Origin of the sequence: Cryobacterium sp. PH29-G1 (assembly GCF_030063365.1) — a bacterium.
In the GTDB taxonomy this organism is placed as follows: domain Bacteria; phylum Actinomycetota; class Actinomycetes; order Actinomycetales; family Microbacteriaceae; genus Cryobacterium.
In genome coordinates, this window is sequence record NZ_JASISY010000015.1 from 1 (window position 1) to 57,671 (window position 57,671).

The 57,671-nt window shown below is 65.8% G+C and carries 46 protein-coding genes, 1 tRNA gene and 2 pseudogenes (1 of these 49 running past the window's edge); 22 read left to right on the plus strand and 27 right to left on the minus strand.

The features are described from left to right. Positions 1–216 precede the first annotated feature (216 nt). Positions 217–525, plus strand: a complete 309-nt coding sequence (locus QMK22_RS15070; RefSeq protein WP_283498472.1) for a GIY-YIG nuclease family protein — start codon at positions 217–219, stop codon at positions 523–525. Between the two features lie 136 nt (positions 526–661). On the opposite strand, the gene QMK22_RS15075 is transcribed toward QMK22_RS15070, so the two are convergent. The 9 genes from QMK22_RS15075 to QMK22_RS17610 all read right to left on the minus strand — a co-directional run bounded on the left by QMK22_RS15075 (position 662) and on the right by QMK22_RS17610 (position 9,616). After that, entirely contained in the window at positions 662–1,513 is an 852-nt protein-coding gene (locus tag QMK22_RS15075; protein ID WP_283498473.1) for a MurR/RpiR family transcriptional regulator, read from the minus strand. Further along, positions 1,506–2,474 carry an N-acetylmuramic acid 6-phosphate etherase gene (gene murQ, locus QMK22_RS15080; RefSeq protein ID WP_283498474.1) on the minus strand — a complete coding sequence of 323 codons (969 nt, stop codon included), beginning with the start codon at positions 2,472–2,474 and terminating at the stop codon, positions 1,506–1,508. The genes QMK22_RS15075 and murQ overlap by 8 nt, the downstream gene beginning before the upstream one ends. Further along, on the minus strand, positions 2,467–3,357 hold the full coding sequence (locus tag QMK22_RS15085; RefSeq protein WP_283498475.1) for an N-acetylglucosamine kinase: 891 nt from the start codon (positions 3,355–3,357) through the stop codon (positions 2,467–2,469). Before QMK22_RS15085 ends, murQ begins: the two co-directional genes overlap by 8 nt. Beyond that, positions 3,354–4,637, minus strand: coding sequence for an anhydro-N-acetylmuramic acid kinase (locus tag QMK22_RS15090; protein ID WP_283498476.1), 1,284 nt, complete (start codon positions 4,635–4,637; stop codon positions 3,354–3,356). The genes QMK22_RS15085 and QMK22_RS15090 overlap by 4 nt, the downstream gene beginning before the upstream one ends. Beyond that, on the minus strand, positions 4,634–6,112 hold the full coding sequence (locus tag QMK22_RS15095) for a glycoside hydrolase family 3 N-terminal domain-containing protein (RefSeq protein ID WP_283498477.1): 1,479 nt from the start codon (positions 6,110–6,112) through the stop codon (positions 4,634–4,636). Before QMK22_RS15095 ends, QMK22_RS15090 begins: the two co-directional genes overlap by 4 nt. Then, the gene (locus QMK22_RS15100; RefSeq protein WP_283498478.1) at positions 6,109–6,939 is read right to left on the minus strand and encodes a carbohydrate ABC transporter permease; all 831 of its coding nucleotides are present in this window, start codon (positions 6,937–6,939) and stop codon (positions 6,109–6,111) included. The genes QMK22_RS15095 and QMK22_RS15100 overlap by 4 nt, the downstream gene beginning before the upstream one ends. Then, positions 6,936–7,823 (minus strand): carbohydrate ABC transporter permease, encoded by an 888-nt coding sequence (locus tag QMK22_RS15105; RefSeq protein ID WP_283498561.1) that lies wholly within the window; start codon positions 7,821–7,823, stop codon positions 6,936–6,938. Before QMK22_RS15105 ends, QMK22_RS15100 begins: the two co-directional genes overlap by 4 nt. 94 nt (positions 7,824–7,917) lie before the next feature. Then, positions 7,918–9,201, minus strand: coding sequence for a sugar ABC transporter substrate-binding protein (locus tag QMK22_RS15110; protein WP_283498479.1), 1,284 nt, complete (start codon positions 9,199–9,201; stop codon positions 7,918–7,920). Between the two features lie 40 nt (positions 9,202–9,241). Further along, the gene (locus QMK22_RS17610; RefSeq protein WP_502857841.1) at positions 9,242–9,616 is read right to left on the minus strand and encodes a hypothetical protein; all 375 of its coding nucleotides are present in this window, start codon (positions 9,614–9,616) and stop codon (positions 9,242–9,244) included. Between QMK22_RS17610 and QMK22_RS15115 the strand changes: the two genes are divergently transcribed. After that, on the plus strand, positions 9,539–9,697 hold the full coding sequence (locus tag QMK22_RS15115) for a hypothetical protein (RefSeq protein WP_283498480.1): 159 nt from the start codon (positions 9,539–9,541) through the stop codon (positions 9,695–9,697). The two genes, QMK22_RS17610 and QMK22_RS15115, sit on opposite strands and share 78 nt — an antisense overlap. A 7-nt stretch (positions 9,698–9,704) precedes the next feature. Here QMK22_RS15115 and QMK22_RS15120 read toward each other — a convergent pair whose 3' ends face one another. Then, entirely contained in the window at positions 9,705–10,439 is a 735-nt protein-coding gene (locus tag QMK22_RS15120; RefSeq protein WP_283498481.1) for a response regulator transcription factor, read from the minus strand. Beyond that, positions 10,436–11,701, minus strand: a complete 1,266-nt coding sequence (locus tag QMK22_RS15125) for a sensor histidine kinase (RefSeq protein WP_283498482.1) — start codon at positions 11,699–11,701, stop codon at positions 10,436–10,438. Before QMK22_RS15125 ends, QMK22_RS15120 begins: the two co-directional genes overlap by 4 nt. A gap of 249 nt (positions 11,702–11,950) precedes the next feature. Here QMK22_RS15125 and QMK22_RS15130 point away from each other — a divergent pair, with 249 nt between their 5' ends. Together QMK22_RS15130 and QMK22_RS15135 are read left to right on the plus strand one after the other, a co-directional pair. Continuing rightward, a complete protein-coding gene (locus QMK22_RS15130; RefSeq protein ID WP_283498483.1) occupies positions 11,951–12,919 on the plus strand; it encodes a beta-propeller fold lactonase family protein in 969 nt (322 codons plus the stop codon). A 558-nt stretch (positions 12,920–13,477) separates the two neighbouring features. Continuing rightward, entirely contained in the window at positions 13,478–15,217 is a 1,740-nt protein-coding gene (locus QMK22_RS15135; RefSeq protein ID WP_283498484.1) for an amidohydrolase, read from the plus strand. Between the two features lie 354 nt (positions 15,218–15,571). On the opposite strand, the gene pstB is transcribed toward QMK22_RS15135, so the two are convergent. The 8 genes from pstB to QMK22_RS15175 all read right to left on the minus strand — a co-directional run bounded on the left by pstB (position 15,572) and on the right by QMK22_RS15175 (position 25,196). Further along, the gene (gene pstB, locus QMK22_RS15140; RefSeq protein ID WP_134503459.1) at positions 15,572–16,351 is read right to left on the minus strand and encodes a phosphate ABC transporter ATP-binding protein PstB; all 780 of its coding nucleotides are present in this window, start codon (positions 16,349–16,351) and stop codon (positions 15,572–15,574) included. Between the two features lie 21 nt (positions 16,352–16,372). Then, positions 16,373–17,461: a phosphate ABC transporter permease PstA gene (pstA, locus tag QMK22_RS15145; RefSeq protein WP_283498485.1), complete on the minus strand. Its 1,089-nt coding sequence runs from the start codon at positions 17,459–17,461 to the stop codon at positions 16,373–16,375. Then, a complete protein-coding gene (pstC, locus tag QMK22_RS15150) occupies positions 17,461–18,402 on the minus strand; it encodes a phosphate ABC transporter permease subunit PstC (protein ID WP_283498486.1) in 942 nt (313 codons plus the stop codon). The genes pstA and pstC overlap by 1 nt, the downstream gene beginning before the upstream one ends. 146 nt (positions 18,403–18,548) lie before the next feature. Beyond that, positions 18,549–19,643 carry a phosphate ABC transporter substrate-binding protein PstS gene (pstS, locus tag QMK22_RS15155; RefSeq protein WP_283498487.1) on the minus strand — a complete coding sequence of 365 codons (1,095 nt, stop codon included), beginning with the start codon at positions 19,641–19,643 and terminating at the stop codon, positions 18,549–18,551. Between the two features lie 179 nt (positions 19,644–19,822). Beyond that, the gene (locus QMK22_RS15160) at positions 19,823–20,770 is read right to left on the minus strand and encodes an NUDIX hydrolase (protein ID WP_283498488.1); all 948 of its coding nucleotides are present in this window, start codon (positions 20,768–20,770) and stop codon (positions 19,823–19,825) included. Next, entirely contained in the window at positions 20,770–22,941 is a 2,172-nt protein-coding gene (locus tag QMK22_RS15165; protein ID WP_283498489.1) for an RNA degradosome polyphosphate kinase, read from the minus strand. The genes QMK22_RS15160 and QMK22_RS15165 overlap by 1 nt, the downstream gene beginning before the upstream one ends. A gap of 421 nt (positions 22,942–23,362) precedes the next feature. Then, positions 23,363–24,535, minus strand: a complete 1,173-nt coding sequence (locus QMK22_RS15170) for a GNAT family N-acetyltransferase (RefSeq protein WP_283498490.1) — start codon at positions 24,533–24,535, stop codon at positions 23,363–23,365. Continuing rightward, on the minus strand, positions 24,504–25,196 hold the full coding sequence (locus QMK22_RS15175) for a response regulator transcription factor (protein ID WP_283498491.1): 693 nt from the start codon (positions 25,194–25,196) through the stop codon (positions 24,504–24,506). Before QMK22_RS15175 ends, QMK22_RS15170 begins: the two co-directional genes overlap by 32 nt. A 72-nt stretch (positions 25,197–25,268) precedes the next feature. On the opposite strand from QMK22_RS15175, the gene QMK22_RS15180 reads away from it, so the two are divergent. From QMK22_RS15180 to ygfZ, 4 genes and pseudogenes are all read left to right on the plus strand, one after another. Beyond that, the gene (locus tag QMK22_RS15180) at positions 25,269–25,523 is read left to right on the plus strand and encodes a hypothetical protein (RefSeq protein ID WP_283498492.1); all 255 of its coding nucleotides are present in this window, start codon (positions 25,269–25,271) and stop codon (positions 25,521–25,523) included. Between the two features lie 142 nt (positions 25,524–25,665). Beyond that, positions 25,666–25,863, plus strand: a pseudogene (locus tag QMK22_RS17615) (heme-binding beta-barrel domain-containing protein); the annotation flags it as partial. Between the two features lie 189 nt (positions 25,864–26,052). Continuing rightward, positions 26,053–26,454: pseudogene (locus tag QMK22_RS17620) on the plus strand (nitrobindin family protein); the annotation flags it as partial. A 413-nt stretch (positions 26,455–26,867) separates the two neighbouring features. Continuing rightward, complete coding sequence (gene ygfZ / locus QMK22_RS15190; protein ID WP_283498494.1) at positions 26,868–28,241, plus strand: CAF17-like 4Fe-4S cluster assembly/insertion protein YgfZ; 1,374 nt, start codon at positions 26,868–26,870, stop codon at positions 28,239–28,241. A gap of 152 nt (positions 28,242–28,393) precedes the next feature. On the opposite strand, the gene QMK22_RS15195 is transcribed toward ygfZ, so the two are convergent. Further along, positions 28,394–30,742, minus strand: a complete 2,349-nt coding sequence (locus QMK22_RS15195) for an LPXTG cell wall anchor domain-containing protein (protein WP_283498495.1) — start codon at positions 30,740–30,742, stop codon at positions 28,394–28,396. A gap of 189 nt (positions 30,743–30,931) precedes the next feature. Next, positions 30,932–32,380 carry a DMT family transporter gene (locus QMK22_RS15200; protein WP_283498496.1) on the minus strand — a complete coding sequence of 483 codons (1,449 nt, stop codon included), beginning with the start codon at positions 32,378–32,380 and terminating at the stop codon, positions 30,932–30,934. A gap of 191 nt (positions 32,381–32,571) precedes the next feature. Here QMK22_RS15200 and QMK22_RS15205 point away from each other — a divergent pair, with 191 nt between their 5' ends. After that, complete coding sequence (locus QMK22_RS15205) at positions 32,572–33,324, plus strand: phosphoglyceromutase (protein WP_283498497.1); 753 nt, start codon at positions 32,572–32,574, stop codon at positions 33,322–33,324. 380 nt (positions 33,325–33,704) lie between these two features. On the opposite strand, the gene phoU is transcribed toward QMK22_RS15205, so the two are convergent. Beyond that, complete coding sequence (gene phoU, locus QMK22_RS15210; protein ID WP_283498498.1) at positions 33,705–34,361, minus strand: phosphate signaling complex protein PhoU; 657 nt, start codon at positions 34,359–34,361, stop codon at positions 33,705–33,707. Between the two features lie 180 nt (positions 34,362–34,541). Here phoU and QMK22_RS15215 point away from each other — a divergent pair, with 180 nt between their 5' ends. Both QMK22_RS15215 and QMK22_RS15220 read left to right on the plus strand, forming a co-directional pair. After that, a complete protein-coding gene (locus QMK22_RS15215; RefSeq protein ID WP_283498499.1) occupies positions 34,542–35,732 on the plus strand; it encodes a sensor histidine kinase in 1,191 nt (396 codons plus the stop codon). Continuing rightward, positions 35,729–36,412: a response regulator gene (locus QMK22_RS15220; protein ID WP_283498500.1), complete on the plus strand. Its 684-nt coding sequence runs from the start codon at positions 35,729–35,731 to the stop codon at positions 36,410–36,412. The genes QMK22_RS15215 and QMK22_RS15220 overlap by 4 nt, the downstream gene beginning before the upstream one ends. Positions 36,413–36,489: 77 nt before the next feature. Here QMK22_RS15220 and QMK22_RS15225 read toward each other — a convergent pair whose 3' ends face one another. Further along, complete coding sequence (locus QMK22_RS15225; RefSeq protein WP_283498501.1) at positions 36,490–37,035, minus strand: hypothetical protein; 546 nt, start codon at positions 37,033–37,035, stop codon at positions 36,490–36,492. A 177-nt stretch (positions 37,036–37,212) separates the two neighbouring features. Here QMK22_RS15225 and QMK22_RS15230 point away from each other — a divergent pair, with 177 nt between their 5' ends. The 5 genes from QMK22_RS15230 to QMK22_RS15250 all read left to right on the plus strand — a co-directional run bounded on the left by QMK22_RS15230 (position 37,213) and on the right by QMK22_RS15250 (position 42,925). Beyond that, on the plus strand, positions 37,213–37,695 hold the full coding sequence (locus tag QMK22_RS15230) for a CarD family transcriptional regulator (RefSeq protein ID WP_283498502.1): 483 nt from the start codon (positions 37,213–37,215) through the stop codon (positions 37,693–37,695). 130 nt (positions 37,696–37,825) lie between these two features. Beyond that, the gene (ispD, locus tag QMK22_RS15235; protein ID WP_283498503.1) at positions 37,826–39,178 is read left to right on the plus strand and encodes a 2-C-methyl-D-erythritol 4-phosphate cytidylyltransferase; all 1,353 of its coding nucleotides are present in this window, start codon (positions 37,826–37,828) and stop codon (positions 39,176–39,178) included. Then, positions 39,175–40,590 carry a cysteine--tRNA ligase gene (cysS, locus tag QMK22_RS15240; protein WP_283498504.1) on the plus strand — a complete coding sequence of 472 codons (1,416 nt, stop codon included), beginning with the start codon at positions 39,175–39,177 and terminating at the stop codon, positions 40,588–40,590. Before ispD ends, cysS begins: the two co-directional genes overlap by 4 nt. Continuing rightward, positions 40,590–41,723 (plus strand): 23S rRNA (guanosine(2251)-2'-O)-methyltransferase RlmB, encoded by a 1,134-nt coding sequence (gene rlmB, locus QMK22_RS15245; protein WP_283498505.1) that lies wholly within the window; start codon positions 40,590–40,592, stop codon positions 41,721–41,723. The genes cysS and rlmB overlap by 1 nt, the downstream gene beginning before the upstream one ends. 215 nt (positions 41,724–41,938) lie before the next feature. Continuing rightward, the gene (locus QMK22_RS15250; RefSeq protein ID WP_283498506.1) at positions 41,939–42,925 is read left to right on the plus strand and encodes a type IV toxin-antitoxin system AbiEi family antitoxin domain-containing protein; all 987 of its coding nucleotides are present in this window, start codon (positions 41,939–41,941) and stop codon (positions 42,923–42,925) included. A gap of 144 nt (positions 42,926–43,069) precedes the next feature. Here QMK22_RS15250 and QMK22_RS15255 read toward each other — a convergent pair whose 3' ends face one another. Both QMK22_RS15255 and QMK22_RS15260 read right to left on the minus strand, forming a co-directional pair. After that, positions 43,070–44,380, minus strand: coding sequence for a DUF4032 domain-containing protein (locus QMK22_RS15255; protein ID WP_283498507.1), 1,311 nt, complete (start codon positions 44,378–44,380; stop codon positions 43,070–43,072). Positions 44,381–44,447: 67 nt separating this feature from the next. Further along, complete coding sequence (locus QMK22_RS15260) at positions 44,448–45,545, minus strand: ABC transporter ATP-binding protein (RefSeq protein ID WP_283498508.1); 1,098 nt, start codon at positions 45,543–45,545, stop codon at positions 44,448–44,450. Between the two features lie 293 nt (positions 45,546–45,838). Here QMK22_RS15260 and QMK22_RS15265 point away from each other — a divergent pair, with 293 nt between their 5' ends. From QMK22_RS15265 to QMK22_RS15290, 6 genes are all read left to right on the plus strand, one after another. After that, positions 45,839–46,696 carry a DsbA family protein gene (locus QMK22_RS15265; RefSeq protein WP_283498509.1) on the plus strand — a complete coding sequence of 286 codons (858 nt, stop codon included), beginning with the start codon at positions 45,839–45,841 and terminating at the stop codon, positions 46,694–46,696. 117 nt (positions 46,697–46,813) lie between these two features. Further along, positions 46,814–46,889, plus strand: a tRNA-Thr gene (locus QMK22_RS15270). A gap of 900 nt (positions 46,890–47,789) precedes the next feature. Next, a complete protein-coding gene (locus QMK22_RS15275) occupies positions 47,790–49,571 on the plus strand; it encodes a helix-turn-helix transcriptional regulator (RefSeq protein ID WP_283498510.1) in 1,782 nt (593 codons plus the stop codon). Positions 49,572–49,871: 300 nt separating this feature from the next. Then, positions 49,872–53,438 (plus strand): LAVTG motif-containing sortase-dependent surface protein, encoded by a 3,567-nt coding sequence (locus QMK22_RS15280; RefSeq protein WP_283498511.1) that lies wholly within the window; start codon positions 49,872–49,874, stop codon positions 53,436–53,438. A gap of 407 nt (positions 53,439–53,845) precedes the next feature. Beyond that, positions 53,846–55,441 carry an ABC-F family ATP-binding cassette domain-containing protein gene (locus QMK22_RS15285; protein WP_283498512.1) on the plus strand — a complete coding sequence of 532 codons (1,596 nt, stop codon included), beginning with the start codon at positions 53,846–53,848 and terminating at the stop codon, positions 55,439–55,441. A gap of 314 nt (positions 55,442–55,755) precedes the next feature. Further along, positions 55,756–56,742 carry a DMT family transporter gene (locus QMK22_RS15290; RefSeq protein ID WP_283498562.1) on the plus strand — a complete coding sequence of 329 codons (987 nt, stop codon included), beginning with the start codon at positions 55,756–55,758 and terminating at the stop codon, positions 56,740–56,742. 34 nt (positions 56,743–56,776) lie between these two features. Here the strand turns inward: QMK22_RS15290 and QMK22_RS15295 are convergent, their stop codons facing one another. Together QMK22_RS15295 and msrB are read right to left on the minus strand one after the other, a co-directional pair. Continuing rightward, positions 56,777–57,427 (minus strand): nitroreductase family protein, encoded by a 651-nt coding sequence (locus tag QMK22_RS15295; protein ID WP_283498513.1) that lies wholly within the window; start codon positions 57,425–57,427, stop codon positions 56,777–56,779. Then, positions 57,428–57,671 carry the 3' portion of a peptide-methionine (R)-S-oxide reductase MsrB gene (gene msrB / locus QMK22_RS15300; RefSeq protein ID WP_283498514.1) on the minus strand. 158 nt of this gene lie beyond the right edge of the window, so 244 of the gene's 402 nt are visible here — the last part of the coding sequence; the start codon falls outside the window, past its right edge; it ends in the stop codon at positions 57,428–57,430. It lies immediately after the preceding gene.

Genomic DNA, 57,671 nt, shown 5'->3' on the forward strand with positions numbered 1-57,671 from the left:
GGCACCCGCTGGTCGAGGAGCCGGCACGCTTTTCGCCGGCGTCTCGAGACCCCTCTAGGGTGCCGATAGCCGTGGTCTCGAGACGCGCGCGTGTTTCGACAGGCTCAACAACCGGCATGCGCGCTCCTCGACCAGCGGGTGCCGCGTGCTTCCTCGACCAGCGGATTCCCCTGTGGATAACGCCGCGAGCTCACCGTCCCGTGCCACTATCGCCACATGCCCTACACATACATTCTCCAGTGCGCCGATGGCTCCTTTTACGTGGGCAGCACCTGGGACATCGACCGTCGCCTCTGGCAGCACAACGCTGGCGAGGGCGCCGTGTACACCAAGCGCCGCCGCCCGGTTAAGCTCGTCTACGTTGAGGAATCTCCTCGCATAGCGGATGCCTACGCGCGCGAGAAACAGATCCAGGGTTGGAATCGTGCCAAGCGCCTCGCCCTGATCGAGGGGAGGCTCGCCGACCTTCCGTCGTTGAGCTCGCGGGCCGCACCCCAGCCCCCGGCAGCGGACCCTCCGCTCTGACGCCCTCGCTGCCCCACCCCGCCGAACCGTGAGTATTGAACGTTTGCACCGCCGATTCAGGGTCGAGACTCACGGCTCGGCGCTCAATACTCACGGCTCGACGCTGGCAACTTTGGCGATGGGGCAGGCGGGGGCGCTAGCCCTGCACGGCCTCGTAGGTGCGCCGCAGCGCCTCGGCGGCGTCGTCGCTCATCGACTGCGCGATGCGCACGAACAGAAAGTCCACCAGCGCCAGCTGCGCGATGCGACTTGACATGGCGCCGGAACGAAACCGGTTCTCGCGGGCCTGCGTGGTGAGCAGAAAGTCGCAGTGCGCCGCGAGCGGCGAATCCGGAAAGTTGGTCACTCCCACGGTCGTCGCACCGGCGAGCCTGGCCACTTCAAGCGCACGCCCGGTCTCACTGGTCTGCCCGGAATGCGAGATACCAATCGCGACTCCGCCGGGCCGTTGCAGGGCAGCGGATGCCAGCGCCAGGTGCGGGTCAGCAAAGTAGGTGGCGCCCAGACCGATCCGATACAGCTTCTGCTGTAGGTCCTGCGCGGTGAGGCCGCTCGATCCCAGTCCGTAGATGTCGATGCGGCTGGCGCCGGCGATGACCGCGACGACCCGGTCCAGCGTCACAAGGTCGAGGGATTTGGCGGTCTCTTCGATCGCGAGTACCTCTTGATAGGCGATTTTCGCCACGACATCTTCGGCCGAGTCGGTGCGGGTGATCTCGCCGTCGGCGACCTCAAACCGGTCCCGCTCGGACTGCTCCCGGCTCGCAGCCGCTGCCACCTCCACCCGAAACTCCCGAAATCCGCTGAAGCCGAGCTTTTGGCAGAACCGGGCTACCGTGCCGGCCGAGGTGTCGCAGATGGTCGCGAGCTCGGTGATCGTGCGGTCCACCACGAGCGCGGGGTCGTTGATGACGGCGCGGGCAACGCGCGATTCCGCGGCGCTGAGGCCGGGCAGCGCCTGGCGCAGGGTGAGCAGGGCATTAGCCATGCGCGTGCTCGCCCTCAGTAGTAGCGGCCACCGGCGCGATCGCGGCACGCAAATTGCCGTGCTGCTGCTGCAGCAGGTCGATCGCCGCCTGCTCGGTCACACCGGTCATGAGCGTCAGAATCGCCACCTTCACAGAGCCGTGCGCCGTACGCAGCGCCTGCACGGCGCTCGCCGCATCGGCATCCGTCGCCAGCATAACGGTTCGTTCCGCCCGCGCCCGCAGTTTCTCGTTGGTGGCGCGCATGTCCACCATGAGGTTGCGGTAGGTCTTGCCGAGCTGCACCATGGCGATGGTGCTGAGCATGTTCAGCACCATCTTCTGCGCGGTGCCGGCCTTCAGCCGGGTGGATCCAGTGAGGATCTCCGGCCCCACCTCCACTTCAATGGCCACATCGCCGGCTCGGCCGAGCGGCGAATCCGCGTTGCAGGAGAGCCCCGCGGTGAACGCGCCGAGCGACCGCGCGTAGGCGAGCGCTCCGAGCACATACGGCGTGCGACCGGATGCCGACACCCCCACGACCGCATCGCTCGCGCTCAGCTGCAGGGCACGCAAATCAGCGGCGCCGGCCTCCGCGTTGTCTTCGGCGTTTTCCACGGCGGTGTGCACGGCGTTGGGTCCGCCGGCGATCACCCCGACCACGAGGGACGGGTCGGTGCCAAAGGTCGGGGGAGTCTCACTGGCGTCGAGAATGCCGAGCCGCCCGGCCGTGCCGGCCCCGAGGTAGATCAGACGACCGCCGGCGCGCAGCTGGGTGACGATCCCGTCAATGGCGGCGCTGATCGCCGGGCCGGCGGCGCCGACCGCCCCGGCCACGGTGGCATCTTCCTGGTTCATCGCCGCGACGAGCTCGCGGGTCGAGAGCAGATCCAGGTTGGGGTAGGTTTCGTTCACCCGCTCCGTGGCCAGCCCGGCGAGCTGGTCGCGCAGTGCGGCGGGCGCGGTGTCGATCGAATTAACCACGAGTGGTCCTCTCTTCGTGCAGTAGATCGCGGCGGCCGGCGATGAGCGCGGCCCCGCTGAGGGCGTCCCCGAGAGGAGGGACCAACGTCAGCCATGCGGCCAGACGCGTCAGAAAAAACGGATGCTGGGTGAGCCCGCCGACCGCACACACCGTCGAGGATCCCGTCGCCGCGCAGCTCTCGGCCAGCAGCCGGCAGGCGTCGTCGACCAAGGCCAGCGCCACGGCGTCGCCGAGCGCGGCAGCATCGAGCACGTGCGGGGCAAACGAGGCGAGGGTGCGGGCGGGCGTTCCGTCGGCGCTCACCCAGCCGGGCAGGTCGGTGACGCGGTCGACCAGCAGCAACGCCTGAGCGGTGAGCACGGTTGCGTCGCCGCGCCCGTCGTGGGCGCGCAGCACCGCGCGCAGGCCCTGCTGCCCGAGATACCGGCCGCTGCCGTCATCGCCGAGCCACGGACCGTTTCCGTCAACCTGCCGCACCCCGCGCTCGGTCACCGAGAACACCACGGATCCGGTGCCGGCGATGAGCACGGTTCCCGGTCCGCCGCCGAACGCACCGACGTGCGCGGCCAGTCCGTCGCTGAGCAGCGCGACCGGCAGATCGAAGCGCTCACCCAGCAGTCGCACCAGGATGCGGGCGGCGTCGGGTGCGGCCTCCGCTCCGGCGGCACCCACCCCCAGCTGCTGAACGGATGCGAGCGCCCCCGTCTCCAGACCGCTCACCGCGGTTGCAATCGCCGCCAGGGCCAGCCGTGCGCCGTCGTCATCGGCGACGCCGGGCGCTCCGGCGCTATGGAACTCGCTGAGCACGCTCGCGCCCGCGGTGATGCGCGCCCGGCAGGACGTCTTGCCGAGGTCGATGGCCAGGGTCACGGTGTCCCTCATGCGGGCACCGTGCCGCCGGCGGGCACAACCGACAGCCCGCGAATGGCGGTCAGCGGTGCGGGCAGTCGCACCGCAGCCGGCCCGAAGACCAGCTGGCCGGCCAACCGGGCGCCGCCCGGCACGGTACCCGGCAGGGTGCAGGGGAGGCCGTGCCAGGTCAGAAAGCCGAGCAGCGCAAACAGCAGCGATTCCTTCGCGTTCGGGTCGATGCCGTGGGCGGCGCTGGTGTCGACGGTGACGGCATCCGTTTGCAGCAGGGTGCGCAGATGGGCCATCAGGGTGGTGTTGTGCACGCCGCCGCCCGACACGATCACGCGTTCGGGCAGTTCGGGGCATTCCGCCCGCAGGCTGGCCACGACCGATTCCGCCGTGAAGCGGGTGAGCGTGGCGACAAGATCGGCCAGCGGCAGATCGAGCGGATGCGCGTCGACGACGGCGAGTCCGAACGTCTCCCGCCCGGTCGATTTCGGCGCCGAGCGGGCCAGATAGGGGTGGCGCAGCAGGTCGCGCAGCAGGGTCTCGTGCACCGTGCCGGTAGCGGCGAGGCGTCCGCCGTCATCGAAGCTGGTGACGCCGTCGGTTGCGCGCGCCAGCACGGCGTCGACGAGAGCGTTGGCCGGGCCGGTGTCCCAGGCGCGCACCGAACCGTCGGGGGAGACCACCGAGAGGTTGGCGATTCCGCCGAGGTTGAGCGTGGCGAGCGGCCGGCCCAGCTCGCGCGCGGCCGAGCCGAGCCAGGCGGCGTCGAACACGCCCATGAACGGAGCGCCCTCGCCGCCGGCCGCGATGTCGGCGGCACGCAGGTTGCAGAGCACCGGCGCCCGGGTAGCTTCGGCGATCCAGGAGGCTTCGCCGAGCTGCAGGGTGCCACGGGCGTGGCCGTCGGCGACCCAGTGATGCACGGTCTGCCCGTGTGAGACGAGCAGATCAGCGGATGCTCCGCCGGCGTCGGCCAGTTCGCCGAGCGCGTCGGCCGCGGCCTGCGCAAACTGCTGGCCGAGCAGGGCGTCGAGCTGGCAGATCTCCTCGGCCGTGACGGACGCGTCGCCGGCCGCGGCGAGAATGCGCTGGCGCAGCGCGGGAGGCCAAGGCACGGTGCGGGCGAGCGCGCAGCTCAGGGTGAGCCAGGGCTGGCTGGGATCGCCGGCGCTTTCCGGGCCCGGGCCCGGAAAATCAGTGCGCGAACGTAGGACGGCGCCGTCGGCATCCGCGGTCACGTCCACGACGGCCACATCGATTCCATCGGCCGAGGTGCCCGACTGCAACGACACGATTCTCATGCGCTCACCCCGCTCACGAGGGCGCGCACGACCCGCGCGGTCACCCGGGAGGCCCCGCGCGCGTCGATCTCGGCCCAGGGCCCGGGCATCGGGGCGGTGAGACCCGCGTTGATGACCACCGCGGTTGAGCGCACGTTGACGATCGCCTGCACGGCCGCACGCTGGTCACCCGCCGTGGCCATGCGATCGGCGAGCACGACGATGCCGTGCTCGACGGCGACGGCCTCCGCGGCGGAACCGGCGGCGCTCGCCGCGGGCCCGATCAGCAGGCGATCCACGGTGAACGACCGCGCGAGTTCGTCGGAGAAGGCGTCGAGCTGTGAGGACACCGCCATCGTCGGCCGCGACCGCACGTCGAGAATGGTCAGGTCGCCCTGCGGCAGGGCCACGGTGCCGTGCACCGTGATGCCGGCCCGCACGAGCGGCACCGACTCAAACGATGCCGCATCAACGGATGCCGCCGCAACCGAACCCGAACCCGCCAACCGCGCCACCGAAGCCCCCGCCCGCTCCAGCACGTCCACGCCGAGCACCCCGTCGGCCACCGCCGCAAGCAGCGCGCCCTGCACCTCGAGAAAGTCGTCTACGTCGACCCGGCCGGCCACATTCGCCGGGTTGCCGATGCAGAGCAGTTCCGCCCCGGCCAGCAGCGCCTGCACGGCACCCGGCCCGGCGCCCACGGTTTCGCGAATCGCGGCCATGTCCAGCGCGTCGGTCACGATCGTGCCGGTGAAGCCGTGCGAGCGCAGCGCGCCGAGCACCCGGGCGTTCAGCGTGGCCGGAGCCGGCCCCAGCTCGGGCACCACGATGTGCGCCGTCATCACGGCGCGCACGCCGGCCTCGATCGCGGCCAGAAACGGCGGTAGGTGCACCCGTTCAATCTCCGCCCACGACAGATCCAGGCGCGGCAGTGCCAGATGGGAGTCGGTGTGGGTGTCGCCGTGGCCCGGAAAATGCTTGACACAGGCCGCCACCCCCACGCTCTGCACCCCGTCGATCATCGCGGCAACGTGCCGGCTCACGAGCGCCGGGTCGCTGCCGAACGAGCGCACCCCGATCACCGGGTTGGCGAGCTGGGTCGTCACATCGGCGACCGGCCCGAGCACCACGTTCACCCCGGCCGCCACCGCGTCGGCGCCGAGGGAGCGGCCCACCCAGCGGGTTGCCGCCACATCGTCGACGAAGCCGAGCTGGGCATGACCGGCATGCGGTGACCCGCGCGAGGCATCCAGACGGGTCACATTGCCGCCCTCTTCATCGCTACCTATTAATACGTCCGAGCGGATGCCGCGCAGCGCGCCCGACAGTCGCGCCGGCTGGGCGGCATCCGTCTGGTCAATGTTTTGCCCGAAGTAGACGACACCGGCCAGGCCCGTATCGAGGGCGTGCCCGAGCCAGGACGGCACCGTGGTGCCGGAGAACCCGGGCCAGAGCACCGCATTGACCAGGCGCACCAGACCCGCATCGACGGTCATCCCTTGACCGCCCCGGAGACGAGCCCGCCGCTGAGGCGACGCTGCACGATGATGAAGAAGATCATCACGGGAATGGTGATGATGGTCGAGGCCGCCATCACCGGGCCCCAGTCGTTGGAGTGCAGGCCGAAGAATTGCTTGAGCCCGATCGCCACCGTGAACTTCTCCGAGGCGCCGCCGAGCAGGGTCATGGCGAAAATGAACTCATTCCAGGCCACGATGAACGAGAAGATGCTCGTGGCCACCAGCCCGGGAGCCACCAGCGGCAGCATCACCGAGCGAAACATGCGACCCCAGCTGGCGCCGTCGAGGTAGGCGGCCTCTTCGAGTTCCACCGGCACCGCGGCGACGAAGCCGCGCAGCATCCAGATGGCGAACGGCAGCGAGAAGGCCAGGTAGACCACGACCAGTCCGATCAGGCTGTTCAACAGCTGCAGGTCGCGCACCTGCACGAACAGCGGAATGACGAGTGCCTCGAGCGGCACCATCTGCACGGTGAGAATCAGAATGAGTACCGAGGTGCGAAATTTGAACTTGAACCGGGCCACGGCCACCGAGGCCAGCAGGGCCAGGATGCCGGAGATCAGCACGGTGAAGAACGCGACCACGAAGGAGTTGCGCAGGAAGGTGCCGAAGCCGCCCTCCTCGAACACGAAGATGTAGTTGTCCCAAGTGAATTCCTGCGGCAGCAGCGACTGCCCGCCGCTGGACGCGCGGGCGTCGAACGAGCTGGAGATCATCCAGTACGCCGGAAACAGGGTGAAGATCAGCAGCGCGGCAACGACGAGACCCTTGATTACCGTGCGGGGCCCAAAGTTGCGCCTCATTCTTTCTCCTCCTTGAACAGGGTGCGCACGTAGATCGCGGTGATCACGAGCAGCAGCACGGTGAGCAGCACGGCGATGGCCGCGCCGAAGCCGTAGCGGTTTTGACCGAACGACTCCACATACGACCACACGCCGAGGTTGAGCACCTCCCGGTTGGAGCCGGCGCCGCCGGGCATCAGGTAGATCTGGGCGAACACCTTGAAGTCCCAAATGGTGGAGAGGATGATCACCACCGAGAACACCGGTTTGAGCGTGGGAAAGATAATCGCGAAGAACCGGCGAATCGGGCCGGCACCATCCATTTCGGCGGCTTCAATCATCTCTTTCGAGACGCCGAGCAGGCCGGCCAGCACGGTGATGGCCACGAACGGAAACCCGTGGTGCACAATGTTCAGCGCGACGATGGCATAAAAGGTGAAGGGGTTGGTGAACCAGTTGAACGATTCGTTCATCAGCCCGAGGTTTTTCAGGGTCTCGTTCACGAGGCCCTGGTCGGCGTCGAAGATCCAGATCCACACGTAGGTGCCGGTGACGGCGGGCATGGCCCAGGCCACCATGATGGCGCTGCCCACGATGGTGCGCCAGACCGAACCGAGCGAGGCCATCAGCATCGCCACGAGGGTGCCGAAGATCACCGTGGCCGACACCGAAACCACGGCGAAGCCAATGGTGTTGGGCAGCACAACCGTCCACAGCAGCGGGTTGGCGAAGATCTCGGCGTAATTGCCGAAGCCGATGTAATTGCTCTCGCCGGTGACGATTTCGCGCAGGCCGTAGTCCTGCAGCGAGAACAGAAATACTCGAACGAGAGGCCAGATCAGCAGGCCACCCAAAAGGATGAGCGCGGGCGCGAGCAGCAGCCAGGGCCGGGTGCGCACAATCAGCTGGGCGCGGGACTGCCGCCGGCGTCGCTGCGGCGGGCGGCCACCGGTCGTGCCGGTGGCCGTGGCCTCTCGTTCGAGGAGGGACGACACCGGTCTAGTTGCCGTTCATGATGTCGTTCATCTCAGCCGCGGCATCCGCTGTGGCCTCGTCGACGGTTTTCTGACCCGACAGGATGGCCTGGATCATGGCGTTGGTGGTCTTCTTCGCTTGTACCGCACCGAACTTGGGGGTCACCGGCAGAGCTCCGCCGCCATCGACCATCTGTTCGGCGAACGGCTGCACGAGAGCATCGTCGGATTCGATGGCGGTCTGCAGCAGCTTGGTGTTGCCGGGAAAGTATCCGGTCTGGTCGGCCCACTGCTGCGCGAAGTCGCCGGTGGTCATGAGCTGCATGAACTCCCAGGCGAGATCCTTGTTCTTCGAGGTGTTGAACATGCTCAGGTGCGAACCGCCGAGCACCGAGGGGCTGATGCCGCCGGTCTGGCCGGGAATCGGGATGGCGCCGAGCTTGCCCTCGAGGTCGGGGGCCTTCTCTAGCAGGGCCGCCGGGGTCCATGACCCCGAAATGGCCATGGCTACCGTGCCCTGGGCAAAGTTGTCGAGAATGTCGGTCTCTTTCCAGGTGGTGGCGCCGGCCGTGGAGAAGTCGTGCTCGGTGGCCAGGCCGGTGTAGAAGGCGATGCCGTCGCGCGATTTCGCCGAGTCGAGCCCGGAGACCCACTGGTCACCCTCGAGGGTGGCCACCTCGCCGCCGGCGCCCCAGACCCATGGGTAGGTGAGCATTTCGGCGTCGCCGGCCACCGGGAACGGGGTGAGGTCGGGGCGCTGGGCCTTGATCACCGTGGCCGCGTCAACGAGTTCCTGCCAGGTGGTCGGTGCGGCCAGGCCGAGCTCGTCGAATACATCGGTGCGGTAGATGATCGAGCGCACGCCGGCATACCAGGGCATGCCGTAGAGGTCACCGTCGTAGGTGCCGCTGTCAACGAGGCCCTCAACCAGGTCGTCGTCCAGGCCCGCTTCGGTCACATAGTCGCCGATCGGGGCGAGCGCACCGGCGTCGGCGAACTCGGCGGTCCAGGTGGTGCCGGTTTCGGCGACATCCGGTGTGGTGCCGCCGGCGATGGCGGTGACGAACCGGTCGTGGGCGTCGGCCCACTGCACGAAGTCCACGTTGAGCGTGGCGCCGGTCTTCTCGGTGAAGGCATCGCCGACGGTGTCAAAGAATGCTTCGGTGTCAGGGTTGGTGCCCTGCATGATCCAGACGTTCAGGGTGTCGCCCTCGGCCGTGTCGGCCGTGTCGGCGGCGCCGTCGGAGCAGGCGGTGAGGCCCAGTGCAGCAATTGCGAACATCGCAATCGGCAGGTAACGCTTCTTCATAGTGTCCCCTCGAGAATTGTCGCAAGGCCAGACAACCTTGTCAGTGAAAATAAGTATCACTTAACTCCACCAGTAACGCAAACCATTTGCATCCTCCCCGCTGGTCGAGGAGTCGGCCTCCCGTTGGTCGAGGAGTCGGCCTCCCGCTGGTCGAGGAGCCGGAACGCTTTTCGCCGGCGTCTCGAGACCCCTTGAGGGTTCCGAGGTCTCGAGACGCGCGCGAAGGGCATGCGCGCTCCTCGACCAACGGAGTCGACCACGCGCCGCTGGTCACGACGACCTGCTCGAAAAACTGTCTGCCGTTGTCGGAGACTACTTCGACGGCGTCGGAGTCGGCGTGATGGATGATCTCGCGCACGCTGCATCCGTTCACAACGGCGGCGCCGTCTGCCGTAGCCAGGCCGATGGCTCCCAGCACGGCTTCGTCCGTTCGAATGACTCCGCCGCGAGGGTCGATTACCGCCATGTCGTCGTCGAGGAGGGTCTGCTGGGGTAGCGGCGGGCTACGAGCGCGCCGGCGCCAGCCGGTAGCCGACGCCGCGCACGGTTTCGATGCGGTCGGCGCCGTCGGCGCTGCGGCCGATCTTTTTGCGCAGGTTGGCCACGTGCACCTCGAGGGAACGCCGGTCGGAATCGGTCACGAGGCCACTCGTGGCGAAGTTGTCGCTGCGCACCTGCAGCACCAGCTCATGTTTGGTGTGCACCCGGTTCTCGGGCTGAAACAGGCTCGCGAGCAGATCGAACTCGCTGCGGGTGAGCAAGAGCGCCGTGCCGTTCACCTGCACCAGGCGGCGGTCGACGTGCAGGCGCAGTCCGTCGTGCTGCAACCATCCGCTTTCTTTTGGGTCGGTCGGGGCCGCAAGCGGCGCTCGCCGCAGCGCGGCATCGATGCGAGCCCGCAGCTCGGCGGTGCGAAACGGCTTGGCCACGAAATCGTCGGCGCCGGCGCTGAGCCCGTGCACCACGTCGATCTCGTCGAAGCGGGCCGAGATCATGATAATGCTGCTCGTGCTGAGCCGGCGCAGGCGTTTGAGGGTTTCGAAGCCGTCCATGCCGGGCATATTCACGTCTAGCGTCGTGAGGGTGGGGTGCAGCTCCTGCATCAGCGCCACGCCCTCGGCGCCGGTGCCGGCCAGATGCACCACGAACCCGGCCTCGATGAGAATCGCCTCGAGCACCTCTTGAATATCGGGGTCGTCTTCGATGACCACGGCCACACGCTCAGTGGTCTCAGTCATGCTGCGCCCGAGGCTGTTCGGGCCACCGCCGGTGTCGGGGTGAGCGGCAGGGTGAGTTCGAAGCGGCTGCCCGCGGCCGACGAGTCGACCAGCAGCAGATCGCCGCCATGCCGCTGGGCGATATCGCGGCTGATGCCCAGGCCCAGGCCGGTGCCGCCCTGGCTCGAATGGAGGGCCGACTCGGTGCGGTAGTACGGCTCGAACACGCGCATCCGCTCTGCATCAGCGATTCCTGCGCCGGTGTCGGTGATGGCGAGCGTCACGCGCTGCGCCGAGTGTGTCTCGCTCACCGTTACGGTGCCGCCGACGCGGTTGTATTTGATGGCGTTGGTCAGCAGGTTGTCGAGCACCTGCCGAATGCGGTGCGGATCGACCTCGGCCCACAGCTCGGCCGACGCGTGCACCTCGACGCTGACCCCGTGCGCATCGGCCGCCGCTCGGCTCGCCGCCAGACAATTCTCGATGAGCGCCCGCAGATCGGTGGCCGTGCACTGCAGCGACAGTTGCACCGTGCCGGTGCTGCGCGCCAGCAGCAGGTCGGCGAGAATCGTCTCCATTTGCTCGGCGTTGCGCACAATCACACCGGCTCGACGTTCCACCGCCTGCGGCTGCTCGCTGGTGCGTTGCATCAGCTCGGCATTGCCCAGAATCGAGGTGAGCGGCGTGCGCAGCTCGTGGGTGACGGCGTCGATCAGATCATCGCGGGCTCGCACCGCTTTCTCGGTGAGCGCCGTCTGCACGGCCAGTTCCGCCCTTTTACGACGGATGCGCGTACCCGACACCCCCGCCGCCATCGCCATGATGATCATCGTCAGCGGAAAGGCGACCAGGCGGGTGAAATCATTGGCATCAAAGTTGGCGTACCCGATCAAGAAGCTGCGCGGGCTGGTCGCGGCGACGAGTGCGAGGCAGGCGACGAAGCCCCACGGTCCGAACGAGTAGGCGATCCAGATGATCGGCAACATGAGCACCAGCCCCGCACCCGACAGCATGGTGTCATCAGACAACGCGGTTAAGCGGATGCCCACGATGTCCACCAGCGGCAGCAGCAACGAGAACTTCTGGAACAGCACGTTGTGGCGCCAGATGAGGGTGGCGATCGTTGCGAGCACGATCATTGCTGCGCCGAGCCCGTACAGAAGCGGGTCCAGGTTGTGGGGACGCGCCAGCACCAGCGCCGTGTCCACCACCGCGGACGCGATAAACACTACGACTTGAAACTCCGCCAGGGAGCGGGCATAGCCCTCGTAGTGTCGTGCCATGGTCTTCTTCCTCCCCAGTCGTAGCCTAACGACCCGGCGGTCTCGGAACTGACGAAATCTTGCGCATCGGGCAGTGATTTCTGTGGTGAATCCTGAGGGTGTGCAGACAGTGTTGGTACTACATACTCGCGGTATGGCCAGATTCCAGCGGAAAGATCTGTAGCCCACATGAAAAGAACAACCGTCTGCATCGCGGCGTCGGTCCGGCCCGCGACCGCGTTGTTGACTGCGGAACTCTAGGTTCGCCCGATGCGGAAGACACTTTTCAGCCTGGCGGCCGCGGCCGTCACGTTTGGAGCATCCGCTTTTGTCGCCCGCTCGGCGATCGCGCCGGTCACCTGCATAACGGTGGGTACGCTGCCGTGTGATGTTGCGGTCAGTCCGGATGGCAGCACGGCGTACGTGCCGAATTCCGTCACGAAGAATGTGTCGGTCATTGATGTGGCTGCCGGGCAGGTCATTGACACCATCGCGTTTCGGGAGTCGCCGCGCACGATCGCGGTCAGCCCGGACGGCGCTCTCGCCTATGTGACCCTGCCCACGCAGGGCCGGGTGGCGGTCATCGATCTCGCGACCGGCCGGCTGCGGGACCCGCTCGTTGTCGGCAGGTTTCCGCACTCGGTGGTGTTTCGTTCCGATGGGGCCATCGCGTATGTCTCGAACGCCGGCGACAACAGCGTCTCGGTGGTTGATGTCCCGGCCGGCCGGGTGCTCGGCGACGTCATTGCCGTGGGCGAAGAACCGCGCGATCTGGCGTTCAGCCCCGACGGCGCCCTGGCTTACGTGGCAAATTTTCGTGCCGGAACGGTGTCGGTCGTTGACGTTACTTCCGGTACGGTCAGCGCCACGATCACCTTGAGCTCCGGATTTGCCAGTGCGATTGCGTTCACTCCGACCGCGGAGTGGGCCTATGTGGCGCACGGCGGCGGCAAGGTGTCGGCCATCAACGTGGCGTCGAACACCGTTGACACGGTGATCGGGGTCGGCAGCGGCGCCTGCGGAATGGCTGTCAGCCCCGACGGCAGCACCATTTACGTCACGAACCAGAACGACGACACGGTCTCGATGATTGACGTGGCCACCAACACGGTCGGCGACACCATCGCTGCGGGCAGCCGCCCGGTGGCGGTGGCGGTCAGCCCCGACGGCACGACGGCCTATGTGGCGGACTGCGGCAGTAGCACCGTCTCCGCCATCACGCTGGTGCGCGCGGCCTGAGGTCGGCCGCCGGGCGGGCGCGAGGTTGACGTACCGTGAGGTGCGGGGCATCCACTCTGGTGGCGCCGGCCAAGCTGCGCGGGTGTTGCGCCGGTGCGCGGGAGTTCTGGTCTGGTCGCAAGTCCCGCGCAACGCGTTCCGCGGGACTTGCGCTGCTGCGCTCGAGTTGCGCCTCCCGCGCACTGACGTAAGTCCCGCGCCAGGCAAAAAGGTGGGGTGTGAGGAGTCATCGTCGTTGCGCGCGGTTCTCCAAACGGTAAAAGCCCGTGCTCGGGGTGTTCGTCTCTGCCCCTGCCCGGCGCCGCGTGATCGCGGGCGTACCTCCGGAGCCGTGGACCGCTTTCTAACCTGGGCCCAGTTTCCGGGCCCGGGCCCGGAACGGTCTGCGGGCACTCGAGCCCCGAACCGCCGCCGGAGCCCGTCGCCCCGAACCGCCGCCGGAGCCCGTCGCCCCGAACCGCCGCCGGAGCCCGTCGCCCCGAACCGCCGCCGGAGCCCGTCGCCCCGAACCGCCGCCGGTAGGGTGGCAGCAGCACCCCCCCGATCGAAAGACACACCATGCCCGATCTCGTTCTGCGCTCTGTCAGGCAGCCCGGCGACGCGACCGTCTCCGACCTGTACATTACCGACGGCGTCGTCACGCACATCGTGCCCGCCGGCACCACAATGGATGCCCGCGCCACCGACCGACACCGCCCCGCGCACGACGGCCCCGACCACGACGGCCCCGACCACGACGGCCCCGCGCACGACGGCCCCGCGCACGACGGCCCCGACCACGACGGCCCCGACCACGACGGCCCCACCCGCCCCCGCCCCACCCACGCCCGCATCGTCGACCTCGCCGGACGCACCGTCATTCCGGGGCTCTGGGATGAACACGTGCACATGACCCAGTGGGCGCTCGCCGGGGCCCGATTCGATCTCTCGGCCGCAGCATCCGCTCGGGAGGCTCTCGAGCTGGTGCGCGCGCAGATCATCGCGGACGCACCGGCGACCCCGCTGATCGGCGTGCGGTTTCGCGACGCGATCTGGGCCGACGCGCCCACCCTGCACGATCTGGACGAGGTGACGCAGGGGCATCCGACCGCCCTGATCAGCCACGACCTGCACTGTGTCTGGCTCAACAGCGCCGCCGCTGAGCGGTTCGGGGTGCCGGTTGATGCGTCCGGCCTGCTGCGTGAACAGGCGGCATTCGCCCTGACCATTGCACTCGGCCAGCTGCCCGACGCCGAGGTCGATGCCCTCGCCGCGCAGGCCGGAACCCGGGCCGCCGCGCGTGGGGTAGTCGGCATCGTCGACTTCGAAATGACCTGGAACCGCGACGTCTGGCAGCGCCGCATCAGCCACGGGTTCAACGCCCTCAGAGTCGACGCGGGCATCTACCTGGCCGATCTTGATCGTGCCATCGCCGAGCGGATGCACACCGGCGACCGCATCGCAGACACCCACGGCCTGCTCACGGTCGGGCCGCTCAAACTGCTCATCGACGGCTCGTTGAACACCCGCACCGCGTTCTGCGTCGATGAATACCCGGTGGGCGGTCACGGAATGCTCACCGTGAGTGAAGACGAGCTCACCGCGATTCTGCTCGCCGCCAAGCGGGCCGCCCTGCTGCCCGCCGTGCATGCCATCGGCGATGCCGCCAACACCGTCGCCCTCAATGCCTTCGAGCGTGCCGCGATCGCCTTCGAGCGTGACGCCGACGCCCGCACCCCCACCGCCCGCGGTGCCGCCGAACACGCCCAGTTTCTGCAGCCCGAGGACTTCGCACGCGCCGACGCCGCCCTGCACTCGCGCGCCGTCGTCGGGCGCATCGAGCACGCTCAGTTTCTGCGCACCGAGGACTTCGCCCGCTTTGCTCGCCTCGGCGTCACGGCGAGCGTGCAGCCCGAGCACGCGCTCGACGACCGCGACGCGGTGGAACTCAACTGGGCTGCCGGTGCAGCCCGTGCGTTCGCGCTGCGCTCACTGCTCGATGCCGGGGCCACTCTGGCCTTCGGATCCGACGCCCCCGTCGCGCCCCTCGACCCGTTCACCGCCATGAGCGCCGCATCATCGCGCGCCCGCAGCGACGGCCGCGGCCCGTGGCGCCCCGACCAGGTCATCACCCGGCAGCAGGCACTGGCCGCATCAGCCCGCGGACGCACCCGCCTCCGGGTCGGCGACGTGGCCGACATCGCCGTGCTCGACGGCGACCCGCTCACGGTCTCCGATGCCACCTTCGAGCGGATGCCCGTGGCCGCGACCCTCCTGGCCGGTCGCGCCACCCACGGCGCGGCTCTGCTGGCCCCCTGACCCGCACCGCTCCCCGCCCACGCCCGTGGCCTCGAGACGCGCGCGTGTTTCGACAGGCTCAACAACCGACATGCGCGCTCCTCGACCGGCCCGCCCCCGCTGGTCGAGGAGCCGGCACGCCCCCGTTGGTCGAGGAGCCGGCCCGCCCCCGTTGGTCGAGGAGCAGGCCCGCCCCCGCTGGTCGAGGAGCTGGCGTGCGTGTGGCCGGCGTCTCGAGACCGCGCCCCTCCTGCGTCGACCCGTGAGCTTCGGCCCATTTAGTCGCTCAAATCGCCTGAAACTCACGGCTCGGTGCCGCAAACTCACGCCTCGACGCCACCGACCCCCACCTCGGCGACGAAAGCCCAAAAATCCTTACCCGAACCGACCCGACACGTAGTCTTCGGTGGCCTGCACGCTCGGGTTAGAGAAGATCGTCGTCGTGTCGTCATATTCGATGAGCTTGCCGGGCTTGCCGGTGCCGGCAATGTTGAAGAATGCGGTGCGGTCGGACACCCGCGAAGCCTGCTGCATATTGTGCGTCACGATCACGATCGTGTACTCGCTCTTCATCTCCTCGATGAGGTCCTCAATGGCCAGAGTCGAGATCGGGTCGAGCGCCGAGCAGGGCTCGTCCATCAGAATAACGTCGGGCTCAACGGCAATGGCGCGGGCGATACACAGTCGCTGCTGCTGCCCGCCGGAGAGGCCTGAACCGGGTCGCGCGAGGCGATCCTTCACTTCATTCCACAGATTCGCGCCGCGCAGGGCCTTCTCGGTGAGGTCGTCGGCATCCGTTTTCGACATGCGACGGTTGTTGAGCTTCACGCCGGCCAGCACGTTGTCCTGAATGGACATGGTCGGAAACGGGTTGGGCCGCTGAAAGACCATGCCCACCTGGCGGCGCACGAGCACCGGGTCCACGCCGGGGCCGTACAGGTTGTTGCCGTCGATCAGCACTTCACCCTCAACGCGGGCGCCGGGGATGACCTCGTGCATGCGGTTGAGCGTGCGAATGAACGTGCTCTTGCCGCAACCGCTGGGCCCGATGAACGCAGTCACCGTGCGCGGCTCAATAACAATGGAGACGCCCTCAACAGCCAAAAAGTTGCTGTAATACACGTTGAGGTCGTTGACTTCGATGCGCTTGGACATAAGTCCCTTTCTAGATAAGAGCTAGCGGCCCAGTTTGGGCGAGAACCAGTGGGCGATGAGGCGAGCGAGACCGTTGAGCAGCATCACGATCAGAATCAGGGTGAGCGCCCCGGCCCAGGCTCGGTCGACGTAGGCCTGCGCGTCGGCGCCCTGGTTGGCATACTGGGTGTACACAAACACCGGCAGTGTCATCATCCGCTCGCTGAACAGGTCGTAGTTCATGCTCGAGGTGAACCCGGCGATGATCAACAGCGGCGCCGTCTCACCGATCACGCGAGCGATCGACAGCATGACTCCGGTCACGATTCCCGCAATGGATGTCGGCAGCACCACCTTAAGAATGGTCAACCATTTCGGAACCCCAAGTGCAAAGGCCGCCTCGCGCAGTTCGTTCGGCACGAGCTTGAGCATTTCCTCGCTCGAGCGCACCACCACGGGAATCATCAGCACCGACAGCGCGATCGACCCGCCGAAACCAAAGCGCACACCCGGGTCGTCGAACAACAGAGCGAACAGGGCGAACGCGAACAGTCCGGCGACGATCGAGGGGATGCCGGTCATCACGTCGACGAAGAAGGTGATGGCCCGCGCCAGCTTGCCGCGACCGTATTCCACGAGGTAGATCGAGGCGAGCAGCCCGATCGGCACGGAGATCAGCGTCGCGACGCCGGTCACCATGAGCGTTCCCATGACGGCGTGCAGCACGCCGCCTCCCGCTCCGACCACGTTGCGCTGCGACTCGGTGAAGAAGGTCGGCGTCAGAAACGCGGGCAGTCCGTTGACCACGGTCGTGTACACGATCGACACGAGCGGCAGCATGGCGATCACGAACGCGGCGGTGACCAGCGCCGTCATCAACCGGTCCAGCGCCTTGCGGGAGCCTTCGACCAGACGCGAGAGCACGTAGATGGCAACGCAGTACAGCGCCGTGCCGAATACGACCGTGCCCACAATGTTGAAGCCGTCAACGGCTCCCGACAGAAAGAGCATGGTGAAGAAGGCGGCTGACACGGCCCAGCTGGCCAGCAGCACCCAGAGCGGGGAGCGCCGGGGCAGCTTGCCCGCGGTCAGCGAGTTGGTCAGCGGGGTAGCTTGCATAACGGATGTCATCAGTTGGCTCCCGAGAATGCCTTACGGCTGTTGATAATGACCCGGGCCAGCATGTTCACGAGCAGGGTCACGACGAACAAGACCAGGCCGGTAGCGAGCAGGATGTTCACACCGACACCGTGCGACTCGGGAAAATTCAGCGCGATATTCGCGGCGATCGTGGTGGAGTTCTGCGAGGTGAGCAGCTGAAAGATCACCTGCGGGCTGGGGGAGAGCACCATGGCCACGGCCATGGTCTCGCCGAGGGCACGGCCAAGTCCGAGCATCGACGCCGAAATGATGCCGGGCAAACCGAACGGCAGCACGGCCATCCGGATCATTTCCCAGCGGGTGGCACCGAGAGCCAGAGCGGCTTCTTCGTGCAGCAGCGGGGTTTGCAGAAAAATCTCCCGGCAGATGGCGGTGATGATCGGCAGGATCATCACGGCGAGCACGATCGAGACGGTGAAGATGGTGCGGCCCGTGCCGGAGACGGGGCCTTCAAACAACGTGAACCAGCCGAACCAATCCACCAGGGTGGTGTAGAACGGCTGCACCATGGGGGCCAGCACGCCGATACCCCAGAGGCCGAAGACCACCGAGGGAACAGCCGCCAGCAGGTCAACCAGGTAGCCGAGGCCCTGCGCGAGCCGACGCGGCGCAAAGTGCGAGATGAACAGTGCGATGCCGATGGCGACCGGAACGGCCATGAGCAGCGCCAGGATGGCCGAATAGATCGTGCCGAAGACCAGAGGCCCAACGTAAGACCAGAAGTTGGTGACATCTCCGCTGAACTCGTCGGGCGCGGCGACGAACGCCGGCAGGCTCTCGACGAGCAGAAAGATGGCCACGGCCGCGAGCACGGCCAGGATCAGGCTGCCGGCAATGACGGTGGCCGACGAGAAGATGCGGTCGCCGGGGCGTTGCCTGGCCTTAATGGTCGTAGCGGCAGCTGTGGTCATGCCGATCTCCTAAGTAGCGTCAGGCTAGTGAAATTATGGTGAAACGCGAGGTGCCAGGTGGTTGGACGCAATTGGCCGTTCACCCCAGTCTGCCCGATCCTGTCCCGCGATTGTGCGAGAAAGGACCGGGCAGCGGTGTTCAGGTGCTACTTGACAGTCGCGAGAACCGCGGCGACGTCGGCTTCAAGCTCGGTCGTCAGCGGTGCAACTCCGGCAGCTTCCTCGGCGACAGTCTGTCCCTCGGCGCTGGCGATGAACTCGATGTAGGCCTTCACGAGCTCGCCCTGGGCGGCATCGGCGTACTCGTTGCAGACGATCGCGTAGCTCACCAGAACCAGCGGGTACTCCGCCGCGTTGGTGGTCTTGCGGTTCAGGTCCAGCGCGAGGTCGTCGGCAGCGCGGTCGGCCACGAGGGGCGATCCGGCGACAACCTCGGCCGCGGCCTCGGGGGTGTAAGCGACGAAGTCGGTGCCGACCTGCAGCTTGGCGGTGCTGAGCTCGCCGGCCTGCGACGCGTCAGCGTAACCGATCATGTTCGTGCCGTTGGTGACGGCGGAAACGACACCGGAGGTGCCCTGCGCGCCTTCGCCGCTCTGGAACGGGAACGTGTCGGACGCCTTCTCGGTCCAGACATCCGGTGCCGTCTGGCCCAGGTAGTCGGAGAAGTTCTTGGTGGTGCCCGAGTCGTCCGAGCGGTGCACGGCGTTGATCGTAGCCGACGGCAGCGTCGCGTCGGGGTTCAGGGCCACGAGTGCGGCGTCGTCCCAGGTGGTGATCTCGCCGGCGAAGATCTTGGCGAGTGTGTCGGCATCCACGTTGAGGTCGGTGACACCCTCAACGTTGAAGATCACGGCGATGGGGGAGATGTAGACCGGCAGGTCGACGGCCTTGCTGCCGGCAGCGCAGGTGGCGAACTCGCCGGCGAGCTCCTCGGTGCTCATGTAGGAGTCGCTGCCGGCGAAGTCGGATCCGCCCGAGGCGAAGGCCTTGCGACCGGCACCGGAGCCGGAGGGCTCGTAGTTGATGGTGACGCCGGTGTTGGCGGTCTGGAAGGCAGCGATCCACGCTTTCTGCGCCGCGTCCATCGAGGAGGCGCCGCCGCCGTTGAGGGTACCGGTGAGCGTGCTGGCCGGGGAATCGCCCGTGGTGGCAACGTCCCCTTCGTTTGCTGCACAGGAGGAGAGTGCGAGGCCTGCTGCAATGGCAATGACCAGAGGGCGGCCGAAACGCTTGAAGTTCACGTGTATCCCTTTCGAGGGGTTGGCAAGACTGTGTTTTTTCGTACGCGGGCCGGTGCTGGCCCAGAACGAGGCTAAACAGGTGAAGTAACCACCGACCAACCTTCGGGTAAACAGATGGTGAACGAGCGATAACGGTGCCGCCGTTCCCGCGCCTCGCACGGACGCGCGCGGGGAGCGTCCTACGCCGTGGCGGGGTACGTCTCTATGGCGAGGATGCCGGCGGCCGGGTTCTCCGACGACAGGTGCACGATCGAGAACCCGCCGGTGTCCAAATCCGCGGCGTCGAACAGGGCCGACGTCGTCTGCGTGCCGGTGGCCAGCGCGATTTCGCGCAGAATCTCCGGGAGCACCGGCCCGTGGCTGCACAGCACGACCGTTTTGCGGGCTCGCACCCGTTTGCCGATGACGGTGCGCACATCCGCTTCACCGTTTTCGAGGGCGTCCTGGCTGATCAGATCGGTCTGTTTGATCGGGATGCCCGTGGCGGCGGCCAGCGGAGCCACGGTCGTGACGCAGCGCGTTGCGGTGCTGGAAATGATGCGGAGCGGACGCCAAGCGGTGACCGTGTCGACCAGGCTGGCCGCCTGCGACACCCCACGCGCGGTGAGGGGACGACGTGCGTCTGGACCCACGCCGTTGCGTGGCGCCGCCTTGCCGTGCCGCAGCGCGATGAGAGCGAACGTGCGGGTCACGCCGGCATCAACGAGGGCCGAGAACGTCTCGAGAATGGCGACGTCGGCCGCGTAGCTCAGATAGCTGCGGGCCTTTTTAATGGTGACCCATTCGATCGCGGCGACCTCGCCGTTCGGCACGAAGGTTGAGCGTGCGATGGCCTCGGGGGTGATCTCGGCGGCCCAATAGTGCACGATCTTGGTGCGGCCGTCGGGCATGTCGTAGTGCGATATCCCGAGCGGAACACCCAGCGCCACGGCCAGGCCGGTCTCTTCCTCAACCTCACGCACGGCCGTGCGCGGCAGCGTCTCGCCCGGATCGACCTTGCCCTTGGGAATGGTCACGTCGCCGTGCACCGTGCGGTGAATGAGGAGCACGTGCATGCGCCCGTCGATCAGACGCCAGCAGACGGCTCCGGCAGCGTACACGGCGGAGTCCACGGTCTTGGTCGCCATCAGCGACGCCCCGCCGACCGCTTGCGTGCACCGATCTGCAGCATCAGTTTGTTCTGCATATCATCGAGGTGAACGCCGTGCTCGTTGACGTCGTGGCGGGTCCAATGGCCGGTTTCATCGAGCCACCAGCTGGAGGTTTGCGCATCCATCGCCTGTTCGAACAGTCCCTCGATCTCGACCAGATGTTCCGGGTCGACCAGGCGCACGAGCGCCTCGACCCGGCGGTCCAGGTTGCGGTGCATCATGTCGGCGCTGCCGATGTATACCTGGGTCTCGCCGAGGTTATGAAAGGAGAAGATGCGGGAGTGCTCGAGGTAGCGGCCGAGAATCGACCGCACCCGGATGTTCTCGCTCATGCCCACGACGCCCGGCTTGAGGCTGCAGATGCCGCGCACCCAGATGTCCACGTGCACGCCGGCCTGGCTGGCGCGGTACAGCGCGTCGATGATGTCCTCGTCCACCATGGAGTTGACCTTGATGCGGATGCCGCTGGTCTTGCCGGCGAGGGCGTTGTCGGTTTCATTGGCGATGTTTTTGAGTAGGGCCTTGCGCAGGTGCAGCGGAGCCACCAGCAGGCGCTTGAACTTCTTCTCAATGGCGTAACCCGACAACTCGTTGAACAGCCGGGTGAGGTCTTTGCCGACCTGGGCATCCGCTGTCAGCAGGCCGAGGTCTTCGTAGATGCGGCTGGTTTTCGGGTTGTAGTTTCCGGTTCCGATGTGGCTGTAGTGCCGCAGCACGCCCTTCTCGTAGCGCACCACGAGGGCGAGCTTGCAGTGGGTTTTCAGGCCGACCAGCCCGTAGACCACGTGCACGCCGGCCTTCTCCAGCTTGCGCGCCCAGGTGATGTTCGCCTGCTCGTCGAAGCGGGCCTTGATCTCGACCAGGGCCAGCACCTGCTTGCCGCTGTCGGCAGCGGCGATGAGGGCCTCGACGATGGGGCTGTCTCCCGAGGTGCGGTAGAGCGTCTGCTTGATGGCGAGCACGTTCGGGTCGGCGGCGGCCTGCTCCAGAAACGCCTGCACGCTCGTGGCAAACGACTCGTAGGGGTGGTGCAACAGCACGTCGCGGCGTGCGACTGCCGAGAAGATGTCCTGCTCGGCGTTCGGCTCGCTCGGCAGCAGCTGCACCGCAGTCGTGGGCACGTGCTTGACGAAGTGCAGGTCGGGGCGGTCGATGCGCAGGTCGAACAAGCCGCCGAGGTCGAGCGGCGCCGGCAGGCGGTAGACCTCCTGTTCGGTCACGTCGAGTTCGCGCACGAGCAGGCCGAGGGTGACCTCGTCCATATCCTCGGTGATCTCCAGACGAATCGGCGGGCCGAACCGGCGGCGCAGCAGCTCCTTCTCGAGGGCCTTGATCAGGTTCTCGGTTTCGTCTTCGTCAATCTCCACGTCTTCGTTGCGGGTGACGCGAAAAACGTGGTGTTCCAAAATTTCCATGCCCGGAAACAGGTCGCCGAGCTGGTTGGCGATGAGGTCTTCCAACGCGATATAGCGGATGCGCTCCACCGACTCGCTGCGATCCACGCGCACGAAACGCGGCAGCATGGGGGGTACCTTGAGCCGGGCAAACTCCTGCTTGCCGGTCTTGGTGTTGCGCACCCGCACCGCCAGGTTGAGGGACAGGCCCGAAATATAAGGGAACGGATGCGCCGGGTCGACCGCGAGGGGCATTAGCACCGGAAAGATCTGGTTGGAAAAATACGTGCGCAGCGATCGACGGTCGGCGTCGCCGAGGCTCTGCCAGTCGACGGCGTCGACGCCGGCCGCGGCCAAGGCGGGGCGCACGAGATTCTGGAAGGCGAGTGCGTGGCGATCCTGCAGGGCGTGGGCGGCGGCTGAAATATCGCTGAGCACGTCTTGCGGGGCGCGGCCGACGTTGGTCGGCACTGCGAGACCGGTGAGAATGCGGCGCTTCAGGCCGGCGACGCGCACCATGAAGAATTCGTCGAGGTTGCTGGCGAAAATGGCGAGAAAGTTGGTGCGTTCCAGCACCGGAAGGGTCTCGTCCTCGGCCAGTTCCAGCACGCGCTGGTTGAAGGCGAGCCAGCTCAGTTCGCGGTCGAGGTACCGGTCGTCGGGCAGCGCCGGATCAACTTTTTCGAAAAGTGGGTCAAAGTCGTCGTCAAAGTCTGTAAGACCCGAGTCTGCTTGGGTGATTTCGCCGTCCATTGGTCCATCCTGACACCCTTGGTGGCGCCACCGCGACGAAGTGAGTGAACGTCGTGCGAAATTATTCCGGGACCCGTTGACATTTCGGCCTGCCGCGCCGTCCCTGCCTCGCCGCCCCCTGCCCTTCGCCCGCCGCCCTTCGCCCGCCGCCCTTCGCTCGCAGCTCTCGCCCCTCGCCCCTCGCCCCTGCCCCTCGCCCGCAACCCTCGCCCTCGCCCGGCCCTCGCTTTATCCTCTCCAGCTCCCTCTGCGCATAACTCCTGCAATTTGCGCGCGGAGCAGCTGCGATTCGCGTAATTGCGGGGGGTGCGCTCGGGCGTCGAAGAATTTGCAGGAGTTATGCGCGCGACGACTGGCGGGCATGGAGCCTGCTGCGGTCAGGCGGTCAGGCGGTCAGGCGGTCAACGTCAGGCGGTCAACGTCAGGCGGTGAGGCGGCGGTACTGCACGTCGACGGTATAGTCCACGAAACCGAGCGCGCGGTACAGGTGCACGGGGCCGAGGCTGTCGGCCTCTACGTAGAGCGCGGCGGTGGTGCACCCGGCGTCGACGAAGCGCTGCAACCCGGCCTGCATGAGCCCGCGGCCGAACCCGCGACCGGCGGCGTCCGGATGCACCCCGATCACATAAATTTCGCCGAGGCTACCCTCCACTTTGAGCCAGTTGTAGCCGATCATGCGGTCGGAGCTGTCGCGCAGAATCAGAAAGTCATCGGGATTGAACCAGCCCTCGCCCTGCCGGGCCGCGAGGTCAGCTTCGGTGATCGCGCCCTGTTCCGGGTGCGTCGCAAAGACGAGCGCATTCAGCGCCACCCATTCGGCGTCGTCGATCCCCGGCCGGAACGACGTGATCTCGGCGCCGTCCAGTAGAGCGGATGCCGCCACCGCGGTCTCCGTCCCCGCCGCGGTCCCGGTCTCCGTCGCCGTGCCCGTCGCCGTCGCCGTCGCCGTGCCCGTCGCCGTCCCCGTCCCCGTCCCCGTCCCCGTCCCCGTCCCCGTCAGAGGCTTGCGCAACTCCAACAAGGTGCGCGCGGCAACGAAGCGCAGTTCGCTCGCGAGGGCACGGGCGGCGGGATGATCGCCGTGTGACCAAGCGGTCACTCCGTTGGGTTCGGTGTCGGCGAGTTCACGTGCCGCCGCCCGCCCATACCCGCGTCGCCGGTAGTCCGGCGCAATAACAAAGTCAATCTCGCCGCGTCCGCCGAGCGCGGCGCCGACAACGACGGTGTGCGCTGCCGCTGCCGCTGCCGCTGCACCGTCACCGTCACCGTCACCGTCGGTCGAGTCTGCCACGCCGGGGGTAGCTGCACCGTCACCGTCGGTCGAGTCTGCCTCGCCGGGGGTAGCTGCACCGTCACCGTCGGTCGAGTCTGCCTCGCCGATGCCGGGTGCGTTCGGCGAGTCTGCCGAGTCAGCGGACTCGGCGACGCACACCAGATAGGCGGTGCGGAGGCCGTCCTGCAGGTCGTAGAGCGCCTGCTCGTTGAACGGCGCGTAGCCGTCGAACGCGCGAGCGGCCGCGGCGACCCGATGAAAATCGGCCAGCCCCGCAGCATCCGCTGTACTAAGCGCGCGTAGAATTTGGAACCCGTTCATCGTTCTCTTCGTGCACATTGAAGCGATAACCCACGTTGCGCACCGTGCCGATGAGCGACTCCTGGTCGCCCAACTTCGCCCGCAGGCGCCGCACGTGCACGTCGACGGTGCGGGTGCCGCCGAAGTAGTCGTAGCCCCAAACCTCGCTCAACAGCTGCTCCCGGGTGAACACTCGCGACGGATGCGCCGCCAGGAATCGCAGCAGCTCGAACTCCTTATAGGTGAGGTCCAGCGGCTTGCCGTGCACCTTCGCCGAGTAGCTCGCCTCGTCGATGATGACGCCGGCCGCGCGAATCGTGTTCGACGGTTCGCTGCGGGCCACGCGCCCGGCAGTCAAACGGATGCGGGCATCCACCTCGGCTGGACCGGCCGTGTCGAGAATGACGTCGTCGACACCCCAGTCGGGACTGACGGCGGCCAAGCCGCCCTCGGTGATCACGAGGAGGAGGGGCGTGGAACTGCCCATGGTGTGCAGAATCTGGCACAGTGCCTTGGCCGCGACGAGGTTGCTGCGCGCATCGACCAGAATGAGGTCCGAATCGGGCGCATTGATGAGCTGGTCCGCCTGAGCGGGAATAAGCTTTGCGCTGTGCGATAGCAGCGCCAGGGCGGGGAGCACGTCATTGTTGGCCGCCGAGGTCAGGATCAACAACTGCGCCACTCGCGCCCTCCAAGTATCTCGAATTTCATTCTAGCGTGCCATGGAACCAAGGCGGTCAGGCACAATAGAAACGTGAACTGGCATTGGAAAACGATCGCGACCGTGTGGGTACTGGCGATTGTGGGCGCAATCCTCACCATAATTCTCGCCACGCCGGCCTCCGCCATCGGCTGGATCGGACTCACCCTGGCCGTGTGTACCCTCGTCACGCTGGCCTTGCAGATTGCCACCGGCAGCAAAGAGGGCTACGTCTTGCGGGTCACCGTGAGCATCACGGGAGCCATCGTTATTCTCGTGGTCGCGACCGTCGTCGTCGCTGCGCTCTGACCGCTCGCACTAGACTCGCAGCATGGATCTGTTAGCGCTTGAACTTTTCTTCCTGGGCCTGCTCGGGTTGGCCAGCTTGTCGATCGCCTGGGTATCAGGCATGGTCGTCTTCAAACTGTTCCGGGGGCAGCGGTAAGTCCGCATGTTTGACCTCCCGGTCGGCTTGCCGTCCGAACTCGTTCCCCTCTCCTGGTTGATCGGAGTCTGGGAAGGTTCCGGCGTGCTCGAATACAAGATCGGCGAAGAATCGGTCAGCCGTACCTTCGGTCACCGCATCAGCTTCAGCCACGACGGCCTGCCGCACCTGAACTACAGCTCGTACACCTGGCTCGAGCCCGAAACGCCCGCCACAACGGATACTGCCGGCCTCGCCTCCGAAGCGGATGCTGCCGCGCTCGCCGCCTCGTCCGCTGTCACTTCGCCGGATGCGACAGCGGATGCCGCCGCGCTCGCCGCCTCGTCCGCGGAAACGCCCGCTGCGGCACCCCCCGCGCGGTCCGCGTCGATCCTGCCGCCCGAGTTGCTATCCGACGAGAGAACACCGTTGGTCACCGAAACCGGTTACTGGCGGCTCAGCCGGCATCAGGGCGACGGCGACCCGGGCCCCGGCATGCTGCCCGGAACCGGCGAGCGTCCGTTCACCTCGGCCGCGGCGGTGGAAACGCTGCGCAACCGTGATGGCGGCTTCGACATTGAGGCTACCCTCGTGCACCCCGGCGGCGTGGCCGAGCTCTACCTCGGCCAGGTCAAGGGCCCGCGCATCGATCTCGCGACGGACGCCGTGCTGCGCACCGCGGGCGCCAAACCCTACGCGGCCGCGACCCGCATGTACGGCCTGGTGGACAATCACCTGCTCTGGGCCTGGGACATCGCCGCTCTCGGCCAGGACCTGCGCACGCACGCCTCCGGCCGCCTGGCCCGAGTAGAGTAGCCCCCTCTTTTTCTGCCCGGGCCCGGGCCCGGGAACTGGGCCCAGGATAGATCATGGGCCCAGTTGCATAAGGTGGGCCCGGCGCCTGTATGCGTCCGTGTGCGGTGCGTGTCCCGGCGGGCCGCTCGGGGCCTGCGCGCATCCGCTCCGGCACCGCGCGCGCGCCTTTTCGTCTTTCCGGGCCCGGGCCCGGAAACTGGGCCCAGGATAGATCATGGGCCCGGTTGCGTAAGGTGGGCCCGGCCGCGCGCGCAGAGGGCCGCGCGGTGCATCCGCTCTCGCAGATCGTCACACAGCGCGAATAAAACGTCTGGCCGTACTGTTGACAGAGGTAGAGACGTAGTGCCTCGAGCACACCCCACCTGCACGATCGCCGCCCCTCAACTCAACCCGGGTCGGCAGAATTGAGCGACATGACTGACCCGGCAGCCACCACAGTGCCCTCCGCACCGTTGGCCCCCGCCTCCCCGCTGCTCGGCGTGCCCGGCGCGGTTCAGGCCGAAGGCATCGACGCCGGCGTCGCCGCCCACTACGGCAACCCCATGATCGAACAGCGGTCGCTCGTCGCCGGTCGCGCCATCGTCGACCTTTCGCACCGCGGAGTGCTCGGCATCTCCGGCCCCGACCGGCTGACCTGGCTCAACTCGATCGCCAGTCAGGAGCTGCGCTCGCTCGCCGCCGGCGAATCCACCGAGATGCTGCTGCTCGACCCCACGGGCCACCTCGAATACGCCATCCGCGTGCTCGACGACGGCGTCGAAACCTGGCTGCTCGTCGAGGCCGCCGAACTGCCCGGCCTGCAGAAGTTCCTCGACCGCATGAAGTTCATGCTGCGCGTGCAGATCGTCGACCACACCCTCGCCTACGCCACAATCGGTGCGATGACGGATGCCCCGGCCTCCGTTGGGATCACCGCCGCCGCCCCGAACGACGTACCACTCACCTGGGTCGACCCGTGGTCCGCGGTCGCCCGCGGCGGGTACCAGTACGCGGAAACCCCCGAGCACCCCGGAACCCGCTGGACCTACACCGAAACTCTCATGCCCCGCGCCAGCCTGCCCGCCCTGCGCGACGCCCTCGCCGCCGGAACGCTGACCGCTACGACCGGAACGACCGCCTCGACCGTCTCCACCGGAACGACCGCCTCCACCGGAACGACCGCCACGACCGCCACTCCAGCCGCGGCGAACGCGCCCGTCGACGCCGCAGCATCGGCTGAACCCGCAACAGCGGCCACCGTTGGAACGAACACGCCAGCACCTGTGATCGTCACCCCCGCCGGTCTGCTCGCGCTCGAAGCGCTGCGCATCGCTGCCTGGCGCCCGCGCCGCGCCCGCGAGGTCGACGAGAAGAGCATCCCGCACGAGCTGGACTGGCTGCGCACCGCCGTGCACCTGAATAAGGGCTGCTATCGCGGGCAGGAAACGGTGGCCAAGGTGCACAACCTCGGACACCCGCCGCGCCGTCTGGTCATGCTGCACCTCGATGGATCCGAGGGCGTACTGCCGGCGCCGGGCGACCCGGTGCAGGCCGACCGTGTTCGTCCCGAGACGCAACCCGAGCGGGTCACCGTCGGCACGATCACGTCCAGTGCCATCCACTACGAGCTGGGGCCGATTGCGCTCGCCGTGATCAAGCGCACCATTCCGGCCGGGTCCACGCTCTACGTCGAGTCCGAAGGAATCAGTATCTCCGCCAGCCAGGAGATCATCGTGCCGCAGTCGGCCGGATCCGTCGCCGACATCCCGCGCCTGCCCCGCCTCGGCATCCGCACCCCCGGCCACTAGAGCGCCGGGCGAACTGCCACGGTCGCCGGTCACAACCGCGAAGATCCTCGTCCAAGCCCGCAGCAGTCCCTCTTATTAAGCGGATGCTGCCACCCGCGCAAACACGCGGGTGGCAGCATCCGTTCTGATCAGCTTTCCCCGGGGGGACCGCTTTAGTTGCGCGCGCGCACCCGGCGTCGGCGGGCCAAGACGAGTGCGAGTCCGCTGAGCGCGAGCAGCAAGGCGACCCAGCCGGTGAGGCCGGCGTTGATGCCGGTCGTGGGCAGCGCGGTGTCCAGCGAACTCGTCGCCACGACGGCGGGCGCGGTCACGGTGATGTCGGCCGAGGTGACGCTGCCGGAGAGCAGCCCGATGAGCACGATGTGGTGAACGCCGGCCGGTGTTGCGGCGGGGAGGGCGAAGCTGCCGGTGACGGTTCCGTCAGCAGCGGCCACGAGGGTGCCCAGCAGAACCGGCGTGGAGTGCAGCCACACTTCCACGGTTTCGCCGGGGACGAAGTCAACTCCGGACACGGCGATCATGCCGCCGTCGCCGGCGGTGAGGGTTTGCGCCGGTGTCGTGTTGCTCGCTGCCGGCGTCACGGCGATGGACATGGCGCTGACCGTGGTCGCGGTGACGTAGCCGGTGCTGGAGCCGGTGACGGCGACGCTGATCGTGGTGCCTTCATCCTCGGCGACGAGCAGGTAGCTCAGTGCGGTGGCGCCATCGATGGCGACGCCGTCGCGCATCCACTGCACGGTGACCTCGCTGGCCACGGGGGACCAGTCCGGCACCGAGGCGGTCAGCGTCTGGTTGACCACGGCATGGCCGGTCACGGTCGGCACGGCCGTCGATCTGAACGGGCCTGCGACGATCGCCGCTGTGCCCGGGCTCGTCGCGGTTTCCGGCTCTGACTGCGCGTTCGTTCCGGTGACCGCCACCGAGATGACCTTGTTGAGGTCGGCTCCGACGAGCGTGTAGTCCGCGCTGGTGGCGCCGTCGATGGCTACGCCATCACGCATCCAGATGTAGCTCGGGTCGGTCAGCGGGAGCGCCTCGTCGACGACGGCGGTCAGGATCTGCCCAACGACCGGGTCGCCGGTGATCGTGGCGCTGGTCAATGGATTGGAGCCGCCCGGGTTGTCGATCAGGTTGACGTTGGCGTACCCGCCGGAATAGGCGTAGGAATTGTTCGAGTTGAACCCCTCCACGTAAACGGCCACGCCCGACTGCGCCGAGATGGCGTAACTGCCCGGTGCAACCAGCAGTCGGGCCACCGAATACGCGGTGGAGGCGACGGGCGTGAACTCGGCCGCGTCAATGGCTACGTTGTTGAGTGTTACCGTACCGACATTGTCAGTTTTCGCGATAACGGTCAGGGTGTTCACGGCGAAACCGGATGCCGGCGTGGCGACCGTGTACGACTTGAGGAGCTGCCGCGTCGGTGCCACCAGGGTCGTTGCCGGGTCGCCGGTCTGGCCGGCGTAGTCGCCGCCACCGAAGCCGTTAAGTACGAGTACCGGCTTGTTTGAAGTGAGTACCTGCACGAGCGGGCTGCCCTCGCGTGCGCCGCCGAAGGTGTGCACCTCGCCGGCGTTCAGCGTGGCGATCACGGTATCGCCGAGGGTGAGAACGGTTCCGTCTTCATTGGCGAGCACGCGGTAGGAGTCCCGATACTGCGAGTTAATGGAGTCGGGAAGCAGAAAATCCATCCCCCATGCAGTGATGGGCGGCATGACCTCGACCACGTGATCGCAGGCGCTGAAACCGATGTTGACGCAGAAGGTGCTGCCGGTGACGCCGATTTTCTTGTCGGCGGTGATCAGCGTTCCGCTCACATCGGTGCCGGTGCCGGTGACCGTGTACACCTCGCCCTGAGCCAGCGTGATGTCGTACGGCGTGCCGGCTGGGTGAGCGTTCAACGCAGTCTGCGATGTCACGGTCACGGTTGTCGTGCCGGCACCGGTCGCCACCACCGACAGGCGAGACCCCGAGGACCCGAAGGTCAGGGCGCGGTAGGCGATACCAAGTGATTCAACCGGAAGAGAAACGAAGGCGTCGCTGGTATAGGTGCTCAGGTTCAGGCCATAAATGGTGACCGGACTTGTCGCGGTGATATGCGCAGCCCGGCCGGTCTGGGATTCAACAGCGGTGTTCTGAAAGGCCGCGAAGTGTGCCGTGGCATCCACCGTGGTGACGGTGTTCGCCAGAACACTCTCGGTCGAAGACGCGCCGTCGGGCCAGAGGATGCTGACCGTGGAGTCGTTCGGGCCCGACAGGTAGAGCAGCAGGGTTGGCGGGCCGTCGATTGTGTTGTCATCGAAGGTCACGAAAAACTCCGAGCCGAGCGTTGTCGGCACGGCGGCTTCGGCGGCCGAGGCGGCAGCCGGCGCGCCGGCGATGAGGCCGGCGCCCACGGTGACGGCCAGCGCGGTGACCACCGCCATCGCGGCGGAACGAAGCGAGCGGCGACGCTTCGGCGAAGTAGGCCGGGGTGCGGCGGAGGGCAGGGGAACTGGCACGGAGCATCCGTTCGTAGGCTGAACGGTTTCGCCCCCCACGAGCACAACTCCGAAACCACATCGGAGACCCGATGTTTAACCCTAACCCGGCGCGCCCGGGCACAGCGGTGGGCAGGCTGCCCCAGTGCGGGTGCCGTCAGAAAATAATATCGGGGGAGGCGCCGCCCGACGTGCGCCCCCGATACCACCTCAGCTTCGAGCGAGTGAGGCCACCACGCGGCGCAGCAGCGGCGCTAGCCGGGCAGCGAAGACGTCGGCCTGCGCGACGCTCGCCTCGGTGTACACGCCCGAGGAGTCGAGAAAGTTCAGGCAACCCAGAAACTCCGACCCGTCGGCGATGACCGCGTTGATGGCGGCGGTGAGGTTGAGCGCCGCGAGCGCGTTCTGGTACCCGAAAGCATCCGTGTTGGCACCGGACTCATCCGCGGCGAGCAGGGAACGCCGCTCAACGGCACACTGCTCGACCCAGTCGGATCCTAGATCGGCGGAGATGCCACCCACCTGGTACACGTGCGGCCGGCTCGAATACACCCGAACCAGGTCGAAGAATTCCGGCCGCCAGAGCGAGATGGTGACCAACTGGGCGCCGACGGCATCCGCTGCCTCGGTGGCGATCTCGCCCATTGCGGTCGCCAGATCGGGCGGCACGGTCAGCTCGGCGACCTCCTCGTGCACGCGCGGCAACCCGATGATGGGAACCGCGCCGGTGAGCACTCCGACGACCGGAATCGCCCCGGTGAGCAGTCCCAGCCCGGCCTGCCCGCGCCGCGACGTGGCCCGGGACAGCATGACGACACCGGCCAGGGCTGCGCCGCCGCCGATCAGCGCGGTCACCGTGGGCACCTCACCGAGCAAAATCCAGCCCAGCAACAGCGAAAAGATGGGCACGATGAGCAGCAACGAGCCCCCCTCGGCCACGCTCGTGCGGGCGAGGGTGATGTTCCACAGGCAGTAGGCGAGCACGGTGCTGACGAGCACGAGTATCGCGATCGCCAGCCAGAAGGATGCTGTCAGCCGGGTTGAATCGACATCGAACCGGGCCATTGGCAGGGTTGCGACACCGCCGATGGTACAGCCCCAGAACACCGTTTCGACCGGCGCAACCCGCGCGAACAGCGGCTGCTGCACGATGAGAAAGACCGACAGGAGCAGGGCGGCACCGACGATGAGTAGGGAGTTGCCGTTGAATCCGCTGGTGCTGCCTCCGCCGAGGGTAATCACGACAACCCCGGCGACGGCAATGATCATGCCGAGGTAGCCGAGGCGGGTGGTGCGTTCCACGAGCACGAAGTAGCCCAGGATGAACGCGAAAACCGGTGAAATGTTCAGCAGCAGGCTCGTGGTGCCCGCCGGCACGGTGGCCTGCCCGAGGTTCAGCAGCAGGCCGTAGCCGGCGTAGCCGCAGAGGCCGACGGCGAGCATGCGCCCCAGGTCGTGGCGTCGCAGGGTGAGACGCTGCCGGGTGACAAACAGGTAGAGCCCGATGATCGCCGCGCCGGCGAGAAATCGCACGGCGGTGAGGTCCTGTGGGGACAGCGCCGTGAGTGCCTGGCGGGTGGCCACGTAGGTCGGGGCCGTCGCGGCCACCATGAGCACATCGGGTCTGGTTAGCCACCGTCGCACGAGACCCGATTCCACTCTGCACTGCTCCTGACAAGAATTCGCTTGAAGGTTACAACACGCATTCCGGTCGGCGTCACCCCCGTTCGAGTGGGAATGCTGGCACGCCGGTTGGACTGCCCGCCGCACCGATTTGTGCACGCTCAGTCGGCATCCGCTGTGAAAATGCCCGTCATGAAATTCGCCCGCTTGCTCGATAGAGTTGGCGTATGTCTGCCCCATACACACTCGTCCTTCTCCGCCACGGCCAAAGCACGTGGAACCAGCAGAACCTGTTCACCGGTTGGGTGGACGTGCGCCTGAGCGAACAAGGCGCCACCGAGGCCGCGCGCGCCGGCGTGCTGCTCAAGGATGCCGGCCTGTTGCCCGACGTGCAGCACACCAGCCTGCTCTCCCGGGCCATCCAGACCGCGAACCTCGCGCTCGAAGAAGCCGACCGCATGTGGATCCCGGTGAAGCGCTCGTGGCGCCTCAACGAGCGTCACTACGGTGGGTTGCAGGGCCTGGACAAGGCGGCGACCCAGGCCAAGTTCGGTCAGGAACAGTTCATGCTGTGGCGCCGCTCCTACGACACCCCGCCGCCCGTGCTCGACGACTCCAGCGAGTTCTCACAGGCGCACGACCCGCGCTACGCCGATCTCGGCACCGACCTGCCCCGCACCGAATGCCTCAAGGACGTTGTCGAGCGGATGCTGCCCTACTGGCACTCCGATATCGCGCCCGACCTGCGCGCCAACAAGACCGTACTGGTCACGGCGCACGGTAACTCCCTGCGCGCGCTGGTGAAACACCTCGACGGCATCAGCGACGCTGACATCGCCGAGCTGAACATCCCCACCGGAATCCCGCTGGTTTACCAGCTGGGCGAAGACCTGATGCCGCTCGCCCCCGGCGAATACCTCGACCCCGAAGCGGCAGCGGCCGGCGCGGCCGCAGTGGCAGCCCAGGGCAACAAGAAGTAGCCCCAGCCCCAGCAGCTCGGTCCCGCCCGGCCCGGCCCGGTCCGGCTTGGTCCCGCCCGGCCCGGCCACGTCCGGCCCGGTCCCGCCCGGCCCGGTCAGGTCCCGGCCCGGAGCCGCCCGGTCCCCGCGCATAACTCCTGCAAATTCTGGGCCGTGTCAGCAGATTCCGCGCAATTCCGCGGGCCGTCTGTAGGCGGCGTACAAATTGCAGGAGTTATGCGCATCGGCCGCGGCGAACCCACGGAAAAGGCGCTGAGAGCGGATGCTCAGCAGCCCGGCGAACCCACGGAAAAGGCCCTGAGAGCGGATGCTCAGCAGCGGTGGACCCATGAAAAAGGCCCCGTGAGCAGGTGCTCCGGGGCCTTTTCCGTGGAGAAAAGTCAGTCGTTGTCGTCCTGGTGCCAGTCGCCGGTGCCCAGGTACTGCACCTTCTTGGCGATCGAGACGGCGTGGTCGGCGAACCGTTCGTGGTACCGGCTGGCCAGGGTGGCGTCCACGGTATCGGCCGCGAGTCCCTTCCAGGTTTCACCGAGCACCGCGTCGAACACGCTCAGGTGTAGGGCGTCGACCTTGTCGTCTTCGTTGCGAATCGTTTCAGCGAGGTGCAAATCCTGGGTGGTGAGCAGCTCGGTGAGCATGTTGGCAATCCCCACGTCGAGCGCGCCCATCTCGGCGAATGTGCCCCGCAGGCTCTTCGGAATGACCTTGTCCGGAAAGCGGTACCGGGCCAGCTGGGCGATGTGCGTGGCGAGATCGCCCATCCGCTCGAGGGAAGCGCTGATGCGCAGGGCGCTGACCACGATGCGCAGGTCGCGAGCCACCGGCTGCTGGCGCGCCAGAATGGTGATGGCGAGTTCGTCGAGCTCGACCGAGAGCTCGTCAATCTTCTCGTCTTCGGTGATGGCCTCTTCGGCGAGGCTCACATCGCTCTCGTTGAAGGCGCGGGTGGCTTTGTCCATCGAAATCGCGACGAGGCGCGAAATATCAACGAGACGCTGTTGAACTTCGGCAAGTTCCTGTTGGAATACATCGCGCATGGGGTGATCCTTCCTTGCCGCGCGAACACGCACGATCGGTGTGGCCTGCTTTGGCCACCGGTTTATGATGTCGAATTCAGGTTAACGGCAGGTGCCGTGCACTTGAACACTTTCTAAAGTACAGGGCCGCGGCAGCGTTGGTTGCGAACGAGCCCCGAAGACTGTCAGTAATCTGTATAGATGGAATCGACGTGGCTCGTGTTGCTGTCGCTGGCACTCGGATTGGGTGTCGGTGCCGGGTTCGTGTCGTTGCTGCACGTGGCCGAGCGGCACGGACGCCGAGCGTCCGAGGTGGTCAACCCCGCCGTACCCGACGGTATCGACCAGGTGCTCGATGCCCTCGAGACCGCCGGGGTGGTACTCGACCCGTCGAACAACGTCATTAAGACCAGCCCCGGTGCCCTCACCCTCGGCCTGGTCTGGAACCAGCAGCTCGTGCACCCCGAACTGCTCGAGCTCGCCCGCACGGTGCGCCGCACCGGTGAGCCGATCTCCGAAGACCTGGTACTCTCCCGCGGCCCGTTCGGTGACGCGAGCATGCGCTTTCGCGTGCGCCTGGCCCGGCTCGGCACCCGCTACGTGTTGCTGCTGGCCGAAGACCGCACCGAAGCTTTTCGGCTCGACGAGGTGCGCCGCGACTTCGTGGCCAACATCAGCCACGAACTGAAAACCCCCATCGCCTCCGTTGGTCTGCTCGCCGAAGCGCTCGACAAGGCAGCGGATGAACCGGAGCAGGTTCGCCGCTTCGCCAACCGGCTCACGACGGAGTCGGCCCGACTGGGTCGTCTCACCCAGGAGATCATCGAACTGTCCCGGCTGCAGGCGCAGGACGCCCTGGCCGAACCGGAGAATCTCAATGTCGACGACATCGTGGCGGCCGCGGTCGACCAAAGCCGGGTCGTGGCTGACGCTGAACGTATCACGATCGTCATCGGCAAGAAATCCGGTGCTCGCGTCTACGGCGATGAAGCCCTGCTCACCGTGGCCGTGCATAACCTCGTCGCCAACGCCGTGAACTACTCCGCCGAGGGGTCTCGGGTCGGCGTCGGCGTGCGGCTGCAGAAGGGCATCGTCGAGATCACCGTGACCGACCAGGGGGTCGGCATCGCCGAAGCCGACCTGGACCGGGTATTTGAGCGCTTCTTCCGCGTCGACCAGGCCCGCTCCCGCCACACCGGCGGTACGGGCTTGGGCCTGTCCATCGTTAAACACGTCGTGCAGAACCACGGCGGCGACATCCGCGTCTGGTCGCAGCCCGGCAGCGGATCCACCTTCACCATCCGCCTCCCCGAGGCGGCACAGCCCATCATCGAACCACGCCCGAGCAAATCGCGACCGGTCGCCCGTGCGGCCGCAGGAGACACACTATGACACGCATCCTCTTGGTTGAAGACGAGAGCGCCCTGAGTGAACCGTTGAGCTTTCTGCTCGAACGTGAGGGGTATGAGGTCGTTGTGGCCGAAGACGGACCGAGCGCGCTCAGCGAATTCGATCAGAACGGCGCCGACCTCATTCTGCTCGACCTCATGCTGCCGGGCATCCCCGGCACCGAGGTCTGCCGAGAGATTCGCACCCGTTCGACGGTGCCGATCATCATGCTCACGGCGAAGGATTCCGAGATCGACATCGTGGTGGGGCTGGAGCTCGGCGCCGACGACTACGTCACCAAGCCCTATTCAACCCGCGAACTGGTCGCTCGAATTCGTGCGGTGCTGCGTCGTCACGAAGATCAGAGCGAGACCGACGTCGACACCATGCTCACGGCCGGCACGGTGCGCATGGACGTGGAACGTCACGCCGTGACGGTCTCCGGCGAACTCGTGAACATGCCGCTGAAAGAGTTTGAACTGCTCGAGTTTCTGCTGCGCAATGCCGGGCGCGTGCTCACGCGCGGCCAGCTCATCGACCGGGTTTGGGGGACCGACTACTTCGGCGACACCAAAACGCTTGACGTGCACATCAAACGCATCCGCTCACGCATTGAGGCGGCGCCGTCTGACCCGATCATGCTCGTCACCGTGCGCGGTCTCGGCTACCGCTTCGAAGCGTAGCCCTGACACAGATCAGGCCGCCGTCCCCGAGGGGATGGCGGCCTGATCTGTGCCTGATCTGTGCCTGATCTGCGGTGCTACGCGGCGGGCGTGGCTGTCGGCGTGGGAACCTCCGACGGGACCGGCGACTGCGCCGGTGTTTCGGTGGGTGCGACCGTGGGCAGCAGGGTGGAATATTCGCCCTGCATGCCGTCCAGTACCGGTAGGAGCAGCTCGATGCCGGTCTCGTCAGCGTACTGAAAATACACCGGGAACAGCGAGCCGGGCTGGCTGTTCATGTTCTCCAGAATCACCGAGGGGGCACCGTCGGTGCCGAATGTCACCGTGGTGTTCGCCTCAACGGGAACCTGCTGGGACACCTTTCCGGTGTTCGACTCGTACTGCACGAGCAGGCTCTGCACGGTGTCGGTCGGGTTCACGACGGAGACAACCAGGTTGGCCAATTCGCCGTCGGTCGACAGCAGCAGGGCGTTGCGAATGTGGATCTCGCCCACGTCCCCGCTCACCCCGTCACTCGCGTTGTAGTGAAGAAGGGTGGCTTGCGGTGCGAAAAACCCACACGCACTCGTGCCCAACAGAATGCCAGCCGCCAATACAACGGATGCAGCGATGCGCGCTCTCACAAGACCTCCACTACTGAAGCAGCATTCGACGGTGAGCCGATGCTGCAGAATTCGCTTTGTCACTAGCTTAGCGGCGTGTGTGGGCGCACAAATGTCGTCGGCCGCGCCTCGCGGGAGCGCGCGTACTGTAGCACCTTTAGCTGTGGTATCCTGTAAGTTGCTGAAGGGATCACATCCATGCTGTTTGAGGTTGGCGAAACCGTCGTTTATCCCCACCACGGCGCAGCGATGATCACCGAGGTGAAGACCCGCATCATCAAGGGTGAAGAAAAGCTGTATCTCAAGCTGAATGTCACTCAGGGCAATCTCACCATTGAGGTTCCCGCCGAAAACGTCGATCTGGTCGGCGTGCGCGATGTGATCGGCCAAGAAGGCCTCGACCGAGTCTTCGAAGTGCTGCGCGCACCGTTTACCGAAGAGCCCACAAACTGGTCCCGCCGGTATAAGGCCAATCTTGAAAAGCTTGCCAGTGGTGATGTGATCAAGGTGTCCGAGGTTGTACGTGACCTGTGGCGGCGCGACCAGGACCGTGGTCTGTCTGCCGGGGAAAAGCGCATGTTGGCCAAGGCTCGCCAAATTCTCATCAGCGAGTTGGCCTTGGCCGAAAAGACCGACGAGGAGAAGGCCTCCACCGTTCTCGACGAGGTCCTCGCCTCCTAGTTTTCTTATTTTTGCTTCGTAAGAGGCGGCGCCGACCGGCGCCGCCTTTTGCATGTTCGATTTGTGCGCGTTCGATTTAACTCGTCTACGCTGCCTTTCCGCCCAACCCCCAGATAGATACCCTCCAGATATGACTGTTCCTTTCGCTTCACCGGCCGCGCCGCTACCGGATGCCGGGGCTGAACCCGTTTCCGCCGCCGCTGCGCCCACGGTCGCCGTTATCGTGGTCGCCGCCGGCAGCGGAACCCGCCTCGGCCATGCCGAACCCAAAGCATTCGTTGTGCTGCATATGCGCACTCTGCTCGGTCACGCCTTAGATTCCATTCTCGGCATGAACGAATCGGTGCAGATCATCGTGGTCGCTCCCGGCGACCGGGCAGCGGATGCCCGCGCCATCGCCACGCAGGCCGGCGCCCGTCACGCGAGGCCCGCCCGAGCGCTGAGCATCGTCGCCGGCGGACGCACCCGGCAGGAGTCCGTCGACCAGGGCCTGAACGCTCTGTGGCCGACCGTTGAGATCGTGCTCGTGCACGACGCCGCCCGTGCCCTGACCCCGGCAGCCCTGTGCGACGAGGTGGTCGCCGCGGTGCGCGCCACCGGGCACGGCATCGTTCCCGGCCTTCCGGTGGTCGACACCATTAAACGCGTGGCCGCGTCCGGGGCGATCCTCGGCACCGTCGATCGCTCCGAGCTGTCTGCGGTGCAGACCCCGCAGGGTTTTCCCCGAGACATGCTCACGGCCGCTCGGGCCTGGGCCGTGCAAAACGGCCGGTTCGAGGCGCTCACCGACGACGCCGCGCTCGTGGCCGACGCCGGACACCCGGTGAACGTGATTGCCGGGCATCCGCTCGCCTTCAAGATCACCACGCCGGAAGACCTGGAGCGGGCCGACCAGATTTTGGGGTCCGTCGCCCCGACTCCGGCCGTGCTCCGGCCGCGCATCGGCACCGGCCTCGACGTGCACGCCTTCGCGAGCGAAAACGATGAGGCTGAGCTCTGGCTGGCCGGCCTGCACTGGCCGGGGGAGCGTGGCCTCAGCGGCCACAGCGACGGCGATGTCGCCGCGCACGCCATCTGTGATGCCCTGCTCGGCGCGGCCGGACTCGGCGATATCGGCAGCATCTTCGGCACCGCCGATCCCCGCTTCGATGGTGCGCACGGGCACGTTTTCCTCACCGAAACCGTGCGTCTGGTCGCCGCCGCCGGCTACCTCGTCGGTAACGTCTCGGTGCAGATCATCGGCAATCGCCCCCGGTTCGCGCCGCGTCGTGCCGAAGCCGAAACGCAACTGGCCGGCATCCTCTCGGCACCGGTCAATATTGCCGCCACTACGACGGATGCGCTCGGCTTCACGGGCCGAGGCGAAGGCATTGCGGCCACGGCGACCGCGCTGCTCTACCCGGCGCCGCAGGCCGGGTCGGTGGGTGCGTCTGCCCGCCCGCCGCAGCAGCCCCAGACCCCTGACCTAAACTGGGAGGCGTGACCATGCAACTGTACGATTCGAAGGCTCAAGCCTTGCGTGACTTTGTCCCCCTCGTCGCGGGTCAGGTCTCGATCTACGTCTGTGGACCCACCGTGCAATCCAGCCCGCACATCGGCCACCTGCGCAGCGCCCTGGTCTACGACCAGCTGCGCCGCTGGCTCAGCTATCGCGGCCTGAACGTCACGTTTGTGCGCAACGTCACCGATATTGACGACAAGATTTTGATCAACGCTCAGGGCTCCAACGAGCAGTGGTGGGCTCTCGCCTACCGCTACGAGCTCGAATTCACCGCCGGCTACCAGCGCCTGGGCATTCTTGCTCCGACCTACGAGCCGCGTGCCACCGCGAGCATCTCCGAGATGCAGACCCTGATCGCCACCCTGATCGAGCGCGGCCATGCCTATGTCGCCCCCGACGAGTCCGGCGACGTCTACTTCGACAGCGCGAGCTGGCCCGCCTACGGTTCTCTCACCCACCAGTCGCCGGCAAATATGGAGCCGGCCGCGGATGCCTCCCCGCGCGCCAAGCGCGATGTGCGTGACTTCGCCCTGTGGAAGGGCTACAAGACGGGCGAGCCGGCTTCGGCCGGCTGGGCGTCGGCGTGGGGTACGGGCCGTCCGGGCTGGCACATCGAATGCTCGGCCATGGCGGCCCGGTACCTCGGCGACCAATTCGACATTCACGGCGGCGGTATCGACCTGCGGTTTCCGCACCACGAGAACGAAATGGCCCAATCCAACGCGGCCGGCCGGGACTTCGCGAACTACTGGGTGCACAACGGCCTGGTGCACGTGAACGGGCAGAAGATGTCCAAGTCGCTCGGCAACTCGGTCTACGCGGCCGAACTGCTCGATCAAGCCCGCGCCATCGTGGTGCGCTATTTTCTGGGCGCCGCCCACTACCGATCCACCATCGACTACAACGATGGTTCGTTGGCCGAAGCCGAAGCGGCGCTGGAACGCGTTGAAAGTTTTCTGGACCGCGCCGACCGTCGGCTGGCCGGTACCCGGTTCGCCGGCAGTGGCGTCGAGGTCGTTCCCGACGACTTCGCCGCGGCCATGGACGACGACCTCGCCGTTCCGCAGGCCCTCGGTGTGCTCCACGACACCGTGCGGGCCGGAAACGCGGCGCTGGACGCCGAAGACCTGCACGCTGCAGCATCCGCTCGCAGTGAAGTACTCGCGATGAGCGAAGTACTGGGAATCAACCCTTTGTCGCCCGGCTGGGCCGTGGCGACGGACGAACCGGCCATGGTGGCCCTGAGCGCGTTGGTCGAGCGACTGCTCGGCGACCGCAACCTCGCCAGGGAAAACCGCGACTATGCGGCCGCAGACCGAATCCGGGACGAACTCGTCGCCGCCGGAATCACCATCGAAGACACCCCGTCGGGTGCCCATTGGAGCTTTGACTGATGAAGAACTTAGACCGCAAATCGCGTACCGGAGCGGTGCGCAAGGGCAGCCGCGGAGCCCAGGTCGGCTCCGGCGGCCAGGGCCGTCAGGCGCTCGAGGGCAAGAAGCCCACGCCCAAGGCCGAAGACCGTCCGTACCACCCCGCCGGCAAGCGCAAAGCCGCTGCCGACCGTTTCACCGCGGCCGGCGGTTTCAACTCGCGCCCCGCTGCGGATGCCGGCAGCAACCGTGGCACCGCACCTCGCGGTAGCGCGCCCCGGGGCGGCGCACGCGGATCATCGCAGGGTGCACCCCAGCGCGGCACCGGCAACACCGGCGGCGGCGGATCCTCGACGCGTCGGGCCAAGCAGATCGATGAGCACGAGATCGTCACCGGTCGTAACTCGGTGCTGGAGGCGTTGCGCGCGAAGATTCCGGCGCTGACGCTCTACATCGCGGCGCGCATCGAAATGGATGAGCGGGTCAAGGAGGTGCTGCTCATGGCGACGAGCCGCAACATCCCCATTCTCGAGGTCATGCGCCCCGAGTTGGACCGTCTCGCCGGACGCGACGCCGTGCACCAGGGCCTCGCGCTCAAGGTCCCCGCCTACGAATACGCCCACCCGATGGAGCTGCTGGAACTCACCATCAGCCGCGGCCACAAGCCGTTGTTCGTGGCTCTGGATGGCATCACCGACCCGCGCAACCTGGGCGCGATCATCCGCTCGACCGCTGCGTTCGGCGGCCATGGCATCATCGTGCCGCAGCGACGCTCGGTCGGTGTCACGGCTTCAGCCTGGAAGACCAGCGCCGGCGCCGCGGCCCGCACGCCCGTCGCCATGGCGAGCAACCTCACCCAGACGCTCAAGGCGCTCAAAGCGCAGGGCGTGTTCGTGCTCGGACTCGACGGTGGCGGCGATGTGTCGCTGCCCGACCTCGGCATCGGTTTCGCCGAACGCCCGATCGTGATCGTCGTCGGCAGCGAAGGTAAGGGGCTGTCCCGCCTCGTCACCGAAACCTGCGACGCGATCGTCTCGATTCCGATCAGCGCTGCGACCGAGTCGCTCAACGCCGGAATCGCCGCCGGTGTGACCCTGTACGAGGTGTCTCGCCTCCGAGCTGAAATCAAGAAGGCCAAGGCCGCCAAGCTCTAGTCCCTTATTTCTATTGCCCGGGCCCGGGCCCGGAAAGTGGGCCCATGCTAGATCATGGGCCCACTTGCATAAGGTGGGCCCGGCGCGTGGTGGGCCCGGCGCGTGGTGGGCCGGGCGGCGTGCGCGCGCGTCCTCCACAGCGGATGCCATCGCCCCCGAACCACAGATCTCGCCGCGTCCCGCCGCAGCCACCGGTATCGGGTGAGACTGCGTCCATGCTTGACATCCTGAATGTGCCGAGTGCCCGCAACGACGGCCTCATCCTCGCCGAGTCCCTGCGTTCCTCTGGCCTCACGACCTACGCCGTGCGCGCGCTGCTGGCCAGCGGCGAGCTGGTACGCATCCGTCGCGGAATCTACGCCATCGGGTCGGCGTGGCGCGCGGCACCCCACGACGATCGCTATCGACTATTCATTCACGCCACCGTGCTCGCGGCGGAACAACCGCTGCTGCTGTCACACCTGTCCGCGGCGGCGCTGTACCACCTGCCCATCATCGGACCGTGGCCGAAGGTCGTACACGCGATCAACAATGACGCCGCCGGGGGCAGCAGCGCCCGCTTCACGACGAGTCACCGCAGCGTGGTTGAACCCGAGCCTGTTGCGGTGAGCGGATGCGCTGCCACCAGCCTCGCGCGCACCCTGATCGACGTGGCGGCGACCTCAAGCTTTCTCGTCGGCGTCACCATGATGGACCATGCCCTGCGTGTCGAGCAGGAACGGGCGCAGGAGGAACGCCGCCGGGGCCGCCTCAGCGCCCCCGCTCTCGGCAAAAACGACCTGTATACCGAACTTGCGGCGGTGCATCCGCGAACCGGGAGTGTGCGGGTGCGCCGCGTCATCGACTTCGCGGATGCGCTCTCGGCCAACCCTGGTGAGTCGTTGAGCCGAGTGCGGATCGCCGAGTTGGGCTTTCAAGTGCCCGAACTGCAGGTTCGCTTCGTCGTGCACGGGCGTGACTATTGGGTGGACTTCTACTGGCGCAGCGTGGGCAAGATGGGCGAATTCGACGGCGCACTCAAGTACACCCGAGGCGCGGTGCTCGGCGACCGCGATCCATCCGACGTCGTCATCGCTGAAAAGAATCGCGAGAACTTGCTGCGCCCGCTGGCTCAAAGCTTCGATCGCTGGGACTGGGACACGGCTTATTCGCCCCGCCGATTCTGCGATTTCCTGGTCGAGCACGACGTTCCACGAGCCTAAAACGGGCAGCGGATGCGTGACCCCCGCGCTGCCCCTCCAGCTGGGCCCACCTTATGCAACTGGGCCCATGATCTAGCATGGGCCCAGTTTCCGGGCCCGGGCCCGGGCAATAAGGACGGGGCAATAAGGGCGGGGGAGGGCGGGCTACACCTTGAGCATCCAGTCGTCGGAATCGTCGGGATCAGCCGAGGTGTCGTCGCCGAGCTGTGTACGAATCGGCAGTGTGATGGCACCGGTGAGCGGGTCGATCACGGTCGCTTCGTCGCGGCGGAACCGCAGCACGTCCTGCACGTAGGAGGTCACGGCCTCGGCCAGCGGGATATCCCTGGACTGGTTCTGCGCCATGTACCACCGGTGATCGAGCAACTGGTGAAACACCTGTGCCCGATCGAGCTTGCCCTGGAGCTCCTCCGGAATCGCCCGTACCACCGGTTCGAACACGCGCACGAGCCATTCGTGCGCGACCATTTCTTCGTCGGCACCGGCCACGCCGTAGGCGGCCCGGTAGGAGTCCAGGTCGTTCAGCAGGCGGCGGGCCTGATTCTCTTCGGCGTCCAGGCCGGTCAGGCGCAGCAACCGACGCTGATGGTGCCCGGCATCGACAACCTTCGGCTGAATGCGCACGCTCGTACCGAGGCTGTCGGTCTTAATGGTCAGCTCCTCGATATCGAAGCCGAGGTCGTTGAGACGTTGCACGCGCTGGGCGATGCGCCAGCGCTCGGAGTTGGAGAACGACTCCGACCCGGTCAGCTCCTTCCAGAGCAGGCGGTACGCGGCGACGATTCCATTGCTGACCCGAATCGGATCCAGCTCGTCGGCGACGCGTCCGCCGGCTTCCAAATCCATCAGCTCGCCGGCAATATTCACCCGGGCGATTTCCAGGTCGTTCTCGCGTTGACCGTTGGAGAGCCCGCCCGAATACAATTGCCCGGTTTCGGCGTCGACGAGGTAGGCAGCGAATGCGCCGGCGTCACGGCGAAACAGGGTATTCGAGAGCGACACATCGCCCCAGAAGAATCCGATCATGTGCAGCCGCACCAGCAGCACGGCGAGGGCGTCGACCAGCCGGGTCGCGGTGTCCGGCCGCAAGGCGTGCGAGTACAGGGCGCGATAGGGGAGCGAGAACTTGAGATGCCGGGTGACGAGAACCGAATTGAGCGGCTCGAGGTCGGCATCCGTTCTATTCGTGATAACAGCGACCGGCTCGACGCACGGAATCTCGAGGTGATCGAGGGTGCGCAGCATGTCGTACTCGCGCTTGGCCATCTCGCTCGTGGTCTCTTTGATGGCCACCACCCGTCCGCTCAGATGGGCGAACCGCACGAGGTGGCGCGAGATGCCCTTGGGCAGTGAAGCGATGTTCTCGTTCGGCCACGCGTCGAGGGGGAGCTGCCACGGCAGATCAAGCAGGGCAGGGTCGGCCGTGGCCGAGATGATATTGAGGGAACCGCTCATTATTGTGCGCCTAACTTACGAAAAAACGGCTGGAGGGAGAACTCCCTCCAGCCGTTTAGAGAGCCGATTAGTCGGTTACGGCGCCACCAAGGCGCAGGCCGCTTTCGGCGTCGAACACGTGCAGGTGGTTCGGCGTAGCCGTTAGGTACACCGTTTCGCCGGCGTTCGGGTGCGACCGGCCGTCGACGCGCGCGACGATGTCGGTGCGCTTGCCCTCGATGGTGGAGTGACCGTAGAGGTAGCCGTCGGCGCCGAGCTCCTCGACGAGGTCGACCTCGATCTGCAGGCCCTCGCCCGCGGTGGACGACATCTGGATGTCCTCGGGACGGATGCCGATAGTCACCTTTTTGCCACTCGCGCCGGCCAGCGTGTCCCGCTGCACGGGAACGGTCGCGGTTCCGAACTTGATGCCGCCGTCGACGGTCTCAGCGAGGAACAGGTTCATCGCGGGGCTGCCGATGAAGCCGGCCACGAACACGTTCTGCGGCTTCGCGTACAGGTCGCGCGGTGAGCCGACCTGCTGCAGGATGCCGTCCTTCAGCACCGCGATGCGGTCACCCATGGTGAGCGCCTCGGTCTGGTCGTGAGTCACGTAAACGGTCGTGACGCCGAGGCGACGCTGCAGCGACGCGATCTGCGTACGCGTCTGCACGCGCAGCTTGGCGTCGAGGTTGGAGAGCGGCTCATCCATGAGGAATACCTGCGGCTGGCGCACGATCGCACGGCCCATGGCAACGCGCTGACGCTGACCACCGGAGAGCGCCTTCGGCTTGCGGCTGAGGTACGGTTCCAGGTCGAGCAGCTTGGCGGCTTCGAGCACGCGGGCGGCACGTTCGTCTTTGTTGATGCCGGCGATCTTGAGCGCGAAGCCCATGTTCTCGGCGACGGTCATGTGCGGGTACAGCGCGTAGTTCTGAAACACCATGGCGATGTCGCGGTCTTTCGGCGGTACGTCGGTCACGTTGCGGTCACCGATGAGAATGTTGCCATCGTTGACTTCTTCGAGGCCGGCGAGCATACGCAGCGAAGTGGACTTGCCACAGCCGGACGGGCCGACCAAAACCAGGAATTCGCCATCGGCGACCTGCAGGTCGAGCTGGTCAACAGCCGGTCGAGTGGAACCCGGGTAGAGCCGGGTTGCTTTGTCAAAGGTCACTGAAGCCATGATTGTTTTACTCCTTCACCGGCAGGAACGTGCCGGACGATCCGTTGTGAATAGGATTTGTCCGTCGAGAACTGACCAGAAATCAGCACACGACTTTTTTATTATTACATGAAGGATGCCGCCAGTGCGGGTATTCACAGCTACGCCCCGTTTGGTCGTTTCCCAGTCAGGGGATCTACTATTCGGAAGGTGCCCCCACACGCGCCCCTATTTCCCGAAAGCGATCCTTTATGACTATTGACGGACCCAGCGACAGCAGTCCTTCAAAACACCGACGGCGTGACGCTGCCCGAGTGAAGGCCAAACAGCTCCGGGTCAGTCAAAAAAAGAAGGACCGCCGCAACAAAGTCTTTGTGCAGGGTGGCCTCGGCGTCGCGGCCATCGCCATTGTCGTTTTGGTCGCCGTAGTTATCGTGAATTCGATCAAACCAGCCGGTCCGGGCCCCAAAAACATGGCGAGCGACGGCGCTCTCATCGGTGAAGGCCTGATCACCGCCGTGACCCCCGCGCTGCAGCCCGATGCCAAACCGCGGCCGTCCGAGCCGGATACTACGGGCGCCGTGGCGAATATCCGCATTTACGTCGACTACCTGTGCCCGCTCTGCGGCGACTTCGAGGCGGCCAACAACGAGCAGATCGCCCAGTGGGTGGACACCGGGGCGGCGACCGTCGAGATTCATCCGGTGGCCATCCTCACGAGCAAATCGTCCGGAACCAAGTATTCCCTGCGGGCAGCGAACGCGGCGGCCTGCGTCGCCAACTATTCACCCGACGATTTTTTCGCGTTCAGCTCCGCCCTGTTCGTTGACCAGCCGGAAGAGACCTCGCTCGGCCGCAGCAACGACGAGATCAAGGCCGTCGTGAAGGATGCCGGCGTGAGTACGGCGCGTTCCAGCATCAATACCTGCATCGATGAGGGCAGCTACGAGTCGTGGGTCAAGGCCGCGACCGATCGTTCGCTCGACGGCCCGATCCCCAACTCCTCGATGAAATCCATCATCGGAACCCCCACTATTTTGGTCAACGGCAAGCCGTACACCGGATCCCTCGAAGACCCGAAAGAGTTCGCGACCTTCGTGCAGCAGGCCCTCGGCGAAACCTATTCAACGTCAACGCCCACGCCAACCCCCACACCGACTCCCGCGGCTTAGTTGGCTCGGTCCGTACGAAAGCGCACTGTGCCGGGCTTGCCGCGGGCATCCGCTTTCGGTAGTGCCCGTGGTGGCGCTGAAATCATTTAGGATGGACACTTGAGGCTTATGCCTCATGCCGGCCTGGCGCAATTGGTAGCGCACCACTCTTGTAAAGTGGGGGTTACGGGTTCAAGTCCCGTGGCCGGCCCCACAACCCTTGTAAACACTGGGATCGCAGGCTTTCTGGACTGCGTCTGAAGCGGCGACAGACCCGGGGGTAGCCGTACGTTTGCACAGGAACGACCTGGCTGGCGCCCGTCCTGGCCGGGCTGGCGATCTGTCTCCTTGCTCGATCACGGTCCACGTCGTTTTGACCGTTGCGCGCCGTTCTGCTTAGCTGCGGCCTAAGCGTTGTGGATCATCGTCTCCAAGCACTGCAGTATTTGAGAAGGGTTCGACGTGGATCGGGTAGCGCAGACTGGAGATGTTCGCGGCTCCCGAGGCGGTCAGCGGATTCCGCGCGGAATGCTCGCGCGACCGCGTCTGGTAGATCGACTGCATGCCTGGGACGACGTGATCGTTGTGTGTGGGCCAACTGGCTCCGGAAAAACGACACTCATCGCTGTGTGGGCGGAATCTGTGGCCTCCCCGCTGTTGTGGTGCGAACCAGAACACGGGCAATTGCCCTTTGCTGCAATAAAACGGGTAGCGGCGAACGGGCCGGGGGTGCTCGTGATCGATCAGGCTGAACAGATGGATGAGGGCGAATGCGCGCGCCTGGGGATGTTGATCAACAACTCACCGAAGCTCCGGGTCGTGATCTCCACGAGAACTCGACAAACATTCCTACGGCTCTCTTCAGCCACGCACGCAGCAATCGACGTGATCACGGCGCACGAGCTCGCGTTCTCTCTCGATGAGTTGCGCGACGCGGGGGTGCTGTCGGGTGACGCTGAACGGGAAGAACTACTGCGTAAGTCTGGAGGGCTCGCGGTTGCGGTGCGGGAAGAGGTTGAGGCCCGCCAGCCGGGGATTCTCCGGGGCGCGAGCGCGCTTTCGGACCCGACTGCAGGAGGACCTGAGCGCGCATCAAGGATGGTACGCAAGCGCGTTGAAACTAACACTACTGCCGCGAGTCGATCAGCGGATCATGGACGCCTGGGTACTGCCGCCACGACTCCTCATTGAACTTGAACAGATCGGGATTGCTGACTGGGACGATGACTGGCTGGTACTGCACCCGTATGTTCGCGGGGTGCTGTTTGAGGACGCTGAGAAGATGCTCTCAGCTGAAGAACGACGCCGGTTGCTCGATGTGGCTGTGCGATCCTCCCTTCTCGAGAGAGACCCACTTTCTGCCTTGCGGGCAGCATTTCTGATTCAGGACTTGGAATTGGCGACTGAAGTCGTATTCCAGAACATGATCGAACTTCTTGAATCACGCGATACCACGTACAGGGTATTCACGAGCCTTCCTGCGTCCCAGCTTCGGGGCCACCCTGTGCTGACGATAATGCTTGTCTTGCTGTCGCACATGGACCCACAAACGAGGCCGCGCGCGGTCCAACTCCTCGCTTCGGAGTCACTGTTCCAAAGGTTGCAGCCGGGCCGTGGTACGCATCGAGAGCGAGTCGCCTACCAGATCTTTGAGGTTGCGGCGTTGCGGCTCACGCCGTTGGCGACGTCAGTGCTTCCGCGTGTTCGTCGAGCGTTCGATGAGCTTGCCGAGCTGAGCGACGAAGACATGGAGAAACTGGGGCGGTTAGGCCCAGCGTTGCAAGTGCATCTGGGCATCAGCGCGTTTTATCTTCGCAACTATGCGCTCGCCCGGCAGTGCTTCGAGCTCGCTGAGGCTAGACACACGGAAGCTGGCAGGAATGACCGTGTCGATCCGTTGGCGCTGCGCGGTGGCCTTGCCGCGTTGAGCGGAGAGTTACCAACCGCGCGACGACTGCTCGACGAAGCTGATCGCGCGACGTGGCCCGCCGGATGGCGAACCTCGAGCCCGGCAGATTTTTTTAATTTGGGTAGGGCGATTCTCGCCCTCGAAGAGGGTGATACCCACAGCGCAGACGCGTACATTCGCGCTGCAGGTCCGATCGAAGATGTCATCGAGCATTGGACCCTGTTCGCGTGGGTGCGCTCACGGCGCGATCAGCCGGCAGGAGAGGCTGATCTCGGCCTCTTGCGACTGAAACAACTCCGCAAAACACGAGGCCCTGCACCGGGAACCGCGCTATCACGAAGCTTTCTCGACGCTGCCGAAGCAGAGCTGCTGCTCAGTACAGGAGATCTCGATGCGGCGCGACGTGTCGCAGCACGTTCAGCGAAGCACAGCGACACCTGTCGGGTGGTGCTCGCGTGGGCGGAGCTGGCACTCGGGCGGTCCTCCTCGGCAGCACGGCAAGCGCAACGAGTGGTCAAAGACCCGCTCTCCGCGCCCCGCAGCCATTTGGAAGCTGATCTTGTCCTCTTATGCGTTGCGTCACGCAACGAGTTTGAAGACGAGGTTCGCGGCATCGCGGAACGGGTCGCCGAACGTCTCACCGAAACCGAGTTACGGTCCACGTTGCGTTTTATTGCTCCGCAAGATCAAGACGCGCTTACCGCCGCTCTCATTCGCGCAGGCGTCGATCGAGCCACCGTTTCACTGATCGGCTCCGAGATAACCGCTGGCGACTCTATATCCACGCGGGCGACGCATCTCACCTCTCGGGAACAAACGGTGCTGGAGCTCCTCGATGAAACGCCCGCACTTGATGAGATTGCTGATCGCTTGTTCGTCTCGCGCAACACTGTGAAGTCCCAATTGGCCTCCATCTACCGCAAGATGGGCGTCTCCTCGCGAGATGCAGCGCTCACGCGCGCCGCCGTGCTAGGAATTCTCGACTGACCAAACGCGTTTCAGGCACCAATTCTTGGAAGGCCCGATCGACACAGCCAATCATCCTGCAAGCAAAACTGTCGGCATACCTGGCCCTATTTTCGACCGGCGTTACCAGGGCCTCGATGGTGAAAGTCAGGGTGAAAAACCACGAGCCTTTGCGCTGGACGCACCCGTGCGTGCCTTTCAATGGTGAGGGCGAACGTTTATCTGCCAGGTATTTTCTGCGCCGCCGCATCGGTTCTGATGCGTGCGGCCGCGACGCGCTTTCGGCGTAGTCAACAGCTCATTGAGAAAGAGGAGAACCGTGTGAATACACGATGGAGGGGCTGGAAACAGCAGAGAAGTCGGGACGCCAGTCTCGCGCATCGCGTTGTCGCCGTGCTTGCGGTCGTCGCGCTGAGCTTTGGATTTGTCGGTCTGACCGCTTCGGCGTCACAGGCTGCCACACCGGGTATCGATATCGCCGTTTTGCACAACGGCACCGTGGTCGGGGACGACGCGGTGATCCCGGAAGGAGACGACATCACCTTGCGCGTCCAGTACGACGCGGCTGCGGATATCGCTGGGAAACAGATCACGATCACGCTGCCCGCCGGCATCACTGTCGCCGGCGGTTTGCCGAGCAATGACGCGATCGAGTCTGCGGTGGAAAACGGGGATGGCACCTTCACGGTTACGTTTAAGGATCCGATCCCGGATGGAATCACCGAGGGTGCTTTCGCGATCCAGCTGAAGGCCGGACAGGTCGACGGCGACACCGAATCCCCGATTATCTGGAATACCGGTGATGACGACGGCGGCGTCACGATCATTGTTGAAGACAAGGTCACACCGCCAGTCGAAATCACCGATAGCTACAACAAGGCTGTGAATCCGAACAATTTGGACGGGTTCGTGGTGACCAGCGGAACTCCCGACTACACGTTCGAAGGCCTCAAACCTGAGATCGCTGATCAGGTGCTGACGTACACACTCGTGCTTTCCTCTGCCGAGGCACGCAGCGGATACTCGCTCACCGATGAACTCGCAGCCGGTCTCGGCTTCGTGACCGGCTCGTTCGCGGCCCAGCTCACCACGGCCGACGGTACGATTCCCTTCACTTTCGAGCCGACGGTGACCGGCAACTCCTTCTCAGGCACGGTTGAGGTTCCCGCCCAATCAACACTGCGCATCACGTACCAGGTGCAGGTGACCGATATCGCGGCACTGGAAGCCTTGCTTCAGGCACAGTTCGAAGCCCGTAACGATTCCCCGGGCAACTATGAGATCACGCTGCCCAACGACGCGGTCTTCGGCGGGGAGCAGGAGCGCTCCGTCAGCGTGCGTCTCCGCGGCAACATCCCTGGTGTTGGCATCGGTACGAACTTCGCGAAGACGGGTAACTGGACTCTGCGCGATGTGGTCACCAACGAGGGCGGGACGCTGCAGCCTGCCGCGGAGATGACGTACACGCTCCGCGCGAATCTCACCCCCTGGGACGGGCGCAACGCCAATTTCGTTCTCGGGCAGAACGTTGTCGTGAGCGACACGCTCATCGATCAGGCTGCGTGGAACACGGGTGCAGATTTTATTAGCGTCAGCGGTTCCGGGCCTATCTCCTCTCTTACGGAGGCGACCGGGTTCGATGGAACGGCTGCGCAGTTCGCTTCCGACGAATATGTTGGCCAGTACGCTCTTGTCGGCCAGACGTTGTTTGTGAATGTCGGTAAGGACAACACGACTGACGTGAGCATCCAGGTCAAGGCGCAGCTCAACACGATCGATGGTCTCACCGGCAGCGACAACACCACTGTCATTGACGGGATGTACTACCCGTGGAACAACCGCGCGCAGTTCCACTACCGCGATGGTGATCCGGTGAACCGCGACCATAACGCCGGTGTGGTCGTGCTGCCCGCAGACTACGAGAGTGGCGTCAACGACTCCGCGGCATTCAACAAGACGGCGCAGGATGCCGAAGTTCGGGTGACCCCGGGCGAGAGCGCCCAGGTGCCCTACCGCTTCGATATTGACACGAGCAAGGCGAACGTGGATCCACTGACTAGCCGGATCATCGACGAACTGAACACCGACATCTTCGACATCTCCGATCTCGATTCGATCCCGGTAACGGGTTCCTACGGTGGTCAGGCGCTCACCCGTGAGCACTTCGCATTGAGCACCAACGATGACGGCCGACTTGTCATCGAACTCAGCACAGCAGGCAAAACGCTCGTTGGAAGCCTGCCGGAGGGGCAGAAGTGGGTCATCAACATCGTCTTCACGACGATCCTCTTCGAGGGTAAGAAGACGTATGAGATCTACAACCGGGCCACGTTGCAAAGTGACGACTCCGACTGGGACTACTGGAGCGATGAGGACTCTGAGGCGACGTCCTACGGTGACGAAGCGGAACTGCGCAAACGGGTCTACGACACCGCGACCGGTGAATGGACCTCTGCTCGAGATGCTGCGATCCAAGACGGTGTCTTCGTGGACGACCGGTTTATCTACTCCATCGAGCTCATCCCGCGCGGCAACTACGGCGAAGCGTTCCCGGTGTCGATCTTCCCCCGCGAAGACGTGCTCCCCGATTCTGTCGATTTCCTCGGCTTTGTCGGTCTCGATCAGAACGGTGTCCCGAACCTGGACAGCTTGAGCAGCGACGCCGTCGATATTAACGGCAACGTGATCGCCTCCTATGCCGACGGCGTAGTGACGATCCGTCAGCAAAACGGGACGAGCCTGAACCCGAACCAGGGACGAATCGTGACGTACTTCGCTGTACGCGCCAACGACGCTTCCGGCGCAATCGTGAACACCATCGCGGGCTCAGACGCGGTCATCACCCCGGTCGGCGACCCGAGCATCGATATCGAGAAGTGGAACGATGAGGGCGAAGCCCCCGCCTATGACGAGTCCGGCGCTCTGACGAACGACGGCTACGACGGCGACTTCGACACAGCACCCGGAAAGCCGTTGAAGGCCGACGAGGCCCTGCCGATCAACTTCACGATCTCCAACAGCGGTCGCGAGAACCTGGTCGATGTGGTCGTGAGCGACGAACTCGAGGCTGGCAAGGGTGAGATCCAAGATCTCACCTGTACCTTCCCTGACGCGTCAACCGGCACCGAATGGGCTGGCCCCTTCCTGATCGGTACCCAATTCGCGTGCACCGGCACCCTGCCGGCGCTTCAGACAGGCGACACCCACGCCGATCTGGCGCAGGTCACCGGAGTTGGAGTCACGTCACGCGGCGACGTAGCTGACGAGGATGCATGGAACGCGTACGTTCCGACGCCGAGCGTCGATATCGAGAAATGGAACGATCAGGGCGAAGCCCCCGCCTATGACGAGTCCGGCGCTCTCACGAACGACGGCTACGACGGCGACTTCGACACAGCCCCAGGCAAGAAGCTTAAGGCCGGCGATAAGTCGCAGATCCACTTCACCATCTCTAACGATGGCAATGAGGACCTCATCGGCATCGTTGTCAGTGATGAGCTGACCGACGGGAACGGTGAGATCCAGGATCTTGTCTGTACGTTCACCGATGGGTCAACGGGTACGACGTGGGATGGTCCTCTCACCGTTGGCTCGCAATTCGAGTGCACGGGCACCCTGTCCGCGCTTGTACCGGCCCAGTCGCACAGCGACCGTGCCACGGTGACAGCGACCGGCCTGCATTCTGGTACCGCAATCGACGACGCGGATGACTGGCATGGCTTCACCGAGGCCGCGCCCGTCACCCCGGTCCAGAGTGGACTTGCGATGACGGGAGTCACGCTGACGCTGTGGATCGGTGGAACCGCGATCCTCCTCCTGGTTGCGGGCGGAGTGATGCTCATCGCTCGCCGCCGCCACGTCACAATTGACAGCAACGGGACCGCGTAGCAGCGCCGTTGCCCGACGTTGACGCGGTGGTGGCTCCTCACAAGTAGGCCACCGCCGCGTCAAACTCCGTCGCTCGAAAACCGGGTCACTTCGTCACGATCGCGCGGTGACCGATCAGACTCTGACGATGAGTCAGAGCGGGTCTACGATCATAGATCAAAGACCCAAATCCTGTATGCCTCGAGAACGTCCCCCGCGTTCTCGGGGCATACTCTTTTCCTCTACGACTTAGGACAACTGGTAGGTCCAGAGTTTCGCACGTGACCGGGGTCGCTTGGACTCTGGCACTGGCTGACGCACGGCCCGATCGCACCCGCCACGATGTCCCCGCCACGTACACTGATTGCTGGGGTTTAACGAGCGGATGCCGCTCACGCGCGTAGGTCGCGCCACGAGAGGACACACGCATGAGCCTGATCCGGCTGAACGATGTCAGCATCCGCTTTGAGAACACGCAGATTCTGCGGGAAGCGTTCTTTCGTCTGGAACCCGGAGACCGGGTCGGCCTGATCGGCAAGAACGGCTCCGGCAAGTCCACCATGCTCAAGCTCATCCTCGATCAAGTCTCTCCCGACACCGGCGAGGTCACCCTCGACGACGGCATCAGCGTTGGCTACTTCTCCCAGTTTTCCGAGCTCAACGGCGCGCAGACCATCACCGAGGTGCTCGACGAACTGTTCGTGGCCGTGAAAGCGGTTGAGGCCGAACTGGCCGCGATCGACGCCGCAATCGCTCTCGACTCTTCGGCCAGCGCCGAGCTCGACCGGCTGATCACCCGCCAGGGCGAGCTGTTCGAGGAGATGGATCGCCTGGACGGCTGGGACTACAAACGCCACATCGACACCGCCTTGACCACCCTCGGATTCAACGAGGCACACCGTGTGTGCGCCATCGACGAGCTGTCCGGCGGCTGGCGCAACCGTGCCGCCCTGGCCAAGATCGTGCTCGAGGCCCCCGACGTTTTGCTGCTTGACGAGCCCACCAACTACCTCGATGTGGCCGGTGTCGAGTGGCTCGAAGCGTGGTTCAAGAGCTTCAAGGGTGCCGCCATCGTGGTCTCGCACGACCGCAAGTTTCTCGACGCCGTCGTCACCCGCATCATCGAGGTCGAAAACTTTCACCTGCACGAGTACCCCGGTAATTTCGGCGAGTACATTGTGCAGAAGCAGTTTCGGCTCAAGACCCTCGCGGCACAGTTTGTGCATGAATCCGAGCTGCTCGCCTTCGAAGCCGAGGGTATCGCCGATCGCCGCGAGGCTGCCAAGGCGGAGAGCCGGCAGCTCGGCAACCAGCTGGCGCACATCAAGAAGTCCCGCACGCCGCGCCCGGTCGACCAGATCATCACCGAGATCTACGGCAACCTGCACGTTAAGGATGTTCTCTGCCGGGTCGACGGTCTGGCCAAGAGCTACGGCGACAAGATCTTGTTCGAAAACCTCAGCTTCGAGGTGCGTCGCGGCAACCGCATCGTCGTGCTCGGCAGCAACGGCAGCGGCAAAACTACCCTGCTGCGGGTGCTCACGGGCGAGGAAATGGCCGACCATGGCGACGTGGCCTGGGCCAGCGGCGCCGGCGTCGTGTCGTACAACCAAATTCTGGCCGAACTCGACGAGACCGATACCGTCAGCCACGCCGTCAACGCCATGCCCGGCAGCCTCGCCCTCACGGCCACGAAGAAGTCGGTCAACCGTTTTCTAACCATGTTCCAATTCAGTGAGGCCGATCTCAAACAGAAGATCGGGGCTCTCTCGGGCGGCCAGCGCGCCCGCGTTGCCATGGCCCAGTGCCTGCTCTCGGGCGCTTCGGTTCTGCTGCTCGACGAACCGACCAACCACCTCGACATGTCGAGCACCCAGGTGATGGAACGCGCCCTCGTGCACTTTCCCGGTGCCGTCGTGGTCGTGAGCCACGACCGGTTCTTCACCGATAAGATCGCCAACCGTCGCCTCGTCTTCGGCAGCGAAGGAGCGGCCCCCGGCCAGATCGAGGTCCGCGCCGCCTAGCCGTCCCGCCGTACTTGTGCCCGGGCCCGGGCCCGGCAACTGGGCCCGTGATAGATCATGGGCCCGGTTGCACAGGGTGGGCCCGGAGGCGGGCAGTCTGGGTGTGGTCGTTTTCGAACGGATGCCGCCGCTCTCGTTCGCGCGTCCCGTCGTGGTGTCCGGGCCCGGGCCCGGAAACTGGGCCCGCGATAGATCATGGGCCCGGTTGCGTAAGGTGGGCCCGGGCGAAACAGCCGGGCGAGATCAGGAGCGGAAGCACCCCCGCGCGGTGCAAGGCCCCATGTCCCGTCTCGTATTATTGCCACGTGACACAGATGCGCGCCGACACCCGAACGGATGCTTCCGCCGCGCCCGCCGCATCCGCTGTGCCGGTCTGGCTCGCTCTCGTCTTCTCGGTGCTGATCGGTGCGCTCTATGCCGTTCAATCCCGGGTGAACGGCGAACTCGGGCACCAAATCGGCGATGGGTTCACCGCCGCCGTCATCTCCTTCGGCTCCGGCCTGGTCATCCTCGGCCTCGGTCTCGTGGCCTTTCGTCGCGGTCGCCGCGGCCTGCAACTCGTTGCGCGCGCCGTCAACGCGAAGAACCTGTCGTGGTGGCACCTGTTCGGCGGGGTCGCCGGAGCCCTGTTCGTGCTGTCGCAGGGCCTCGTCGCCGCGCCGCTCGGCCTCGCCCTGTTCACCGTCGCCGTCGTGGCCGGCCAGACCGTGAGCGGCGTGCTGATGGACCGCTTCGGCATCGGTCCGGGCGGCCGCCGCCCGTTGCACACGTCAAAAATCATCGGCGCGCTGCTGGCCCTGGTGGCCGTTGGTTTCACGGTGAGCACTGAACTGCACGGCAGCGACGCGCTCTGGTTGCTCGCGCTTCCGTTGCTGGCCGGAATCGGCCAAGGCTGGCAGCAGGCCGTCAACGGCCAGGTGCGGGTCACCGCACAGAGTGCGCTCACGGCGACTTTTCTGAACTTTCTCACCGGCACCGCCGCCCTCGTGCTCGCCGCGATCGTGCACGGGCTTCTGGCCGGTTTCGCGCTGGACCTGCCGAGCAATCCGTGGCTCTACACCGGCGGGCTGATCGGCTGCATCTTCATCGCCGGGGCCGCGCTCGTCGTGCGCACGACCGGGGTGCTCATGCTCGGCCTGAGCATCGTGGCCGGCCAGCTGATCTGTGCCCTGGTGCTGGACGTGCTCGTGCCCTCGGCGGGGCATCCGCTCGGCATGACGACCGTGGCCGGCACCGCCCTGGCCCTCGCGGCCGTCGTTATCGCCGCGGTGCGCTGGCGCCGTCCAGGCCACGCCCGCTGACCGTCGGCGGCTCGTCGACTCGAGTCGAAGCCGGCTAGAGCGCCGTCACAAACTCCTCGGGGTCGATCGACAGCCGCACGCCCGGCTTTGCATCCTCCGGAACACCACCGACATACAGCCAGCCGAGCAGCTCTTCGGTGTCGGCCAGGTCATGCAGGGTGCGCACCGCATCGCTCCGCACGAGCGGGCCGGTGCGCCACATCGCGCCCCAGCCGGCGTCGTCGAGCAGCAGGGTGAGCAGGTGCGCGACACCCGCCGCCGTGGCGTCCTGCTCCCAATCGGCCACCTTGAAGCTCACTCGACGCGCCGCGACGAGGGCAATCAGCAGCGGGGCACGCAACGGCTTGCCCGCGAGCTTGGTGGCCTCGTCGCCGACACAAGCGGATGCCGCCACAAACGCCGCCCCCAACTGCTCCCGGGCCGCGCCGCGCAGTTCGAGCAGCCGCCAGGGCCGCAATGCACCGTGATCGGCCACTCGCGCCGCGGCGGCCACGAGGGGAAGTAGTTCGGCGCGGGTGGGCGCGACCATGGTCACCTTGGAGTAGCTGCGCCGCTGCTGCACTGCCGCCAGAACCGGGCTGGGCGCGGTGGTCGAGCTGGGTGCGACCACATCGTGGCCCGCCGGTGCGGACGCGACAAGCTCGACCGACGGATCTGGCGCGACCAGCGGGCGTGACTCGACCATCTACTCGGCGGGCGTGAAGTTGAGCGAGATGGAGTTCATGCAGTACCGGTCCCCGGTCGGGGTTCCGAACCCGTCGGGAAAAACGTGCCCGAGGTGCGAGCCACAGTTCGCGCAGCGCACCTCGGTGCGCACGCTGCCGAGCGAGCGGTCTTCGAGCAGCTCGACCGCTTCGGGCCGTACCGACTCGTAGAAACTGGGCCAGCCGCAGCCGGAATCAAACTTGGTTCCACTCTGAAATAGCTCC

Coding starts and splice junctions, on each gene's coding strand:
- pstA (WP_283498485.1), bottom strand. CDS start 17,461: ATGACATCCGTTATGCAAGCTACCCCGCTGACCAACTCGCTGACCGCG.
- QMK22_RS15085 (WP_283498475.1), bottom strand. CDS start 3,357: ATGAGGGACACCGTGACCCTGGCCATCGACCTCGGCAAGACGTCCTGC.
- pstB (WP_134503459.1), bottom strand. CDS start 16,351: ATGTCCAAGCGCATCGAAGTCAACGACCTCAACGTGTATTACAGCAAC.
- QMK22_RS15110 (WP_283498479.1), bottom strand. CDS start 9,201: ATGAAGAAGCGTTACCTGCCGATTGCGATGTTCGCAATTGCTGCACTG.
- QMK22_RS15100 (WP_283498478.1), bottom strand. CDS start 6,939: ATGAGGCGCAACTTTGGGCCCCGCACGGTAATCAAGGGTCTCGTCGTT.
- QMK22_RS15130 (WP_283498483.1), top strand. CDS start 11,951: ATGCGGAAGACACTTTTCAGCCTGGCGGCCGCGGCCGTCACGTTTGGA.
- rlmB (WP_283498505.1), top strand. CDS start 40,590: ATGAAGAACTTAGACCGCAAATCGCGTACCGGAGCGGTGCGCAAGGGC.
- QMK22_RS15090 (WP_283498476.1), bottom strand. CDS start 4,637: ATGAGAATCGTGTCGTTGCAGTCGGGCACCTCGGCCGATGGAATCGAT.
- QMK22_RS15070 (WP_283498472.1), top strand. CDS start 217: ATGCCCTACACATACATTCTCCAGTGCGCCGATGGCTCCTTTTACGTG.
- pstC (WP_283498486.1), bottom strand. CDS start 18,402: ATGACCACAGCTGCCGCTACGACCATTAAGGCCAGGCAACGCCCCGGC.
- QMK22_RS15260 (WP_283498508.1), bottom strand. CDS start 45,545: ATGGCTTCAGTGACCTTTGACAAAGCAACCCGGCTCTACCCGGGTTCC.
- QMK22_RS15205 (WP_283498497.1), top strand. CDS start 32,572: ATGTCTGCCCCATACACACTCGTCCTTCTCCGCCACGGCCAAAGCACG.
- ispD (WP_283498503.1), top strand. CDS start 37,826: ATGACTGTTCCTTTCGCTTCACCGGCCGCGCCGCTACCGGATGCCGGG.
- QMK22_RS15160 (WP_283498488.1), bottom strand. CDS start 20,770: ATGGCGACCAAGACCGTGGACTCCGCCGTGTACGCTGCCGGAGCCGTC.
- QMK22_RS15230 (WP_283498502.1), top strand. CDS start 37,213: ATGCTGTTTGAGGTTGGCGAAACCGTCGTTTATCCCCACCACGGCGCA.
- QMK22_RS15255 (WP_283498507.1), bottom strand. CDS start 44,380: ATGAGCGGTTCCCTCAATATCATCTCGGCCACGGCCGACCCTGCCCTG.
- QMK22_RS15170 (WP_283498490.1), bottom strand. CDS start 24,535: ATGAACGGGTTCCAAATTCTACGCGCGCTTAGTACAGCGGATGCTGCG.
- QMK22_RS15285 (WP_283498512.1), top strand. CDS start 53,846: ATGAGCCTGATCCGGCTGAACGATGTCAGCATCCGCTTTGAGAACACG.
- ygfZ (WP_283498494.1), top strand. CDS start 26,868: ATGACTGACCCGGCAGCCACCACAGTGCCCTCCGCACCGTTGGCCCCC.
- QMK22_RS15095 (WP_283498477.1), bottom strand. CDS start 6,112: ATGACCGTCGATGCGGGTCTGGTGCGCCTGGTCAATGCGGTGCTCTGG.
- QMK22_RS15075 (WP_283498473.1), bottom strand. CDS start 1,513: ATGGCTAATGCCCTGCTCACCCTGCGCCAGGCGCTGCCCGGCCTCAGC.
- QMK22_RS15290 (WP_283498562.1), top strand. CDS start 55,756: ATGCGCGCCGACACCCGAACGGATGCTTCCGCCGCGCCCGCCGCATCC.
- QMK22_RS15135 (WP_283498484.1), top strand. CDS start 13,478: ATGCCCGATCTCGTTCTGCGCTCTGTCAGGCAGCCCGGCGACGCGACC.
- phoU (WP_283498498.1), bottom strand. CDS start 34,361: ATGCGCGATGTATTCCAACAGGAACTTGCCGAAGTTCAACAGCGTCTC.
- QMK22_RS15295 (WP_283498513.1), bottom strand. CDS start 57,427: ATGGTCGAGTCACGCCCGCTGGTCGCGCCAGATCCGTCGGTCGAGCTT.
- QMK22_RS15165 (WP_283498489.1), bottom strand. CDS start 22,941: ATGGACGGCGAAATCACCCAAGCAGACTCGGGTCTTACAGACTTTGAC.
- QMK22_RS15215 (WP_283498499.1), top strand. CDS start 34,542: ATGGAATCGACGTGGCTCGTGTTGCTGTCGCTGGCACTCGGATTGGGT.
- QMK22_RS15250 (WP_283498506.1), top strand. CDS start 41,939: ATGCTTGACATCCTGAATGTGCCGAGTGCCCGCAACGACGGCCTCATC.
- QMK22_RS15125 (WP_283498482.1), bottom strand. CDS start 11,701: ATGGCACGACACTACGAGGGCTATGCCCGCTCCCTGGCGGAGTTTCAA.
- QMK22_RS15120 (WP_283498481.1), bottom strand. CDS start 10,439: ATGACTGAGACCACTGAGCGTGTGGCCGTGGTCATCGAAGACGACCCC.
- QMK22_RS15220 (WP_283498500.1), top strand. CDS start 35,729: ATGACACGCATCCTCTTGGTTGAAGACGAGAGCGCCCTGAGTGAACCG.